The 57066-nt window shown below is 67.0% G+C and carries 53 protein-coding genes and 3 tRNA genes (1 of these 56 only partly in view); 12 read left to right on the plus strand and 44 right to left on the minus strand.

Going from position 1 to position 57066, the window contains the following annotated elements; translation table 11 throughout:
- Positions 1-57: 57 nt before the first annotated feature.
- From lpdA to SAOR_RS00110, 22 genes are all read right to left on the minus strand, one after another.
- Positions 58-1497 carry a dihydrolipoyl dehydrogenase gene (lpdA, locus tag SAOR_RS00005; RefSeq protein ID WP_123629679.1) on the minus strand — a complete coding sequence of 480 codons (1440 nt, stop codon included), beginning with the start codon at positions 1495-1497 and terminating at the stop codon, positions 58-60.
- A 64-nt stretch (positions 1498-1561) separates the two neighbouring features.
- Positions 1562-2884, minus strand: coding sequence for a 2-oxoglutarate dehydrogenase complex dihydrolipoyllysine-residue succinyltransferase (odhB, locus tag SAOR_RS00010; protein ID WP_123629680.1), 1323 nt, complete (start codon positions 2882-2884; stop codon positions 1562-1564).
- A 45-nt stretch (positions 2885-2929) separates the two neighbouring features.
- On the minus strand, positions 2930-5842 hold the full coding sequence (locus SAOR_RS00015; protein WP_123629681.1) for a 2-oxoglutarate dehydrogenase E1 component: 2913 nt from the start codon (positions 5840-5842) through the stop codon (positions 2930-2932).
- Positions 5843-5978: 136 nt separating this feature from the next.
- A complete protein-coding gene (gene galU / locus SAOR_RS00020) occupies positions 5979-6890 on the minus strand; it encodes a UTP--glucose-1-phosphate uridylyltransferase GalU (RefSeq protein WP_123629682.1) in 912 nt (303 codons plus the stop codon).
- 42 nt (positions 6891-6932) lie between these two features.
- Positions 6933-7817, minus strand: a complete 885-nt coding sequence (locus SAOR_RS00025; RefSeq protein WP_123629683.1) for a MaoC/PaaZ C-terminal domain-containing protein — start codon at positions 7815-7817, stop codon at positions 6933-6935.
- Positions 7818-7884: 67 nt separating this feature from the next.
- Positions 7885-8712: a c-type cytochrome biogenesis protein CcmI gene (gene ccmI, locus SAOR_RS00030; RefSeq protein ID WP_123629684.1), complete on the minus strand. Its 828-nt coding sequence runs from the start codon at positions 8710-8712 to the stop codon at positions 7885-7887.
- On the minus strand, positions 8709-9191 hold the full coding sequence (locus SAOR_RS00035) for a cytochrome c-type biogenesis protein (protein ID WP_123629685.1): 483 nt from the start codon (positions 9189-9191) through the stop codon (positions 8709-8711). The genes ccmI and SAOR_RS00035 overlap by 4 nt, the downstream gene beginning before the upstream one ends.
- The gene (locus SAOR_RS00040; RefSeq protein ID WP_185015486.1) at positions 9188-9721 is read right to left on the minus strand and encodes a DsbE family thiol:disulfide interchange protein; all 534 of its coding nucleotides are present in this window, start codon (positions 9719-9721) and stop codon (positions 9188-9190) included. Before SAOR_RS00040 ends, SAOR_RS00035 begins: the two co-directional genes overlap by 4 nt.
- Positions 9721-11694, minus strand: coding sequence for a heme lyase CcmF/NrfE family subunit (locus tag SAOR_RS00045; protein WP_123629687.1), 1974 nt, complete (start codon positions 11692-11694; stop codon positions 9721-9723). The genes SAOR_RS00040 and SAOR_RS00045 overlap by 1 nt, the downstream gene beginning before the upstream one ends.
- Positions 11691-12155, minus strand: coding sequence for a cytochrome c maturation protein CcmE (gene ccmE, locus SAOR_RS00050; protein ID WP_123629688.1), 465 nt, complete (start codon positions 12153-12155; stop codon positions 11691-11693). The genes SAOR_RS00045 and ccmE overlap by 4 nt, the downstream gene beginning before the upstream one ends.
- A complete protein-coding gene (ccmD, locus tag SAOR_RS00055) occupies positions 12148-12309 on the minus strand; it encodes a heme exporter protein CcmD (RefSeq protein ID WP_123591700.1) in 162 nt (53 codons plus the stop codon). Before ccmD ends, ccmE begins: the two co-directional genes overlap by 8 nt.
- On the minus strand, positions 12306-13061 hold the full coding sequence (locus SAOR_RS00060; protein ID WP_245965340.1) for a heme ABC transporter permease: 756 nt from the start codon (positions 13059-13061) through the stop codon (positions 12306-12308). The genes ccmD and SAOR_RS00060 overlap by 4 nt, the downstream gene beginning before the upstream one ends.
- A gap of 167 nt (positions 13062-13228) precedes the next feature.
- Complete coding sequence (gene ccmB / locus SAOR_RS00065) at positions 13229-13897, minus strand: heme exporter protein CcmB (RefSeq protein ID WP_123629689.1); 669 nt, start codon at positions 13895-13897, stop codon at positions 13229-13231.
- A complete protein-coding gene (gene ccmA, locus SAOR_RS00070) occupies positions 13891-14520 on the minus strand; it encodes a cytochrome c biogenesis heme-transporting ATPase CcmA (protein WP_123629690.1) in 630 nt (209 codons plus the stop codon). The genes ccmB and ccmA overlap by 7 nt, the downstream gene beginning before the upstream one ends.
- A gap of 37 nt (positions 14521-14557) precedes the next feature.
- Positions 14558-14644, minus strand: a tRNA-Leu gene (locus SAOR_RS00075).
- A 64-nt stretch (positions 14645-14708) separates the two neighbouring features.
- Positions 14709-14782, minus strand: a tRNA-Cys gene (locus SAOR_RS00080).
- Between the two features lie 87 nt (positions 14783-14869).
- Positions 14870-14944: transfer RNA gene (locus SAOR_RS00085), tRNA-Gly, on the minus strand.
- Between the two features lie 70 nt (positions 14945-15014).
- Entirely contained in the window at positions 15015-15566 is a 552-nt protein-coding gene (gene pgsA, locus SAOR_RS00090) for a CDP-diacylglycerol--glycerol-3-phosphate 3-phosphatidyltransferase (protein ID WP_123629691.1), read from the minus strand.
- A 33-nt stretch (positions 15567-15599) separates the two neighbouring features.
- On the minus strand, positions 15600-17426 hold the full coding sequence (gene uvrC, locus SAOR_RS00095) for an excinuclease ABC subunit UvrC (RefSeq protein ID WP_123591683.1): 1827 nt from the start codon (positions 17424-17426) through the stop codon (positions 15600-15602).
- Between the two features lie 16 nt (positions 17427-17442).
- On the minus strand, positions 17443-18102 hold the full coding sequence (locus SAOR_RS00100; RefSeq protein WP_425472082.1) for a uracil-DNA glycosylase: 660 nt from the start codon (positions 18100-18102) through the stop codon (positions 17443-17445).
- 117 nt (positions 18103-18219) lie between these two features.
- On the minus strand, positions 18220-18699 hold the full coding sequence (gene rraA / locus SAOR_RS00105) for a ribonuclease E activity regulator RraA (RefSeq protein ID WP_123629692.1): 480 nt from the start codon (positions 18697-18699) through the stop codon (positions 18220-18222).
- Between the two features lie 27 nt (positions 18700-18726).
- Positions 18727-19230, minus strand: a complete 504-nt coding sequence (locus tag SAOR_RS00110) for a disulfide bond formation protein B (protein WP_123629693.1) — start codon at positions 19228-19230, stop codon at positions 18727-18729.
- Positions 19231-19429: 199 nt separating this feature from the next.
- On the opposite strand from SAOR_RS00110, the gene SAOR_RS00115 reads away from it, so the two are divergent.
- Entirely contained in the window at positions 19430-20560 is a 1131-nt protein-coding gene (locus tag SAOR_RS00115; protein WP_123629694.1) for an aldo/keto reductase, read from the plus strand.
- Between the two features lie 146 nt (positions 20561-20706).
- On the opposite strand, the gene SAOR_RS17245 is transcribed toward SAOR_RS00115, so the two are convergent.
- Both SAOR_RS17245 and SAOR_RS00125 read right to left on the minus strand, forming a co-directional pair.
- Complete coding sequence (locus SAOR_RS17245; protein ID WP_342782546.1) at positions 20707-21447, minus strand: thiol-disulfide oxidoreductase DCC family protein; 741 nt, start codon at positions 21445-21447, stop codon at positions 20707-20709.
- 306 nt (positions 21448-21753) lie between these two features.
- The gene (locus SAOR_RS00125; protein ID WP_123629695.1) at positions 21754-23145 is read right to left on the minus strand and encodes a class II fumarate hydratase; all 1392 of its coding nucleotides are present in this window, start codon (positions 23143-23145) and stop codon (positions 21754-21756) included.
- A gap of 146 nt (positions 23146-23291) precedes the next feature.
- Between SAOR_RS00125 and purB the strand changes: the two genes are divergently transcribed.
- Together purB and SAOR_RS00135 are read left to right on the plus strand one after the other, a co-directional pair.
- Entirely contained in the window at positions 23292-24680 is a 1389-nt protein-coding gene (gene purB, locus SAOR_RS00130) for an adenylosuccinate lyase (RefSeq protein ID WP_123629696.1), read from the plus strand.
- Between the two features lie 4 nt (positions 24681-24684).
- Positions 24685-25302, plus strand: coding sequence for a nitroreductase family protein (locus SAOR_RS00135; RefSeq protein WP_123629697.1), 618 nt, complete (start codon positions 24685-24687; stop codon positions 25300-25302).
- 129 nt (positions 25303-25431) lie between these two features.
- On the opposite strand, the gene SAOR_RS00140 is transcribed toward SAOR_RS00135, so the two are convergent.
- Complete coding sequence (locus SAOR_RS00140) at positions 25432-25872, minus strand: acyl-CoA thioesterase (RefSeq protein ID WP_123629698.1); 441 nt, start codon at positions 25870-25872, stop codon at positions 25432-25434.
- A gap of 121 nt (positions 25873-25993) precedes the next feature.
- On the opposite strand from SAOR_RS00140, the gene SAOR_RS00145 reads away from it, so the two are divergent.
- The 3 genes from SAOR_RS00145 to SAOR_RS00155 are packed head-to-tail and all read left to right on the plus strand — an operon-like array spanning position 25994 to position 29586.
- Positions 25994-26614, plus strand: a complete 621-nt coding sequence (locus tag SAOR_RS00145) for a TetR/AcrR family transcriptional regulator (protein WP_245965342.1) — start codon at positions 25994-25996, stop codon at positions 26612-26614.
- 22 nt (positions 26615-26636) lie between these two features.
- Positions 26637-29099: an acyl-CoA dehydrogenase gene (locus SAOR_RS00150; RefSeq protein ID WP_123629699.1), complete on the plus strand. Its 2463-nt coding sequence runs from the start codon at positions 26637-26639 to the stop codon at positions 29097-29099.
- 55 nt (positions 29100-29154) lie between these two features.
- On the plus strand, positions 29155-29586 hold the full coding sequence (locus SAOR_RS00155) for a DUF3293 domain-containing protein (RefSeq protein ID WP_123629700.1): 432 nt from the start codon (positions 29155-29157) through the stop codon (positions 29584-29586).
- On the opposite strand, the gene SAOR_RS00160 is transcribed toward SAOR_RS00155, so the two are convergent.
- From SAOR_RS00160 to SAOR_RS00170, 3 genes are all read right to left on the minus strand, one after another.
- Complete coding sequence (locus tag SAOR_RS00160; RefSeq protein WP_221179817.1) at positions 29583-29879, minus strand: Rdx family protein; 297 nt, start codon at positions 29877-29879, stop codon at positions 29583-29585. The two genes, SAOR_RS00155 and SAOR_RS00160, sit on opposite strands and share 4 nt — an antisense overlap.
- Positions 29872-30321: an acyl-CoA thioesterase gene (locus tag SAOR_RS00165; protein ID WP_123629701.1), complete on the minus strand. Its 450-nt coding sequence runs from the start codon at positions 30319-30321 to the stop codon at positions 29872-29874. The genes SAOR_RS00160 and SAOR_RS00165 overlap by 8 nt, the downstream gene beginning before the upstream one ends.
- Positions 30322-30418: 97 nt before the next feature.
- Complete coding sequence (locus SAOR_RS00170; RefSeq protein WP_123629702.1) at positions 30419-30871, minus strand: DUF3015 family protein; 453 nt, start codon at positions 30869-30871, stop codon at positions 30419-30421.
- 204 nt (positions 30872-31075) lie between these two features.
- On the opposite strand from SAOR_RS00170, the gene sufB reads away from it, so the two are divergent.
- The 5 genes from sufB to SAOR_RS00195 all read left to right on the plus strand — a co-directional run bounded on the left by sufB (position 31076) and on the right by SAOR_RS00195 (position 36342).
- Positions 31076-32560 (plus strand): Fe-S cluster assembly protein SufB, encoded by a 1485-nt coding sequence (gene sufB, locus SAOR_RS00175; RefSeq protein ID WP_123629703.1) that lies wholly within the window; start codon positions 31076-31078, stop codon positions 32558-32560.
- Positions 32561-32642: 82 nt separating this feature from the next.
- Positions 32643-33404 carry a Fe-S cluster assembly ATPase SufC gene (sufC, locus tag SAOR_RS00180; RefSeq protein ID WP_123629704.1) on the plus strand — a complete coding sequence of 254 codons (762 nt, stop codon included), beginning with the start codon at positions 32643-32645 and terminating at the stop codon, positions 33402-33404.
- On the plus strand, positions 33401-34729 hold the full coding sequence (gene sufD / locus SAOR_RS00185) for a Fe-S cluster assembly protein SufD (protein ID WP_123629705.1): 1329 nt from the start codon (positions 33401-33403) through the stop codon (positions 34727-34729). The genes sufC and sufD overlap by 4 nt, the downstream gene beginning before the upstream one ends.
- A 9-nt stretch (positions 34730-34738) precedes the next feature.
- Positions 34739-35986, plus strand: coding sequence for a cysteine desulfurase (locus tag SAOR_RS00190; protein ID WP_123629706.1), 1248 nt, complete (start codon positions 34739-34741; stop codon positions 35984-35986).
- Between the two features lie 35 nt (positions 35987-36021).
- On the plus strand, positions 36022-36342 hold the full coding sequence (locus SAOR_RS00195) for a Rieske (2Fe-2S) protein (protein ID WP_123629707.1): 321 nt from the start codon (positions 36022-36024) through the stop codon (positions 36340-36342).
- A gap of 18 nt (positions 36343-36360) precedes the next feature.
- On the opposite strand, the gene recJ is transcribed toward SAOR_RS00195, so the two are convergent.
- From recJ to surE, 8 genes are all read right to left on the minus strand, one after another.
- On the minus strand, positions 36361-38184 hold the full coding sequence (gene recJ, locus SAOR_RS00200; protein WP_123629708.1) for a single-stranded-DNA-specific exonuclease RecJ: 1824 nt from the start codon (positions 38182-38184) through the stop codon (positions 36361-36363).
- Entirely contained in the window at positions 38126-39514 is a 1389-nt protein-coding gene (gene thrC / locus SAOR_RS00205; protein WP_123629709.1) for a threonine synthase, read from the minus strand. Before thrC ends, recJ begins: the two co-directional genes overlap by 59 nt.
- A gap of 53 nt (positions 39515-39567) precedes the next feature.
- Positions 39568-40881, minus strand: a complete 1314-nt coding sequence (locus SAOR_RS00210) for a homoserine dehydrogenase (protein WP_123629710.1) — start codon at positions 40879-40881, stop codon at positions 39568-39570.
- A 33-nt stretch (positions 40882-40914) separates the two neighbouring features.
- Positions 40915-42123: an alanine transaminase gene (alaC, locus tag SAOR_RS00215; protein WP_123629711.1), complete on the minus strand. Its 1209-nt coding sequence runs from the start codon at positions 42121-42123 to the stop codon at positions 40915-40917.
- Between the two features lie 114 nt (positions 42124-42237).
- A complete protein-coding gene (locus tag SAOR_RS00220) occupies positions 42238-43149 on the minus strand; it encodes a peptidoglycan DD-metalloendopeptidase family protein (RefSeq protein WP_185015487.1) in 912 nt (303 codons plus the stop codon).
- 20 nt (positions 43150-43169) lie between these two features.
- Positions 43170-43745 (minus strand): YqaA family protein, encoded by a 576-nt coding sequence (locus tag SAOR_RS00225; protein WP_123629713.1) that lies wholly within the window; start codon positions 43743-43745, stop codon positions 43170-43172.
- A complete protein-coding gene (locus SAOR_RS00230; protein WP_123629955.1) occupies positions 43745-44395 on the minus strand; it encodes a protein-L-isoaspartate(D-aspartate) O-methyltransferase in 651 nt (216 codons plus the stop codon). The genes SAOR_RS00225 and SAOR_RS00230 overlap by 1 nt, the downstream gene beginning before the upstream one ends.
- A gap of 32 nt (positions 44396-44427) precedes the next feature.
- On the minus strand, positions 44428-45177 hold the full coding sequence (surE, locus tag SAOR_RS00235) for a 5'/3'-nucleotidase SurE (protein ID WP_123590470.1): 750 nt from the start codon (positions 45175-45177) through the stop codon (positions 44428-44430).
- A 99-nt stretch (positions 45178-45276) separates the two neighbouring features.
- Between surE and SAOR_RS00240 the strand changes: the two genes are divergently transcribed.
- Entirely contained in the window at positions 45277-45852 is a 576-nt protein-coding gene (locus SAOR_RS00240) for a Smr/MutS family protein (protein ID WP_123629714.1), read from the plus strand.
- Positions 45853-46272: 420 nt separating this feature from the next.
- Here SAOR_RS00240 and truD read toward each other — a convergent pair whose 3' ends face one another.
- The 8 genes from truD to dnaE form a co-directional block, all read right to left on the minus strand.
- Complete coding sequence (truD, locus tag SAOR_RS00245; protein ID WP_221179818.1) at positions 46273-47328, minus strand: tRNA pseudouridine(13) synthase TruD; 1056 nt, start codon at positions 47326-47328, stop codon at positions 46273-46275.
- 25 nt (positions 47329-47353) lie between these two features.
- Positions 47354-47740 carry a septum formation initiator family protein gene (locus tag SAOR_RS00250; protein WP_245965344.1) on the minus strand — a complete coding sequence of 129 codons (387 nt, stop codon included), beginning with the start codon at positions 47738-47740 and terminating at the stop codon, positions 47354-47356.
- Between the two features lies 1 nt (position 47741).
- Positions 47742-49025, minus strand: coding sequence for a phosphopyruvate hydratase (gene eno / locus SAOR_RS00255; protein ID WP_123590466.1), 1284 nt, complete (start codon positions 49023-49025; stop codon positions 47742-47744).
- Positions 49026-49059: 34 nt separating this feature from the next.
- A complete protein-coding gene (gene kdsA / locus SAOR_RS00260; protein WP_123629715.1) occupies positions 49060-49893 on the minus strand; it encodes a 3-deoxy-8-phosphooctulonate synthase in 834 nt (277 codons plus the stop codon).
- Between the two features lie 190 nt (positions 49894-50083).
- A complete protein-coding gene (locus SAOR_RS00265) occupies positions 50084-51730 on the minus strand; it encodes a CTP synthase (protein WP_185015488.1) in 1647 nt (548 codons plus the stop codon).
- Between the two features lie 41 nt (positions 51731-51771).
- The gene (tilS, locus tag SAOR_RS00270) at positions 51772-53100 is read right to left on the minus strand and encodes a tRNA lysidine(34) synthetase TilS (RefSeq protein ID WP_185015489.1); all 1329 of its coding nucleotides are present in this window, start codon (positions 53098-53100) and stop codon (positions 51772-51774) included.
- A complete protein-coding gene (locus tag SAOR_RS00275) occupies positions 53097-54068 on the minus strand; it encodes an acetyl-CoA carboxylase carboxyltransferase subunit alpha (RefSeq protein WP_123590463.1) in 972 nt (323 codons plus the stop codon). The genes tilS and SAOR_RS00275 overlap by 4 nt, the downstream gene beginning before the upstream one ends.
- 23 nt (positions 54069-54091) lie before the next feature.
- Positions 54092-57066, minus strand: the 3' portion of a protein-coding gene (dnaE, locus tag SAOR_RS00280; protein ID WP_123629717.1) for a DNA polymerase III subunit alpha. It continues 523 nt past the right edge of the window; only the last 2975 of its 3498 coding nucleotides appear in the window; the start codon falls outside the window, past its right edge — the gene reads right to left on this strand; its stop codon occupies positions 54092-54094.

The following is a 57066-nucleotide window of genomic DNA, read 5'->3' on the forward strand; positions in this document are numbered from 1 at the left end:
ACCGTTCCGGCTGCCCTTGGCCAGAGAACGGTCCTCGTCCTCCGTGGCCACTTCCGGTTACTTCTTGCGCTTCGGCGGCGGAAAATGAATCGGACGACCGTCCACGGCGAGCGCGGCCTCGTGCACGGTCTCGCCCAGCGTCGGATGGCCGTGGACGATGCGGGCGATATCCTCGCTCGACGCCCGGTATTCCATCGCGACGACCATCTCCTGCACGAGTTCGGAGACGTAGGGCCCGATCATGTGCACGCCGAGGATCTCGTCGGAATCGGCGTCGGCGATGATCTTGACGAAACCGCCCTGCTGGCCGAGCGCCTTGGCGCGGCCGTTCGCAGCGAACGGCACCTGGCCGATGCGATAGTCGTTGCCGGCCGCCTTGACCTGAGCCTCGCTCTTGCCGACCCAGGCCATCTCCGGTGCGGTATAGACCACGGCCGGAATGACGTCGTAATTGATGTGCGGCTTCTGGCCGGCGAGGATCTCGGCGACCGTCACACCCTCTTCCATGCCCTTGTGCGCGAGCATCGGATTGCCGATGACATCGCCCACGGCGTACACGCCCGGCAGGCTGGTGCGGAAGTTGTCGTTGACGTCGATGTAGCCCTTGTCATCCAGCTCGACCTGGGCGCCCTTGGCGAACAGATTGCTGGTATGCGGCCGGCGGCCGACGGCCACGATCAGCCGATCGAACGACACCTTCTGGCTGTCGTCGCCCTGCGTGTATTCGACCGAGACGCTCTTCTTGTTGGCCTTGGCCGCGGTCACGCGCGCACCGAGCTGGATATCCAGCCCCTGCTTCCGGAAGGATCGCAGACCCTCCTTGGCGATGTCCCGGTCCGCGACCGGCATGAACTCGTCAACCGCCTCGAGCAGCGTGACCTCGCTGCCCAGACGCGACCAGACGCTGCCGAGTTCCACGCCGATGTAGCCGGCCCCGATTATGCCGAGCTTCTTCGGCACCTCGTCGAACTCCAGCGCGCCCCAGGAATCCACGATACGGTCGTTGTCGAAGGGCGCGATATCCAGGGCCACCGGTTCCGAACCCGAGGCGATGATCACGTGTTCGGCGTTGAAGGTGTCCTCCTTGCCCTCGTGATCGGTGTAGCGCACCTCGCCCGAATCCACGACCTGGCCGCTACCCGCGAACGAAGTCACACCGTTGGCCTTGAACAGGCTGGCGATACCGCCGGTGAGCTGGGATACGACGCCGCTCTTGCGTTTCTGCATCGCCGCGAGATCCAGGCCGACCTTGTCGACCTGGACGCCATGATCGGCGAATTCATGCTGGGCCCGATGGAACAGCTCGCTGGACTCGAGCAGCGCCTTGGAGGGAATACAGCCGGCATTCAGACAGGTGCCGCCGAGCGACGGTTTGTCGTTCGGATCCAGCCACTTGTCGATGCAGGCCGTATTCATGCCCAGCTGTGCGGCGCGGATGGCGGCCACGTAACCGGCCGGCCCGGCCCCGATGACGACGACGTCGAATTCCTTGCTCATGCTCTTCCTTGCAATGTCTTGATCGATTCAGGCGCGCGCCGGCCGCAATGCCGGCGCCGCGCCGCTAGACCTGAAGCAGCAGCCGCGCCGGATCCTCGATCAGCTCCTTGATCGTGCGCAGGAACAGCACGGCATCACGGCCGTCGATGAGGCGGTGATCATAGGACAGCGCCAGCATCATCATGGGCCGCACCACGATCTCGCCGTCGACCACCACCGGGCGGTCCTTGGTCGCGTGCATGCCGAGAATGGCGGCCTGCGGCGGATTGATGATCGGCGTGGAGAGATAGGAGCCGAACACGCCGCCGTTGGTGATCGTGAAGGTGCCACCGGTCATCTCGTCCATGGTGACCTTGCCGTCCTGGGCCCGCTTGCCGAGATCGCGAATGGTGGATTCGACCTGGGCATAGGACAGCTGATCGGCGTCGCGCAGCACCGGCACCACCAGGCCACGCGGCGAGGACACGGCCACGCCGACGTCATAGAAGCCGTGGTAGACGACGTCGCCCTCGTCGATCGAGGCGTTGACGATGGGGAAGCGCTTGAGCGACTCCACCGCCGCCTTGACGAAGAACGACATGAAGCCCAGACGGACCTCGTGGTCCTTCTCGAACTTGTCCTTGTACTGGTTGCGCAGGTCGGTCACCGCCTGCATGTCGACCTCGTTGAAGGTCGTGAGCATGGCGGTGTTCTGGCTGGCGTCCAGCAGGCGCTCGGCGATGCGCTGGCGAATGCGGGTCATGGGCACCCGTTGCTCGGTGCGCTCGGCGGGCGCGTCGGCGAGCGCCTGGCGATCGGCCTTTTCGGAGACCGCCTGGTCGTCGCGCTCGTCCACGCCCGAGCCCGGCACGTCCGTGGCATCGGATTTCGCCTCGGCGCTGGACGAGTCGGCCTGGCTCTTGCCGTCGACGGCCTTCTGCACGTCGGCCTTGGTGATGCGCCCGTCCTTGCCGGTGCCCGAGACGTCGCGCGCGGCCAGATCATGCTCGTCCATGAGCTTCTTGGCCGCCGGGCTGGCGACGGCGTCGTCCGATCCGGCCGGCTTGTCGTCCCCGGCGTCCGTGTCATCCGACGACGACTCGGCGGCTTCGGATTCATCGGACGACGTGTCTTCGGCCTCCGATTCGTCGTCGCCGCCGGCGCCGCCTTCGCCCTCTTCCAGAATGGCCAGCACGTCGCCGGCCTGGACGGTGTCGCCGGCCGCGACCTTGACCTCGGCGAGCACGCCCGATGCCGCCGCCGGCACCTCGAGCACGACCTTGTCGGTCTCGAGATCGAGCAGGTTCTCGTCGCGTTCGACGCGATCGCCCTTCTTCTTTTGCCATTCACCGACCGTGGCTTCCGAGACGGATTCCGGCAGCTCGGGGACCTTGACTTCTGTCGCCATGCTTGTCGTTCCTAAAATGCGTTCAGATATTTGACTGGGCCCGCGCTACTTCTTCTTGCGCGTGGCGTTCTTCTTGCCGCGACTGAGATCGCGCGACATGCCCTTGTCCAGGAGTGCTTCGCCGCCCGTGAGCGCGGCCTCGATCACCGCCTCCTGCTGCTTGACGTGCAGCTTGTGGTAGCCGACCGCGGTGGTCGCCGCACCCGGGCGGGTCGCGTAGATCAGCTGGTGGCGGTCCTCGAGCGGCACCTGGAGCCGATGCTTGATCTGATACCAGGCGCCCTGGTTCTCGGGCTCCTCCTGACACCAGACCACCTCGTTGGCGTTCTTGTAGCGATCGAGCACCGCCGAGTAATCGTCGGCCGGGAACGGATAGAGCTGTTCGATACGCACCAGCGCGACGGAATCCAGCTCGCGCTCCTCGCGTGCCTGGTACAGGTCGTAGTAGACCTTGCCGCTGCAGAACACGACGCGCTCGATCCGGTCGGCGTCGATATCGGCCGGTTCGTCGATCACGAACTGGAAATGGCCTTCGGCCAGGTCCTCGAGCGTGGAGGTCGACAGCCGATGCCGCAGCAGACTCTTCGGGGTCAACACCACCAGCGGCATGCGCAGATCGCGGACCATCTGCTGGCGCAGCAGGTGGAACCACTGGGCCGGCGTGGACGGCACGCAGACGAGCATGTGTCGCTCCGCGCACAGCTGCAGGAAGCGCTCGAGACGCGCGGAGGAATGCTCCGGCCCCTGGCCTTCATAGCCGTGCGGCAGGAACATCACCAGCCCGCACAGCCGGCCCCACTTGGCCTGGCCGCTGGAGATGAACTGATCGATGATGACCTGCGCGCCGTTGACGAAATCGCCGAACTGGGCTTCCCAGATGGTCAGCGTGTCCGGGTCGGCCGTCGCGTAGCCGTATTCGAAGCCGACCACGCCGGCCTCCGACAGCAGGGTGTCGTTGACGGCGAAGCGGGCGTTGTCACGCCCCACATGCGCCAGCGGAACGAACTCGTCGCCGTTCTTTTGGTTGTAAAGGACCGAATGACGGTGAAAGAACGTGCCTCGTCCCGAATCCTGGCCGGACAGACGCACGTCGAAGCCGTCGTCGAGCAGCGATGCGTAGGCCACGTGTTCGGCGAAGCCCCAGTCAATGCGCGATGCGCCGGCCGCCATCTTGCGGCGGTCGTCGATGATGCGCTGCGTGCGCTTGTGCAGCTCGAAGCCCTCCGGCAGCGAATGCAGCTGGTTGGACAACCGCTGCAGCGTCTCCACGGGCACCGAGGTGTCGACCACATGCGACCAGTGATCGCGCGTGTAACGCCGCCAGTCGACGGTATGCTCGTTACCGACCAGGCCGAGCGTCGTGCGCGAGATATTCTTGCCTTCGTCGAGCCCGTCGCGATAGGCGTCGAACAGCCGCTGCGCCTCGTTCTTGTCGATCACGCCGGCGGATTCGAGCTGCTTGGCATAGCGGGCCCGCGTGGTCGGCGTCTCCTTGACCTTCTGATACATCAGCGGCTGCGTCACCGCCGGCTCGTCGGCTTCGTTGTGGCCGTGACGGCGGTAGCAGACCATGTCGATGATCACGTCCTTGCCGAACGTCTCGCGATAGTCCATCGCCAGGCGGGTCACGAAGACCACGGCCTCGGGATCGTCGCCGTTCACGTGAAACACGGGCGCTTCGAGCATCTTGGCGATGTCCGTGCAGTACTGCGACGTCCGCGACACCTCACCCATGGGCGCCGTGATCGGGTTCTGCATCGTGAACCCGAGCTGATTGTTGACGATGAAATGAACGGTGCCGCCGGTGGCGTAGCCTTCGGCCTGGGACAGCTGCAGAGTCTCCATGACGATGCCCTGCCCGGCGAACGAGGCGTCGCCGTGGATGAGCACCGGCAGCACGGTCTCGCCGGCGCCATCGTCGCGGCGCGACTGGCGTGCCTTGACCGACCCCTGGACGACCGGATTCACCGCTTCGAGATGCGACGGATTGAAGGCGAGCACCATATGCACGCGTTCGCCTTCGATCTCGATATCGGTCGAGAAGCCGAGGTGATACTTGACGTCGCCCGACAGATCGAGCTCGTCGAGGTCGTATTCGCCCTCGAACTCCGCAAACAGTTCCTGCGGCGACTTGCCGAGAATGTTGACCAGCACGTTGAGTCGGCCGCGATGGGCCATGCCCAGCACGACCTCGTCGACGTGGTGGCGCGCGGCCGAGCGCACCATTTCGTCGAGCGCCGGGATCATGGTATCCGCGCCCTCGAGCGAAAAGCGCTTCTGGCCGACGTATTTCTTGTGCAGATAACGCTCGATGCCCTCGGCCGCGGTCAGCTGCCGGAGCACCTCGTAACGATCCTTGTCCGAAAGCAGACCCTGGTCGACACCGGCTTCCAGGCGGCGCTGGATCCAGCGCTTCTGCCGCGTGTCGGTGATATACATGTACTCGGCGCCGATCGTGCCGGTATACACCCGCTTGCAGAGATCGATGATGTCGCGCAGCGGCATCTCGTCGGCCGGCGCGAACAACGATCCGGTGCTGAACACGGTGTCCATGTCGGCCTTGCCGAGGCCGTGGAAGGCGGGATCCAGATCCGGCACGGGCGGCGGCTGGTACAGGCCGAGCGGATCGAGGTCGGCTGCCTGATGACCGCGAACCCGGTAATAGTTGATCAGCCGCAGAACGCCGGCCTGCTTCTGGGCGGCCTGCAGCGACATGCCGGTGCGCGGCCGGGCGCCCTGACCCGCCGAGGCCTGCGTGTCCACGAACGATTCGCGGATCGGGCCGTGTGCGATGTCGCTCGATCCGTCGCCGTTGAGGCTCTTGAAATAGTCGCGCCAACTGGGCTCGACCGATTCCGGATCCTTCAGATACTGTTCGTAATAGGCTTCGACGTAGGAAGCGTTGCCACCGAAAAGCGGCGAATTGGCGATGAACTTGTCGTTAAGTTCGCTTTTCATAGACGGGCTCGTAGCCGGAGGGAGGCGCCGGAATCACCTCTTGCGTGCCGTGCCGAACCGGCGTGTTCCGGGTGGCGCCGGAGACGGGCAATGATAACAAAACGGGCCCGCGAGCGGGCCCGTCATGACTGAAACGTCAGCTTGTCGCCTTGACCGGGGTGTCGCTGTCATCGTCCCACGACCCTGTCAGCGTCTTGAGATAGTCGCGGAACTCGTCGCCGATCTCGGGATGCTGCAGACCCATTTCGACGTTCGCCTTGAGATAGCCGAACTTGCTGCCGCAGTCGTAACGGGTCCCCTCGAACTCATAGGCGAGCACGGTCTGCTCGCTCATCAACGACTCGATGGCATCGGTGAGCTGGATCTCGCCGCCCGCGCCGGGCTTGGTCTTGTCCAGCAGCCGGAAGATGCGCGGCGTCAGAATATAGCGGCCCACGACGGCGAGATTCGAGGGCGCCTGGTCGGGGTCGGGCTTCTCGACGATGCCGCGGATTTCCGACAGCCCGGGGCCGATCGGTTCGACCTCGACGATCCCGTACTTGTAGGTCTCCTCCCAGGGCACGCGCTGGACCGCGATCACACTGGTGCCGTATTCCTGATACACCCGCTGCATCTGGGCCATGCAGGGCTGGAAACTGCCGGCGATCAGGTCATCGGCGAGAATCACGGCGAAATCCTGATCGCCGACAGCCGGAATCGCGCAACTGATGGCGTGGCCGAGGCCCATCTGCTCCGGCTGCCGGATATAGACACAGCTGATCCCCGACGGGAGGACGTCACGAACCGCCTTGAGCAGCTCGGTCTTGCCCTTTTCCTCGAGCGTCGCCTCCAGCTCATAGTCCCGATCGAAATGGTCCATGATCGAGTTCTTGGTATGGCTGGTGATGAACACCATCTCTTCGGCGCCCGCGGCGATCGCCTCCTTGACCGCATACTGCACGAGCGGCTTGTCGACCACCGGCAGGATCTCCTTAGCACTGGCCTTGGTCGCCGGCAGGAATCGGGTGCCGAGACCGGCCACTGGAAATACCGCTTTGCGAATTCGCATATTCAGTCCTTTGGCGTCGCCGCCCTTTGATTCTCGAAGCGTCTAAAGATGGGAGACGCTGCCCAGCAGGTGCTGAACGTCGCCTGTCTGGTCGACCAATGCAAAATCCAGACCGCTATCGGCATGCGCGTAGAGCAGGCGCGGTCGGCTGGGCAGGAATACCGGTTTGCGAAAGGCTACCGAGAGCCGATAGGCATCGCCGGACAGCTCCGGCGCCAGTTCGGCCGCTGCATGTGCCTTGAGCCACATGCCGGTCGCGATATGACGCGGGAACCCGAACACCTTGGCCGTGATCGGGTTCAGATGAATCGGATTGTAGTCGCCGGCAGCGCCCGCATAGCGGCGCCCGATGTTCTCCGGCACCTGCCAGTCGCGCTCCGTCGAAGGCTCGAAGCCGAGTGTCTCGGCGGCTTTCCGGGACGAGCTGCCCTCGCTCGATCGTTTCGTCTTGCGCCGGGAGAGCATGGTGCCCGTCTCGTCCCAGATGATAGCGCCGGCCGTGTCCCGCACCCGCGTGACCAGGTCGAACTCGATGCCCTTGTCGACATCGCGGTGGCCACCGACCGCGACCTCAAGCTGGAGGGTTTCCTCCGCGTGGATCGCACGATACTGATTGATCACGTTGCGCACGTGAATCAGGCCGAGCAGCTTGAGCGGAAACCGGCGGTGCGTCATCACCGCCATGTGCATCGGGAAGGCGAGCACATGCGGATACGTCACCGGCAGATGCTCGGTGTGATCGAAACCGCAGACGCGGCGGTACCGCGCGAGCGCCTCGGCCCGGACCTCCATGCGCGGCAGTCGGGCCACGATGTTCGGAATCGTCTCGCCATCGGACAGCCCGCCGGACAACGTAACGGCCGCCCGCACGTAGGCGGGCACGACCGGCGGCAACTGATCGTAGTCGAGCCGGATGTCAGAGGTCATGGATGCGCGCGCCTGCCGGAAACGTCTGCCGCGACGTTAACCCCTTTGCCGTACCGAAACAATACAGTCAGTCGCCCTGGAGCTGCGGCTTGTCGCCGACCAGTTCGGCGCGACGGGTTTCCACCATGTCGCGGAACTCCGCGGGCGGCTCCTCGGCGAGCAGCCGATTCCAATAGGACACGGCCCGCGCGTCGTCGCCGCGCTCCGCCGCCGCCAGACCGAGGTACCAGAGCGCTTCCAGGCTGGCCGGGTCGAGCTCGAGCACCTGCCGATACAGGTCGTTCGCACGCCCCTGCAGGTCATCGGTGGCCTGAAGCCGCGCCCGGGCCTCCGCCGCCAGAAGCGCCGGCTGCGGCTGCGGCATGGCGGCGTTGAGGGCGCCATAATTCTCGGCCGCACCGGCGTAGTCGCCGGTCGATTCCTGGGCCCGTGCGAGCAGCGCGCGCGCCTCCAGGTCGTCGGGGGATTCGTCGATCCTTTGCTGCAGCTGGCCCATCATCGCGGGCAGATCGGGACGATCGCCGGTCTGCATCGCCCCCCAGTCGCCCCGCAGCCAGTAGCCGCCGGACGACAGCCCGACGACGAGGATCACCACCAGCAGCGTCAGGACCCAGGGGCGGCGGCGAACGCTCGCGTCCGACGCGAGCGCCGGCGTCTCATCGAGGTCGGAGAGCAGCCGGGCGCCGAGTTCGTCCTTTTCGACCTCGGCCTCGCGACGACCGAGACGACCGGCGGCCACCTCGCGCTCGATCTCGGCGTAGCGCTGATGATAGATCGTGATATTGGCGTCGCGACGACGATGGGCGACGGGTCGGCCGGCCCGCCAGAGCGGCAGCAGCACGAACACCAGACTCGCGGCCACAAGCAGGGCCGCGAACACGAGAAATTCGGTCATGAACGATCCTTGTCGGTGTCGTCGGGCCCGGCTTCGTGCGATTTCAGAACCCGTGCGAGTCGTTCCCGGTCCAGCGGCGGCCGCGGCTCGGGCGCACGATAGCGCCCGCGCATCACGGCTATGACGAACACCAGACCGACGAACAGCAGTACGAACGGCCCCAGCCAGAGCACCCAGGTGGACCAGGAGAACGGCGGATCATAGAGCACCCATTCGCCATAGCGTTCGACCAGATAGGCCTTGATCTCGTCGTCACTGCGACCTTCGGCGAGCTGACGCGCCACGATCTCGCGCAGGTCCTTGGCCAGCGGCGCATCGGACTCCGCGATGCTGCGATTCTGACAGATCACGCAGCGCAGTTCGGCATTGAGTTCGTGATAGCGCTCGAGCTGAGCGTCGTTGAGATCGGCGGTCTGTGCGAACGCGATCGGCAACGCGGACCACACGAGCAGCAGCAGTAGCGACAGCGCATGTCTCATGACGCCTGCTTGAGCTGTCTGAGTTTCGGAATGAGCGTGTCGTTCATTTCCTCCCGCGTGATCGCGCCGACGACCTTGTATCGGATCGTGCCGTCTCGGTCGACCACGAACGTCTCCGGCACGGCCGCCACGCCCCAGTCGATGCCGACCTCGCCGGCGGGATCGAAGGCGACCACTGCGAACGGGTTGCCGTAGCGGCCGAGCCAGCGCAGGGCCGCCTCGCGGGTGTCCTTGTAGTTGAGCCCGACCACCGGCACGCCGGTACGGCGCGAGATCTCGGTGATCAGTTCGTGTTCGGCCCGGCAGGCCACGCACCAGCTCGCCCAGACGTTGACCAGCGTGATGCTGCCCTGGAAGGCGGCGTCGGTGATCCGCTCCCGGTCCGAATCCAGCGTCGGCAGGTCGAACGACGGCGCGGGCTTGCCGATGAACGCCGACGGCAACTCGCTCGGGTTACGCGTGAGGCCGTAGCCCAGCATCACGATGAGGGCGAACACCACGACCACGGGCATGATCAGACGCCAGCGCATCAGGCCTCCGCCGTGGCGACACGCGCCCGGGTATCCGCGGGCACCGTCTTGGCAGCGCGTTCACGGCGACGGTAGCGCTTGTCGCTCAGCGCGATGAGACCGCCCAGCGCGGACAGGAAACCGCCAGCCCAGATCCAGCGCACGAACGGTCGATGATAGATGCGCACGCTCCAGGCGTCGCCCGAGAGCGGCTCGCCCAGGGAGACATAGAGGTCACGGAATATGCCCGCGTCGATGCCGGACTCGGTCATGGTCTGGCCACTGGCGTTGTAGCGGCGTTTTTCGGGAAACAGCTCGGCGATCTGCTCGCCATCCTCGCGGACGATGAAATCGCCGATCTCGGCGACGAAGTTGGGCCCTTCCACATGCCGGGTGCCCTTGAAGGTGAAGTCGTAGCCGTCGAGCGAAGCCCGTTCGCCGGGCGCCAGCCGCACGTCGTGTTCCGAGCCGAACGCGGTGACCAGGCTCACGCCGATGACAAACACACCCACACCGGCGTGCGCGAGCGCCATCCCGACGACGCCGCGCGGCAGCTTGACGCGCCGACCGCGCATCCGGCGGAACACGTCCTCCAACGCCGTCGCGATCGCCCAGCCGCCGAGCACGCAGCCGGCTGCGGCCACGATGCCGTTGGTCCCCAGCGCCAGCCAGGGCAGTAGCACCCCGAGCACGATCGCCACGAGCAACGGGGCCCAGAGCCGTGAACGCAGCACTTCCGCACGCGTGCGCTTCCAGGCCATCACCGCCGCGACGCCCACGAGCACCACCAGCGGCACGGTCAACGGTATGAATATCTTGTTGAAGTACGGCGGGCCCACCGAGATCCGGCCCATGCCCAGGGCGTCGGCGAAGATCGGATACAGCGTGCCGAGCAGCACGCCGGCTGCGGCCACCACGAGAAAGATGTTGTTGAGCAGCAGCAGCCCTTCCCGGGACAGCGCCGCCACGGGCTCGGTGCCGGCATCGAATCGCGGCGCGCGGATGGCGTAGAGCAGCAGCGAACCGCCGACCACGATCGCGAAGAACGCGAGGATATAGATGCCGCGCGTCGGGTCGGTCGCGAACGCGTGGACCGATATGAGCACGCCCGAACGCACGAGGAAGGTCCCGAGCAGCGACAGGGCGAAGGCCGTGATCGCGAGCAGCACGGTCCAGCTCTTGAAGATGCCGCGTTTCTCGGTGACCGCGAGCGAGTGGATCAGGGCGGTGCCCACGAGCCACGGCATGAACGAGGCGTTTTCAACCGGGTCCCAGAACCACCAGCCGCCCCAGCCGAGTTCGTTGTAGGCCCACCAGCTGCCCAACGTCACGCCCACGGTCAGAAACACCCAGGCCGCCGTTGTCCAGGGCCGCGTCCAGCGGGTCCAGGCACTGTCCACGCGGCCGGTGATGAGCGCGGTTATCGCGAACGCGAACGCCACACAGAAACCGACATAGCCCATGTAGAGCATGGGCGGATGGATCACGAGACCGGGATCCTGCAGCAGCGGATTCAGATCCCGCCCCTCCGCCGGCGCCGGGAACTCCCGCGCGAACGGGTTGGAGGTGAACAGCGTGAACACCAGAAAGCCGGCGCTGACCGCGCCCATCACCGCGAGCACGCAGCTGGCGACCTCGCGCGGCAGGCTGCGGCTGGCCGCCGCCACGGCCAGACTCCACGAGGCCAGCAGCGTCATCCAGAGCAGCAGCGACCCCTCGTGCGCACCCCAGACCGCCGCAAGCCGATAGAACCACGGCAGTTCGGTATTCGAGTTCTGAGCCACGTAGGTCACGCTGAAGTCGTTGGCATAGAACGCGAACGACAGCGCCACGAACGCCACGGCCAGCATCACGAACTGACCGATGGCGGCCGGCGCGGCCACGGCGAGGCAGTCGGCACGATTGCGGGCGATGCCATAGAGCGGCAGCACGCTCTGCACCAGCGCCAGCCCCAGCGCCAGAAACAGCGCGAAATGGCCGATCTCGGGAATCATCGTTGCGCCTGCATGTTGGTGGGCATGCAGCTCACGCCCTGATCGTTCTGCATGGCTTCGGCGACGTCCGGTGACATATAGTTCTCATCATGCTTGGCCAGCACCTCGTCGGCGACGAAATCGCCGCCGGGCTCGAGCTGTCCGTAGGCCACGATGCCCTGACCCTCGCGGAACAGATCGGGCAGCGTACCCTTGAACCGCACCGGCACGCTCGCCTCGCAGTCCGAGAGCGTGAAGCGCACGACCAGATCGTCGTTGTTGCGCTCGACCGAGTTCTCCTCCACCAGGCCGCCGATGCGGAAGCGCGTGTCGGTCGGCACCTTGCCGGCGGCGATCTCGCTGGGCTGGTAAAAGTACAGCAGATTCTCGCTGAAGGCGGTCAGTGCCAGCGCCACGGCCGCGGCCAGCCCCACGAACAGGCCGCTCACCAGCAGCAATCGGCGACGTCGGGTCCTAGTCATCGAATTCCTCGTTGCGTATCCGCCGCTTGAGCCTGCGGTGCGCGACCAACGGTACGATCACGTTGGCCAGCAGCACGACGGCGGCGATGCCGTAGCTGCTCCACACGAAGGCGCCGTATCCGCCCATGGCCCAGAATGCCTGCCAGGACGTCATCGAGAATTCTCCAGCATGCGGCCGACCCAGCGACTACGCCGCTCCCGCCAGAGCAGTTGCACGCGCATTCCCCAGAGCGTGAGCCAGCCGAAGATCAGCGTGAAGCCGAGTGCAGCCGACAACAGCGGCCAGAGCATGTCCAGATCCATCGCCGGCCGGTCGAAGCGGGTGATGGTCGGGCCTTGATGAAGGGTATTCCACCACTCCACCGAGTAGTGGATGATCGGCACGTTGATCACCCCGACGACCGACAGCAGCGCACAGGCCCGCGCCGCGGTGCGCGGCGACTCGATGGCGTTGTGAAGCGCGATCACGCCCAGATAGAGAAACAACAGGATCAGCTCGGAGGTCAGGCGCGCATCCCATACCCACCAGGTGCCCCACATCGGTTTGCCCCAGATCGAGCCGGTCGCCAGCGCCAGGAACGTGAAGCTCGCCCCGATGGGCGCGGCCGCCACGATATAGATCTCGGCCAGTTTGAGCCGCCACACCAGCGCGACAACGCCGGCAACGGCCATCGAGGTGTAGCCGAACATCGACAGCCAGGCGCTGGGCACGTGGATGTAGATGATGCGAAAGGCGTCCCCCTGCTGGTAGTCGGCCGGTGCGAGCACCAGGCCCGCAAAGACACCCCAGGCCGCCAGCAGCACGCCCGGAACGGCCAGCGCACGTGCGATCGGCACACTCACGCCGTAGAAGTACGGCAGCGAACCGAAGCGATGAAACCAGCGCATGAAAGCGGATTTGGCCATGGCGCCGTCAGCCCTCGCACCGGGCGCGCTCGGAGGCGCCTTGTCGGATCGTTCTCGTCATACGCTCGACACGGTGTGCCGTGATCTCCTCGTCTCGCGGCGGGCGCGGCCCGCGGGTGCAAACGCGCACCCAGTGGCTACTGACAACGCAAACAGGCACTTGATCCCTATTCCAGACTGATTTTCAGTGCCGCCGCGATCGCCCAGGGCGCCGCGGTCACACCGAGCGCGAGCAGCGCGCCCAGCAGATAGAGCGCGCCGGCCGCCGGCAATCCGATGATCGCGGCCTGCATCGCGCCCGCGCCGAAGATCAGCACCGGCACGTAAAGCGGGAAGATCAGCAGACTCAACAGCAGGCCCGCGCGCGGCAGGCTCAGCGTCAGCGCCGTACCGATGCCGCCCACGAGCCCCAGCGTCGGCGTGCCCAGCAGCAAGCTCAGCATGATAACGCCTACCGCATGGGCCGGCACCCCCAGCAGCAGCACCAGCAGCGGCGAGGCCACCACGAATATCAGCCCGCTGGCGATCCAGTAGGCCGTGACCTTGGCCAGCGCGATCACGGCCAGCGGCTCCGGCGAGAGCAGATACTGCTCGAGCGTGCCGTCCTCGTAATCCGGCCGGAACAGCCGTTGCAGCGACAGCAGCGCGGCGAGCAGCACCGCCATCCATATCAGCGCCGGCGACACGGCCACGAGTATCGCGCCCTCCGCCCGGGTGCCCAGCGGAAACAGAGCCACCACCAGCACGAAGAACAGCAGGTGATGCACGAGCACGCCGCGCTGGCGAAACGCCAGCAGCAGATCGCGCCGCAGTACCGCCCAGAAGACCCCTAGCATGCCGGCAGCGTGACCTCGCGGAGGGTGACCGTCGGCAGATCCAGTCGCTCGTGAGTGGTGAACAGGGCGAGACCGCCGCCGCGCACATGGGCGGCGATGCGCTCGCACAGCACCGCGCGCGCATCCACGTCCAGCGCCGAGGCCGGCTCGTCGAGCAGCCACAACGGTGCATCCGTCAGCCACAGCCGGGCCAGCGACACGCGTCGGCGCTGACCGGCCGACAGTCGCTCGCAGCTGCGATGCGCGATCCGTTTCAGGCCGAGGTCGGCGAGTATCGAGCGGATCTGCTCCTCGCTCGCCGGGCGCCCCGCAACGCGCATCAACAGATCGAGATTCTCCACCGGCGTCAACGCGCCGTTGAGCGCATTGTCATGGCTGATGAAGCACAGGCGTTCGTGGAGCGTGGCGGGCTCACCGTCGGCGCCGGCCGGCTCCTGCCAGCGGATCGTGCCCTCGAGTGGCCGGTACAGTCCGGCGACGGTGCGCAACAGGGTCGTCTTGCCACTGCCGTTCTCCCCCAGGACCCGGGCGACCTCGCCTTCGCAAAGCGTCAGATCGAGACGGGCGAACAGCGCCTTCTCGCCGCGACCGCAGGACAGATTGTCGATCTCGAGTCGCGGCATGGGCGGATGTGGTCGGCTGGCAGGCGTGGCGCGCTGATGGTGCCCGGAGCCGGACTCGAACCGGCACGGCCTTGCGGCCAAGGGATTTTAAGTCCCATGCGTCTACCCATTTCGCCATCCGGGCGCGAGCGCCGGATTCTAGCAGTTCATCCGACCGCAACGGGGCACTGCGGGACGAGCAACGGGGATGGAGGCCAGGCCCGGAATCGAACCGAGGTACGCGGCTTTGCAGGCCGCTGCATCACCACTCTGCCACCTGGCCGGCGACGGTCCGGCGGCTTGCGCGCAGCGGCCGGACCCCGATAAAGAAAAACCCCGACCGTTCGGCCGAGGTTTCGGCTTGTTCAGTTGGAGCGGGAAACGAGATTCGAACTCGCGACCCCAACCTTGGCAAGGTTGTGCTCTACCACTGAGCTATTCCCGCTCATCGAGAGTGCGTATTGTAGGCACAGCGCGATGGGTGTCAACCCATTTTCCACGCTGGTATTGATCGATTATCGCTCCATGCTCAGACGCGGCCAGGCCTGGCGCAGATACTCGATCATGGACCAGAGCGTCAGCGCGGCGGAGATCACCAGCAACACGACGCCGACGCCGTAGACGATCCCCTGCTCGGTCAGCTGGAACAGCATGCAGAAGATCGCGGCCATCTGGATCGCGGTCTTGTATTTGCCCAGCGAACCGACCGCCACCACGCCGCGTTCGCCGAGCTCGGCCATCCATTCGCGCAGCGCCGACACGGTCAGTTCGCGCCCGACGGTGACCGCGGCGGGCAACGCCACGTAATAGTGCGGATCTCGATACACGAGGATGACCAGCACGGCGCACACGATGAGTTTGTCCGCCACCGGGTCCAGGAACGCGCCGAAGGCGGACGTCTGGTTCCAGCGCCGGGCCAGATGGCCGTCCAGCCAGTCCGTCGCCAGGGCGACACCGAACAGGATCGCCGCGGCGATGTTAAACCCGGACATGGGTACGAACATCAGCCCGACGACGAACGGGATCAGCACGAGCCGGAAGAGCGTCAGCCAGATCGGGAGGTTCAAGAGCGTCTCCTCGGGGCCCATAACGACCCTGCGTCAGGCCGTGTCGTGAAAATGATCGTAGATACGCTGGGCCATTCTCGCACTGATCCCGTCCACGCGTGCGAGTTCCGCCACACCGGCCCGCGCAACCTGCCGCGGGCCGCCGAATGTCTGCAGCAGTTTCTTGCGGCGCTTCGGTCCCAGACCCTCCACGTCATCGAGCATCGAGCCGCTGCGCGCCTTACCCCGCTGGCCGCGGTGCGCGGCGATCGCGAAACGATGCGCCTCGTCACGGATCTGCTGGATGAGATGCAGTGCCGGAGAGTCCGCCGGCAGTATAAGAGGGGCGTTGTCGCCCGGCAAAAACAGCTGTTCCAGACCGGGCTTGCGTGTCGCCCCCTTGGCGACGCCGAGCAGCTGCACGCCCTCGATTCCGAGCTCTGCCAGCGTCTCCCGGGCCACGGCGAGCTGCCCTTTACCGCCGTCGATCAGCAGCAGATCCGGCAACGGCGCCTCGCCGCTCCTGACCCGCTTGAAGCGTCGCGTCAGTGCCTGCCGCATCGCCGCATAGTCGTCGCCGGGTTCGATGCCGTCGATGTTGAAGCGCCGATAAGCGGACTTGTTCGGCGCCCCGCCTTCGAAGACCACGCAGGAGGCCACGGCCCGTTCGCCGCGCGTATGGCTGATGTCGAAGCAGGCCATCTGCATGGGCGGCGTCTCCAGCCCCAGAGCATCGGCCAGGGCCGCAAGACGCTTTTCCACGCCCGCGCGGCTCGCCAGCTGCGCGGACAGCGTCTGCTCGAGCGTCGCGCGCGTGTTGTCCAGCCAGCGGCGGCGCTCGCCGCGCACCCGGGGCTTGAACGCGACCTTGCGGCCGGCGCGCTGCGACAGGCTTTCGGCGAGCCAGGCATCGTCGCTCGGCAAGGGGTCGATCAGCAGTTCCGGCGGCGGCCGCCGGTCGAGGTAATACTGGCTGACAAAGGCGGCCATCATGTCCGCCACCTCGGTTCCGGCCGGCGCGTTCGGGAAGAAGCTGCGGTGGCCCAGATTGATGCCGCCGCGCACCGTGACCACGACGACCGCCGCCACGCCGCCGTCGATGGCCGCACAGAGGATGTCGAAATCGCCCTGCCCGCCGACTGTCTGGCTCTGGGACTGCAGTCGGCGCAGCGCCGCGATCTTCTCGCGCAGATGGGCGGCGGTCTCGAAATCGAGCGCTGCGCTCGCGGCCTCCATGTCACCGACCAGCCGATCGATCAGCTTTTCGTTGCGCCCTTGCAGCAGCTCGACCGCATCCCGCACATCCCGGGCATAGTCTTCCTGGCTGATGTAGCCGACACAGGGCGCGGTACAGCGCTTGATCTGATACTGCAGACACGGCCGCGTGCGATTCTCGAAGAAGCTGTCGCGGCAGTTGCGCAGCTTGAACAGCCGCATGAGCGTGTCCTGCGTCTGGCGCACGGCCCCCGAACTGGGGAACGGCCCGAAGTAGTGCCCTTCGCGCTTCTGTGCGCCGCGATGATAGACCACCCGCGGGAAATCGTTGTCGCCGGTGATCAGCAGATAGGGATAGCTCTTGTCGTCCCGGAGATAGACGTTGTAGCGCGGTCGATGCCGCTTGATCAGCGTCGACTCCAGCAGCAGCGCCTCGTCCTCGGTATGCGTGATGGTGACCTCGATATCGGCCACTTGATCGAGCATCGACTCGGTCTTGGCGTTGCCGGAGGCGCGGAGAAAATAGCTGGAAACGCGCTTCTTGAGGTTCTTCGCCTTGCCGACGTAAAGCACGGTGCCCTCGGCGTCGTACATGCGATACACGCCGGGCCGCTGGGTCAGCTGGCGCACATAGCGATTGGGGTCAAAACCGGTGTCCGTGGTCATGCGTGCATGATGGCGTCTATCGATCTGCGGGCAAGCCCTGTCCGTCGACCAGTTGCCGCGCCCGCGCGAACACGGCTGCGAACATCGCCGGCGTGAGTCGGCCGGTATTCGTGTTGTAGCGGCTGCAGTGATAGGAGTCGAGCAGTACGCGTTCACCCGGCAGCGAGTGTTCGGCGGCATGGCCGAAGGGATGACTCGCCTGGCGCAGCTCCAGCGCCCGAATCACCGCCTTGTGTGCCAGACCGCCAAGCGCGAGCAGCACCCGCGGGCGCCGCATCTCCGCGGCCAGAAAGTGGTTGCACTGATTGATCTCGGCCGCGACCGGGCGATTGCCCGGCGGCAGACACCGCACTGCGTTGGTCAGCCGACAGTCGCGCAGCGTCAGGCCGTCGCCGGGCCCGCGCGAGCACGGCGCCGACGCGAAGCCATGCGCGTGCAGAGCCGGGTACAACAGATCGCCGGCGCCATCACCGGTGAACGGCCGTCCGCTCGCATTCGCACCGTGCAGACCCGGTGCGAGGCCGACGATCAGCAGTGCCGCGTCCCCCGGGCCGAAGCCGGGCACGGGCGCGGCATGGTGGTCCGGGTGGTCCCGACGCACGCGCTCGCGCAACGCCGCCAGCCGCGGGCAGCGGCCGCAGTCCGACGGCGGCTCGGGCGGCGCCTCCACGGTCACACGGCGGCGGGCTGCGGCCCGACCGTGCCCCGAGGCCGGCGAGCGATGGCCTTCGCCCTCACTGCAGCGAACCGTCCTGTGCGGCTGATTTGACGGAAACGCCGACCGTCGAATCGTTCAGAGCGAGAGCTCCGATTCGGACACGACCACCCCGTCCAGATCGGCGTAGATCCAGTCGCCGGGCATGAAGGACACACCGGCGAATCGTATCGGCGCGTCGCGCTCGCCCTGATTCTTCTTGTACGACTTCTTCGGATGCGCGTTCAGCGCCTTCACCGCCACGCCCATCTGCGAAATATCGGCCGAATCGCGGATGCAGCCGTAGACTAGGATACCCGCCCAATCGTTGTCGATCGCCAGCTGCGCGAGGTTGTCGCCGAGCAGCGCACAGCGCTCGGAGCCGCCGCCGTCGACCACCAGCACCCGGCCTTCCCCGGGCTCCTCGAGGGCGGCGCGCACGAGCGAATTGTCCTCGAAGCATTTGATCGTGCTGATGGGGCCGGCGAAGTCCAACGCGCCGCCGAAGTCGGTGAAGATCGGGTCGGCGATCTGCAGCTTGTCGCTGAACTCGTCGCAGAGATCGGTTATGGGCGTCATGGTCGGGCTCTCCTTGAAAGTCGCGAATCAGTCATGGTGGCCGCGTCGCGTACCGAGGCCGAACACGCCGGCCAGCGTCCACAGCGACAGGCCGAGAAAACACAGCAGGGTCCAGGCCGGCAGGCTGACGCCCAGGAAGGCGCCCTCGACCGTCGCGCAGCTGGCATCGCCGCGCAGGATCGTGGCGAGCACCTCGGTGAGGGGCATCACATCGACCAGGTAGTCGAGCCCGGGCCCGCAGGCCGGCACCTGATCGGCCGGCAGATGCAGCAGCCATACGTGTCGCGCCGCGATCGCCGCGCCGGCCAGGGCCGACAGCGTCGCCAGCACCGCATATACGCGGTGCCCCACCGGCCCCGGCCCGTGCAGCAGACCGATCAGGCAGAAAACCGCCACGCCGGCCATCGCCACGCGCTGGAACATGCACAGCGGGCACGGCTCCAGACCCAGCGCATATTCGAGATAGTAGGCAAAAGCCAGAGCCAGCGCCGGCAGCGCGAAGCCGACGAGGAAGAATCCGCGTGTCGTCATGCGCGGATCATCCCATAGCCTCCGGGCACCCACAACGCACGGAGCCGCGAAGAGCGCCACACGGGCCGGTGAATGCAGCGGCGCGGCTTGACCGACCGCCGGCCTCTCGGCAGACCGGCGCGCTGTTTTGCCGGCCTGGCCACGGCATCGGTATGGCCATCCACGTTAAATTGGTGTCGTCACCCTACCGAGACCCGTCATGATCGATCGCCGTCGTTTTCTACAGAACGCCGCCATTGCGGCGGCCGCGACCGTCAGCGCGCCTCTTTCCGCGGCCCGCCGCAGCGACGACAGCGGATCGGGCGCCACATACGAACCCGACACCCTGCCGGCCAATCCCGAGGATGCCGCGCGCTACCGGCCGCCTTACAAGCTCGGCGCCGGCACAACCCAGCTCGGCAATATCTTCAAGATCACGCCCGACGCCCAGGCCGAGGCCATGCTCGAAGCCCAGTGGCAGACGGGCGTGCGCTATTTCGACACCTCGCCCTGGTACGGCCTGGGCCTGAGCGAGCGCCGCCTCGGGCATTTTCTCGACGACAAGAACCCGGACGACTACGTGCTCTCGACCAAGGTCGGCCGCCTGCTGATCCCCGACGCCTCGGTGGATTCGGTCGGCAACTGGAAGGGCGATCTCAACTTCGACTACCGCTACGACTACACCGCCGCCGGCGTGCGCCGCTCGGTCGAGGACAGCCTGCAGCGTCTGGGCGTGCCGAAGATCGATATCGTCTATATCCACGATCTCGCGCCCAGCAACACCGACTTCGACGACTGGCGCGAACAGCTCCAGATCGCGATCGACGGCGCCATGCCGGAGCTCACCCGCATGCGCGAGGAAGGCATGATCAAGGCTTGGGGCATGGGCGTGAACGATATCGAGCCGGCGGTGGCCGCCCTCGACGCCGCCGACCCGGACGTGATCCTGCAGGCCACCGAATACTCGCTGGTCAAGCACGAGGACGCGCTCGATCGCCTGTTCCCGCGCGTGCGCGAAAAGAACGCCTCGGTGGTGATCGGCGCGCCCTACAACGCCGGCTTTCTTGCCGGCGTCGACCGCTGGCACTACGGCGGCGAGATGCCCGAAGGCGTGATGGCCAAGCGCGACCGTCTGCGCGCCGTCGCCAAGGCGCACGACGTGGACCTGCGCACCGCGGCGCTGCAGTTCACGGCCGCGCCGGACGTCGTGAGCGCGACCATTCCGGGCGCGCGCAACGCCGAGCAGGCGCGCGAGAACGCGGCCTCAATGCGGGCGTCGATTCCCGCAGCGTTCTGGGACGAACTCAAGAGCGAGGGCCTTATCGCCGAGAGCGCGCCGACACCGAGCTGAGCCGCGCTGCCCGGCCCCGGTGCTGCGCCTGGCGCGGGTCGCGCTGTAGCGAGCAGCCGCGACGCGCTCGGCCCATGCGCGTTTCCCCGAGCGGGCGCGGCGGCGTCATCGAACACGCGAACGGAGAGCGCACCGCTCGGCGGGTCTCAGTGCCGGCCGTCGTCGCCCAGAAACCGCCCGGGATGATCCGGCGGCGGCGAGACACAGCAGGCGTGGCGCCCGAACAGCCGATATCGGCGGCGCGCGATCCGGTCGTAGATCCAGTCCCGCAGCGGCCGCGGCACCACGCGGAGCATCACCAGCGCCTTCCACGGCCAGCCGAGGCCGGCCACGACCCGCAGGAACGCCTCGCTCTTGCCATAGACCGCGCGCGCCTCGACGACCAGCAGCGTATCGAAGGTTGTGGTCGGCAGGCCGAAATGTCGCAGGACCGCCTGCCCCGCATCCGACTGCATCGGCGCCAGCCTGAACCGACGATCACCGTCGTGCCGGATGATGAACCGAGCCCAGCCGTTGCAGAGACGGCAGACACCATCGAACAAAACCAGCCGCTCGCCGTCCGCAAGGACGGCGGGCCGCCGCGCCGCCGACCGAAACGGCCGGCTCATGGCCGCGGCCACCTTAAACGGCATGCGGCCTCGAGCCCAGCGGCGATGGCACCCTGACGCGGATCGCTCGGCCAAGTGCCCCGCCCTCGCCCTGTGCCGGACGGCCGAACGATCGATGGCGACCGCCACCGGGGCACGCGCGTCCCTCGAACCTGTGTGATTGCAAGGGTCCGAACCGTCACGTACCGCGACCTGTCGGCCTCCTCCAAGGACCAGCGGTTCGTGCGCACGGGGCCACCCCGCCCGCGATCCGGCCGTGGCGTAGCGCGCCGTCCGCATCGAACCGCAACGCCGGAACCGCCCTGGTCACACGTCAACCGCACCGGTCTCAACCCCGCGTAACGTCTCGGACGATCCTGCACGAGCCGAGCGCGCACCGACCGGGCTGCGGGCGATAGAGGCGCCGAATCGCACATCCACGGCGTCGACGCCGGCCGCGCTCGCCTCGCACCGTCGTAACGGCATCCCTCGGGTTCGCGGGCCGATGGCGCGACCGTGACCGCTCGTCGAGCCGAGTCGGCGCAAGTCAGCGCCCGGGGCCCGCCGAAACGGGCCCCGTACGTAGATACGCGGTATCGAAACGGCTCACTTCTTGATGCCGCCCTCGGTCAGGTCCTTGGGATCGAGCAGCCGATCGAGTTCCGCCTCGCTGAGATCACTCTGCTCCATGGCCAGCTCCTTGACCGGACGGCCCTCCTTGTAGGCCTGCTTGGCGATGGCGGCCCCCTTGTCGTAACCGATCACCGCGTTCAGCGCCGTGACCAGAATCGGGTTCTTGGACAGCGCATCGTCCAGGTTGGCCTCGTTGACCGTGAACCCGACGATGGCCTTGTCGGCCATCACGCGGCTGGTGTTGGCCATGAGCTCGATGGACTGCAGGAGGTTGTAGGCGATCACCGGCAGCATCACGTTGAGCTGGAAATTGCCGGACTGGCCGGCCACGGTGATGGTGGTGTCGTTGCCGATCACCTGCGCGGCCACCATCGCGGCGGATTCGGGGATCACCGGATTGACCTTGCCGGGCATGATGCTCGAGCCCGGCTGCAGCGCGGGCAGCTGAATCTCGCCGAGCCCGGCGAGCGGGCCGGAATTCATCCAACGCAGGTCGTTGGCGATCTTCATCATCGACACGGCGATGGTCTTGAGCTGGCCGGACAGCTCCACCGCGGCGTCTTGCGAGGACAGGCTTTCGAAGTAATCGTGGCTGGCGTGGAAATCGCAGCCGCTCGCCCGGCTGATGGCCCGCGCGAAGCGTTCGCCAAATTCCGGATGCGCGTTGATGCCCGTGCCCACGGCCGTGCCGCCCTGGGCGAGCCCGCGGACCCGGGTCAGCGCGGACTCGACGCGGGCGATGCCGGATTCGATCTGGGCGGCCCACCCGCCGAGCTCCTGGTCGAAGCGCACGGGCATGGCGTCCATGAGATGCGTCCGCCCGGTCTTGACCACCTCGGCGAGCTCGTCGCCCTTGCGGTGCAGCGTGTCGCGCATGTGCCGCAGCGCCGGCAACAGGCGCTTTTCGCTCTCGATCACCGCGGCCACGTGGATCGAGGTCGGAATCACGTCGTTGGACGACTGGCCCATGTTGACGTGATCGTTGGGGTGGACGGTCTGGCCGGCGGCTTCGGTCGCGAGATGGGCGACCACCTCGTTGGTGTTCATGTTGGTCGAGGTGCCGGAACCGGTCTGGAAGATGTCGACCGGGAACTGATCGTCGTGGCGCCCCGCCGCGACCGCGGTCGCCGCCTCGATGATGGCCTCGGCGACGGCCTTGTCCAGCAGCCCCAGATCGCGGTTGACCTCGGCCGCACTGGCCTTGATCAGCCCGAGGGCGTTGATCATGGCGCGCGGCGCGCGCAGATCGGAGATCGGGAAGTTGTCGACGGCCCGCTGCGACTGCGCGCCCCAGAGCGCGTTCTTCGGGACCTTGAGCTCGCCCATGCTGTCTTTTTCGATCCGGTAGTCGTCGTTCGCCGCCATCAATCGCTCCGTTGCAAGCCTGTGTCTTTCAGCCCGTGCCGCCCGACGCGCGTCGGGCCGGCGGCAGTGCGATGCGCACCGCAGACCGTGTCGATTCGGTAGAATCGCGGATTCTATCACCCGCTCGATTCACCGGATGCGTGCCCATGGCGATGCAACTGACCGCGCTGTCTGCGATTTCCCCCATCGACGGCCGCTACGCCGACAAGACCTGGGATCTGCGCGAGATCTGTAGCGAATACGGGCTCATCCGCTATCGTCTGATCGTGGAGATCCGCTGGCTGCAGGCGCTGGCCGCCGAACCCGATATCCCGGACGTCGGCCCGTTCTCCGAGCAGGCCGACGCGTTTCTCGAACGCCTCATCGCCGACTTCGACATCAACGAGGGGCAGCAGGTCAAGGCGATCGAGGACACCACGAATCACGACGTGAAAGCGGTCGAGTACTACCTGCGCAACAAGATCAAGGCCGTCGACGAGATCGCCCACGTCAACGAGTTCATCCACTTCGGCTGCACCTCGGAGGACATCAACAATCTCGCCTACGCGCAGATGCTGCGTGACGCCCGCAACGACAATCTGCTGCCGGCCATCGATCGGGTGATCGCGGCCATCGGCGCGCTCGCCCACGACTACGCGGACGTCGCCATGCTCTCGCGTACGCACGGCCAGTCGGCCTCGCCGACCACGCTCGGCAAGGAGATGGCGGTCTTCGCCCAGCGTCTGGCCCGCCAGCGGGCGCTGCTCGCCGAAGTCGAGATCTTCGGCAAGATGAACGGTGCGGTGGGCAACTACAACGCCCATCTGGCGGCGTATCCGAATGCGGACTGGCCGGCGATCGCGGCCCGCTTCATCCGCGGCATGGATCTGGAGATCAGCCCGGCCACCACGCAGATCGAGCCGCACGATTTCATCGCCGAGTTCTTTCATGCCGTGATGCGCGTAAACACGGTCCTCGTCGATTTCGCGCGCGACGTCTGGGGTTATATCTCGCTCGGCTATTTCAAGCAGTCGACGGTCGAGGGCGAGATCGGCTCCTCGACCATGCCGCACAAGGTCAATCCGATCGATTTCGAGAACGCCGAGGGCAATCTCGGGCTGGCGAACGCAATCATGGACCATCTGGCCGCGAAGCTGCCGATCTCGCGCTGGCAGCGCGATCTCACCGATTCCACGGTACTGCGCAACCTCGGCGTCGGGCTGGCCCACGGCGGCGTCGCCTATGCGTCGCTACTCAAGGGCGTCCGCAAGCTCGAGGCCAATCCCGAGCGGCTCGCGGCCGACCTGGACGCCAACTGGATCGTGCTCGCGGAGGCAGTGCAGACAGTGATGCGCGTGCGCGGCATCAGCGGCGCCTACGAACAGCTCAAGGCGCTGACCCGCGGCAAGGTGATCGACGCCGACGCCATGCACACGTTCATCGACGGCCTCGACATCCCCGCCGATGACAAGGCGCGACTGCGCGCCATGCGCCCCCAGGACTACGTCGGCAACGCCCCGGCGCAGGCGCGGGCGGCACCCGGCGGCGCGGTCTGAGCCGGTGGACGTCTTTGAGGCCATCGCCACCCGGCGCTCGGTGCGCCATTTCGACCCCGCGCACCGCATGAGCGACGACGAGATCGACACGCTCATGAGCCACATCCTGCTGTCGCCGACCGCATTCAACATCCAGAACTGGCGTTTCGTGGCCGTGCAGGACCCGGCGCTGCGCGCCGAGATCCGCAAGGCGGCCTGGGATCAGGCCCAGGTCACCGAGGCGTCACTGTTGCTGGTGATGTGTCTGGATCTCAAGAGCTGGGCGAAATCGCCCGAGCGCTACTGGCGGCACGCGCCGGCGCAGGTCAGCGAGTCGATGGTGCGCGAGATCCGGCATTTCTATCGCGACGACGAGATGCTGCAGCGCGACGAGGGCATGCGCTCCTGCGGCATGGCCGCCCAGACCGCCATGCTGGCCGCACGGGGCATGGGATACGACTCCTGTCCGATGGACGGCTTCGACTTCAAGCGGGTCGGCCATCTGATCAACCTGCCGCCGGATCACCGGATCTGCATGATGATCACCTTCGGCAAGGCGCAGGCGGCCGCGCATCCGCGCAGCGGCCAGCTCGATCTGTCCGAGGTGTTCGTGCGCGACCGCTTCACCGAAAGCGAGCGCTGAACTCCGCGCACGTAGCGCTGATGGCATGAGCCCCGCTGTCTAAATCACCTCGACCGCCCTTTTGCCATCACCGCATGGCGAGCCCTGCGCGGCCGCGGTGCGGCGTCTGTACGGCCGCGCTGCACCCGGTTACTCCTCCGGGGGCACGTGCTCGAGCGTCCGGATGCGTTCGCGCACCGTCTCGGGCACGCGCATGCTCGTCTGCGCACCGAAATCGAACCACACCACCACGGTGTCGTAGACCGCGATGACGTCGTCGGTCTCGGCGTAGAACAGGCACTGCTCTAGCTCGAAGCTGGCGCGGCCGATGCGCTTGACGCGGGTGCCGATCTCGACATCCGCGGGAAAACGCAGCTGTTGACGAAAGCTGCAGCGCAGATCGGCCAGGAGCGGGCCGTCGCTGATCTGGGTGTCGCCGTCGTCGGCGATCGTATGCATATAGTCGATGCGTCCGTCCTCCGAATAACGATAGAAGACGGTGTTGTTGACGTGGCCCAGGCTGTCCATCTCGCCCCACTTCACCTTGATGGCGACGTAGTGCGCGTAATCGGAACGCGTCGGTTGGCGCATGTGGTTTCTTCCTTCCAGCTGTGCGGTTCCATACGGCGCCGTATTGACACGGCCCGGCAACTCGACGACATTATACGGAAGTCCAATTGTGCAGTGCGCAATGCCGAAGCCTCAGAAAACGATGCTCACCAGCCGGGACTGGGCCGAAGCCGCCCTCGATGCGATCGGCCAGCGCGGCGTCGAGGGCGTGGCCGTCGAGCCGATCGCGCGCGATCTGGGTGTGACCAAGGGGAGCTTCTACTGGCATTTCGCCAACCGTGAAGCCTTGCTCGTGGCCGCGCTTCAACTCTGGGAGGCGCGAGAGACCGACGATGTGCTAGAGCGGGTCCGACAGGAGACCGATCCTCGCGCGCGCATCCAGCGCCTGATCACCGAGGTCAACGCCTCCCGTCGCGCCAGCCGTATTCACACCGCCCTGTCGAGCGCGACCAAGCCCGGTTTCGTGCGCGATTACGTCGAACGCGTGTCCAAGCGCCGCCTCGATTTCATCCAGGATTGCTATGCCGGCCTCGGCCTCGGGGCTGAAACCGCGCGCCGCTGGGCGCTGATGACGTTCTCGGTGTTTCTCGGCGCGCTGCAGATCCGGCGCGACCTGCCGGGTGAATGGCCGGCCGCCGACGAGCCCGCCTTCGGCGATTACGTGAAGTTTCTAATGGTCACGCTCGTCCCGCCCGGTCTGGACGGTGACGACGCGGCCACGACCGACGCGGCGCCCGCTGGCGCAGCGGCCCGCGACGGTTGAGTCTTTTACTACGGAGGTTCCCATGACAGCTCTGTTATCGATACTGGTCGCGATCGCGGCTGCCTGGACGCTGGCCTACCTCGGCGTCTCGCTGATGGTCTGGAGCGCAGCGGTCGTCATCTACTTCGCCGCGCTGGCGGCGGTGGGCGCGATCGGCTGGGTCGGGCTTCTGATCGCGGCCGTGGTCTTCGCGCCGCTGCTGATCCTGTTCAACAGTACCCCGCTGCGGCGTCGCTTTGCGTCCAAACCCATATTCAAGGGTTTCAAGGCCGTACTGCCGCCGATGTCGGACACCGAGCGCGAAGCGCTCGAAGCCGGCAGCACCTGGTGGGAAACGGAAATGTTCCGCGGCAAGCCGGACTGGCAGTACCTGCTGGATTTCAAGCGCACCCAGCTCACCGAGGCCGAGCAGTCGTTTCTCGACAACGAGACGGAAACGCTCTGCGGCATGCTCGACGAGTGGGAGATCAGCGCCGAACTAAAGGACATCCCGCAGGAAGCCTGGGAATACATCCGCGCGCACAAGTTCTTCGCCATGCTTATTCCCAAGGCCCATGGCGGCCTGGGATTCTCCGCGGTTGCGCAGTCCACCGTGGTCGCCAAGATCGCCTCGCGCTCGCTGACCACCGCGGTCACGGTGATGGTGCCGAACTCGCTGGGCCCGGGCGAACTGCTCGTGCATTACGGCACCAAGGAACAACAGGACAAATGGCTGCCGGGCCTGGCCGACGGCAGCCAGATCCCCTGCTTCGGCCTGACCGGCCCCGAAGTCGGCTCCGACGCCGGCGCGCTGCCGGACACCGGCATCGTCTGCCGCGGCGAGTACAACGGCGAGGAGGTGCTGGGCATGAAGCTCACATTCTCCAAGCGCTGGATCACGCTGGCCCCGGTGGCGACGGTCATCGGCCTGGCCTTCAAGCTCTATGACCCCGACGGCCTGCTGGGCGACCCGGACACGACCGACTACGGCATCACCTGTGCGCTCATCTCGGCCGACGAGCCGGGGGTGGAAATCGGCCGCCGCCACTCACCGGGCGCCTTCATGAACGGGCCGATCTACGGCAAGGACGTATTCGTGCCGCTGGATGCGATCATCGGCGGGCAGGAGAAGGCCGGCGGCGGCTGGCGCATGCTGGTCGAGTGCCTGTCGGCCGGCCGCGGCATCTCGCTGCCGGCGCTGTCCTCGGCCGCCTCGAAGACGGCCTATCGCATGACCGGCGCCTTCGGTCGCATCCGGCGCCAGTTCAAGGTGCCGGTGGGCAAGTTCGAGGGCGTGCAGGAAGCCACCGCGCGCATCGGTGGCCTCAACTACAAGATGGAGGCTGCGCGCATCTTCACCGCCAGCGGCGTCGATCAGTGCACGCCGGCGGTGGTCACGGCCATGGCCAAATACCACATGACCGAATGGATGCGCCAGATCGTCAACGACGCCATGGACGTACACGGCGGGCGCGGCATCCAGCAGGGGCCACGCAACTATCTGTTCTCCTCCTATCAGTCGATCCCGATCGCGATCACGGTTGAGGGCGCGAACATCCTGACCCGCAGCCTGATGATCTTCGGTCAGGGCGCGATCCGCTGCCATCCCTACGTCTTCCCCGAGATGGAGGCGGCGCGCAACGACGATCTCGAGGAATTCGACACCCTGCTCTGGTCGCATGTGGGCCACTCGGTCAACCGGGCCGCGCGCACGCTCACCTTCGGCCTGTCCGGGGCGGTGACCGCCAAGGCGCCCGTATCGGGCGTGGCCGCGCCCTACTATCGTCAGCTGGAGCGCTTCTCCTCGGCGCTGGCGATCTGTTCGGACATCACGATGGGCATGCTCGGCGGCGAACTGAAGCGCAAGGAACTGCTCTCCGCCCGCCTGGGCGACGTACTGTCCGAGCTCTACTTCGGCTCGGCGACGCTGAAGTTCTTCTATGACGAGGGCGAAAAGGACGAAGACATCGAGCACCTGCACTACGTCATGCAGGACTGCCTGCACAAGATCGAACAGGCATTCGACGGCTTCTTCCGCAATTTCCCCAACCGATTCGTCGGCGGCGCGATGCGCGTGCTCGTCTTCCCAACCGGTCGGCATCACAAGGGACCGAGTGATCGCCTGATCAACACGATCGGCGACGCCATCCTCGAGCCGTCGAGCTTCCGTGATCGTCTGACCGCGAACATCTATCTCGGGACCGACGAGCACAGCGCGACGGGCCGCATGGAAAAGGCCTTCGACAAGCTGATCGAGGTCGAGCCGGCCTTCGAGAAGTTCGCCAAGGCGGTCGGCAAGGGCGAGGCCGAAGGCTTCACCGTGGACGAGCAGCTGACCAGTGCGGTGGCGGCCGGCGTGCTCACGGACGCCGAGGCGCGCCAGGTCAAGGAATACGACGACCTGCGCTACGACGCGATCCTCACCGACGCGTTCAGCAAGGAATATCTTGCCGATCCCGTCAATCACCGCCACGAGGACCATCGCATGGAATCGCGGGTCGCCTGAGACGCGTCCTGCTTTTCCCACAAGACCCCGGGCCACGGCCCGGGGCTTATCACGCATGGACTCATCGCTCGAAACCGCCTTTACCACGACCCGCTACTGCATTGCGCACGAGGGCGATCGCTGCGTGATCCGAATCGGCGAACCCACGCCCGCGCGACTGGCAGGCTGGGTGCGCCGATATGCCGGCAGCGGCCGGGCATGGCTGATCACCGCCTGCAATCCCGGTGCCGCGATTCTCGATACAGATCGCAACCGCGGACGAACTGAGTTTCTGCACCACTGGGTTGCCACGCGCGCCACAGCGTGGCTTTCGAGCGTCAACGAGGCCGCGGACGGCCGCTGGCCGGACGAGCCCGGCGTGCTCGCTGCGGGCATTGAGGAAGGTCTGATGCGTGCCCTGGCACGGCGACTGGGGCAACTGGCCATCGTGCAGGTGCCAGCTACGGCACCGGTGTCGTTACTCTGGCTGCATGAAGCGCCGGCCTAGCGCTCCGAATGTCCGAGATCACGCGACGGTGTCAGGCGATCGCGGATCTGCTGCTTGATCGGTTTGGGCTCCGGAAAACCGCCGTCGCGCTCACGCGAGTGCAGACACTCGCCGTCGAGCCGGATCTCGAAGGTGCCGGGTGATGCCGGCACGAGCGCGACTTCGCCAAGGGTGTCGCCGAAGGTCGTGAGCAGTTCTTGCGCCATCCAAGCGGCACGCGCCAGCCAGCGACAGCCCGGGCAGTAGCGGATCTCCACCCGCGGCGCGTGGATGGCTGCCGGCGCCTCAGCCACCGGCTTCTGCGACCGGTCGATAGGCGTCGACGAAACGCTGCGGCATACGCTTCGGCCGACCGTTCGACAGACCGACCGTCACGTACTGGGTCCGCGCTCGCAGCAGTGTGCGGCCATCGCCCACGCGACGAATCTGAAACGCGCGCCACATGGTCAGTCGGCCGTCATTGTCCACGATCCAGGTCGCCACCTGCAGCCTGTCGCCAAGTTCGGCGGGCAGCAGGTAGTCGAGCTCGTGGCGGCGGACCACGCAGGCGGCATCAAGGGCCTGATAGGTCGCCCAGTCCAGGCCGAGCGCTTCGGTGTGCGCCCAGGCGGCCTGTTCCAGAAAACGCAGATAGACCGCGTTGTTAACGTGCTGCAGCCGGTCGATGTCAGCCGCCTCAACGTCGATTTCGATATGGAACGGGACTTCGATGTCCCAGCGATCGCTTCGCGGCATCGTGCGCTCGTCTGCGGCAGGATCACGCGCCCACATCCAGTGGGCGCAGCGGACGCGGCCGATGCGCCATGCATCGGCCGGCCGGAGACAACGGCGATCAGCTCGCCGTGCCGCTCGCAGCGACCTTCATGTCCGGCGGCGTGCCGACCGCATCGTACAGACGCGTCAGCCACTGCTCGGCATCCGCTTCACCGGAAAACAGGGACTGATAGTTGGCCTGCATCTCGGACTGAAAGGCGTCCGTATCGTCGGCATGCATCAGATAGGCGAGCGTCTCCAGATGTTCACCCTGGCCGCGGGCGGCCTCGCGCTGCAGCATCGCCATCTGAGACCCCACAAATTCGCGACGCGCCGCGTGCGTGCGCGCATCGACGTCGTTGGCGGTATCGGTGGTCACCGCACTCGTGCCCTCGACCGCGTTCGTCGTGGCGTCGGCGATACGCGCCGAACCGTCGACGATGGTGTCCGAAGTGATCGTGATCTGAGAGCAGCCGGCAAGAGCGCCGCCGGCCAGAACGAGAACGCCCAGACGAAGAACGTTGGACCGCATGGGGTACTCCCTGATTGGTGTAATGCATTGTCATTAAAGCGCGTATCACGATTCTGCGCAAGCTTGCACACGTACCTGGCAGCTTGAACACGTGCGATAGGACCCCACTATCATTCAAGTGGCGAACTCAAGTCACCGGCTAACCGCGGTTTCGCGTTATACTTGCGGGTATTGCCGAATACTTCCACGACCACCCGAGTCGCTATGGCCGCACATCAGGAAGACGTCGAAACACTCGTCGCCGAGCGCGAATACGAAGCCGGCTTCGTCACCGATCTGGAATCGGATACGGTGGCGCCGGGCCTCAACGAGGATGTGATCCGATTCATATCCGCCAAGAAGGATGAGCCTCAGTGGATGCTCGACTGGCGGCTGGAATCGTATCGCCAGTGGCTGCAGATGCGCCACCCCAAATGGCCGCACCTGCACTACCCGCAGATCGACTTCCAGAGCATCTCGTACTACTCCGCGCCGAAGAGCGCGAAGGACAAGCCGAAGAGCCTGGACGAGATCGATCCGAAGCTGCTCGAGACCTACGAGAAGCTCGGCATTCCGCTGCACGAGCAGGAGATGCTCGCCGGTGTCGAGGGTGCCGAATTCCCCAAGAGCAATAACGTCGCGGTCGACGCGGTTTTCGACAGCGTGTCCGTGGCGACCACGTTCAAGCAGAAGCTTGCCGACGCAGGCGTGATCTTCTGCTCGATCTCGGAAGCGATCCGCGAACATCCGGAGCTGGTCCAGAAATATCTGGGCACGGTCGTGCCGCAGGGCGACAACTTCTTCGCCGCGCTCAACTCCGCCGTGTTCACGGACGGCTCGTTCGTCTATATCCCGAAGGGCGTGACCTGCCCGATGGAGCTGTCGACCTACTTCCGAATCAACGCCGAGAACACGGGCCAGTTCGAGCGCACGCTGATCATCGCCGAGGAAGGCAGCCATGTGAGCTATCTCGAGGGCTGCACCGCACCGCAGCGCGACGAGAACCAGCTGCATGCGGCCGTGGTCGAGCTCGTCGCCGCAGACGATGCCGAAATCAAGTACTCCACGGTCCAGAACTGGTATCCCGGCGACGAGAACGGCAAGGGCGGCATCTACAACTTCGTTACCAAGCGGGGCGAATGCCGCGGTGATCGCTCGAAGATCTCGTGGACGCAGGTCGAGACCGGATCGGCGATCACCTGGAAGTACCCGAGCTGCGTGCTCACCGGTCGGGATTCGGTCGGCGAGTTCTACTCGGTGGCCGTGACCCGCGGCATGCAGCAGGCCGACACCGGCACCAAGATGATCCACGTGGGCGAGAACACCAAGTCCACGATCATCGCCAAGGGCATCTCCGCCGCACGTGGCGAGCAGTCCTATCGCGGCCTGGTCAAGATACTGCCGAGCGCGCGCAATGCGCGCAACTTCACCCAGTGCGATTCGCTGCTGATCGGCGACCAATGCGGGGCCCACACCTTCCCGTACGTCGAATCCAAGAACTCGACCGCCAAGCTTGAACACGAGGCGACGACCTCCAAGATCGGCGAAGACCAGATGTTCTACTGCCAGCAGCGCGGCCTGTCCGAAGAGGACGCGGTCAACCTCATCGTCAACGGCTTCTGCAAGGAAGTCTTCAACGAGTTGCCGATGGAGTTCGCCGTCGAGGCGCAGAAGCTGCTCAACGTGACGCTGGAAAACGCGGTGGGATAACGCCGCTTCCGGCGCCGCGATGTTGTCGGGCCCGCGTCCACGACGCGGGCCTGTCCTATTCTTAAATCCGCAAACACCTTTTATGCTTTCCATCAAGAATCTACATGCCGAGGTCGAAGGCACGCCGATACTGCGCGGCATCGATCTGGAAGTGGGCCCGGGCGAGGTCCACGCGATCATGGGGCCGAACGGCTCCGGCAAGTCCACGCTGGCGAGCATTCTCGCCGGCCGTGAGGACTACGAAATCACCCAGGGCAGCGTCACCTACCAGAGCAAAAACCTGCTCGATCTCGATGCCGACGAACGCGCCTGCGAGGGTGTCTTCCTCGGTTTCCAGTATCCCGTCGAGATTCCGGGTGTCTCGAACCTCTACCTGCTGCGCGCCGCGGTCAACGCGCGCCGCAAGTATCGCGGCGAGCCCGAGATCGACGCCATGGAGTTCATGCAGCTGGTCAACGACAAGCTGTCGCACGTCGACATGAGCATGGACATGGTCAAGCGCGGCGTGAACGAGGGCTTCTCCGGCGGCGAGAAGAAGCGCAACGAGATCTTCCAGATGCTGGTGCTGGAACCGAGCCTGTCGATCCTCGACGAGACCGACTCCGGGCTCGACATCGACGCCCTCAAGATCGTGGCGCGCGGCATCAACGCGCTGCGCTCGCCCGAGCGCTCGACCGTGCTCGTGACCCACTACAAGCGGTTGCTGGAACATGTCGTGCCCGATCGGGTGCACGTGCTGGCCAAGGGCCGGATCATCCGCTCCGGCGGCCCCGAACTGGCCGACGTGCTCGAGTCCAAGGGTTACGTCAACCTGGAAGTCGACGCCCCCGAAACCACATCATGAACGATATCGCGCCGCTCATCGATCATTATCTCGCCGAATACGCCCGCGTCGAACGCGATCTGCCCGGCGGCGAGGCCGGCAAGAAGGCGCGCCATGTCGACTTGCGCGCGTTCGCCGAGACGGGTTTCCCGCACACGCGCATGGAGGACTGGAAATACACCAGCCTTCGCCCGCTCGAGAAGCGCCGTTTCGAGATCGCGGACAGCGCCGAGGATATCGACGCCGACGCGATCGCCCCGTTCCTTCCGGACGAACTCGACGCCTATCGGCTGGTCCTCGTCGACGGCCACTTCAGCAAGCGGCTTTCGGCGCTGGAGGGGCTGCCGGACGGCGCCCGCGTCGAGTCCTTCGCCGCGTTTCTCGATGCCGAGCCGACGGCCCAGGTGCGCGCCGAGGAAATCGGCGACGAACCCGGCAGCCTGACGGCCATGAACGCAGCGTTCGCCACGGATGGCGCCTATGTCGCGCTTGGCCGGGGCGTGTCGCTCGACAGGCCGCTGCATGTCATCACCGTGGCCAGCGGCGCGCACGACGACCGCATGTCCCAGATCCGGCATCGCTTCGTCATGGACGAGTCCAGCCGGGCGACCGTGATCGAGCACTACGTCGGACTCGGCGACAAGCCCTATTTCACCAACGCGGTCACCGAAGCGGTGATGGGCGCCAACGCCGAACTGACCCGCTGTCGCGTGCAGCAGGAATCCGAGCGCGGATACCACATCGCCAGTTTCTTCGCGAGCCAGACCCGGGACAGCCGCGTCTACAACCACGGCTTCGATCTGGGCGGCCGGCTGGCGCGCACCGACACCAACACGCGGCTTGTCGCGGAGAACGCGGAGATTCATCTCTACGGCGTCTATGCCCCGACCGGCCGCCAGCACATCGACAACCACACCCGCGTGGATCACGACACCGAGCACAGCATCTCGCGCGAGATCTACAAGGGTGTGCTGGCCGACCACGGCCGCGGCGTGTTCAACGGCAAGATCATCATCCACAAGCACGCCCAGAAGACCGACTCCGAGCAGGCCTGCGACGCCCTGCTGCTGTCGGACAAGGCGGAAGTGGACGCCAAGCCGGAACTCGAGATCTACGCCGACGACGTCACCGCCGCGCACGGCTCCACCGTGGGCCAGCTCGACGAGGATGCGGTCTTCTACCTGCGCAGCCGCGGTGTCGACGAAGCCGGCGCGCGCGCGATCCTGACCTACAGTTTCGCCAACGCGCTGGTACAGAAGGTCGGCATCGCACCGCTGGAACGCTACGTCGAAGCCGCCCTCCTCCACAAACTGCCGGGCGGCCGGGGCTACGCCGATCTCGCCTGAGAGGTAATCATGGCCAGTACCGCAGCACCAATCGCGACATTCGACGTGGAGCGCGTGCGCGCGGACTTCCCGATTCTGTCCGAGACACTCGCCGAGGGGCGACGTCTGGCCTATCTCGACAACGCGGCCACGACCCAGAAGCCGCTGTCCGTGATCCGGGCCAGCGACGACTACTATCGGCACGCCAACGCCAACGTGCATCGGGCGATCCACGCGCTGTCGCAGCGCGCGACTCGCGCCTACGAAAGCGCCCGCGACCGCATGGTCGATTTCATCAACGCGGCGTCGCGCGATGAGATCGTCCACACCCGCGGCACTACCGACGGCATCAATCTCGTGGCCCAGTGCTACGCCCGGCCGCGGCTCGCCGCCGGCGACGAGATCCTGATCACCGAGCTCGAGCATCACTCGAACATCGTGCCCTGGCAGATGGTCGCCGAAGCCACCGGCGCCCATGTGGTCGTGGTACCGGTCGAGGACGACGGCAGCGTCTCGCTGGCGGCTTTCGAACAACGGTTGTCCGACCGCACGGTGATCGCCGCCATCGCCCACATCTCCAACGCGTTGGGCACGGTGCTGCCGGTAGCGGAGATGATCGCCGCGGCCCACCGTCGGGATGTCCCGGTGCTGGTCGACGGCGCCCAGGCCATGGCCCACACGCCGGTGGACGTGCGCGCGCTGGGGGCCGACTTCTACGCCATGTCGGGGCACAAGATATTCGCGCCGACCGGCTTCGGCGTACTCTACGGCCGGCGTGAGCTGCTGGAGGCGATGCCGCCCTACCAGGGCGGCGGCGACATGATCGAGACGGTCTCGTTCGCCGGCACGACCTACAACGAGCTGCCCTACAAGTTCGAGGCCGGTACGCCGAATATCGCCGGCGCCGCCGCTTTCGGCGCGGCGCTCGAGTACGTCGGCGGATTGGATCTCGACGCCGTCGCCGCCCACGAGCACGCGCTGCTGGAATCGGCGACGGCAGCCATGAACGAGATCGACGGCCTGCGCATCATCGGCACCGCGCCCGGCAAGGCGGCGATCATCTCCTTCGTGATGGACGGCGTGCACGCGCACGACATCGGCACCCTGCTCGACGAGACCGGGGTGGCCATCCGGACCGGCCACCACTGCGCCATGCCGCTAATGGAACGTTTCGGTGTCTCGGCGACGGCGCGCGCCTCCTTCGCCGCCTACAACGACCAGGCCGACGTGGACGCCTTGATCAAGGGCCTGCACAGCATTCAGCGGATCTTCGGCTGAGGCCGACGGAATCGAAACCACACGAGAGGCGAAACATGAGCGACTGGGTCGATGTCGCCAGGGACGGGGAACTCAAGGACGGTCAGTGCCGGGTCGTCGATGTGGACGACACCATGATCGCCGTGTTCTATCGCGACGGCACCTACTATGCGATCGAGGATATGTGCACCCACGACGGCGGCGAGCTCGCCAGCGGTGACGTCGAGGGCGATGAAGTCATCTGCCCCCGCCACGGCGCACGCTTTTGCATCAGGAACGGCAAGGCGCTGACGCCGCCGGCCTACGAGGATGTCGACAGCTTTCCGACCCGGGTGCAGGACGGCATGATCCAGGTGCGCGACGACCGCTTCGACTGAACACGGCGCGGCACGCCGTCAGTCCGCCGGCCGCAGGTGGGTCACGATGAGATTGGCGCGGCTCTGCTCACGAAAGGTGTTGACCGCCAGCCTGTAGACCAGTCGATAGGCCGCCCCGGTCTCCAGCCGTTCCGTGCGGTTGAAGCACATCGCCTCGAGCCGCCTGCGGCCGGCGCTCGGCTGCACCGTCAGCTTGAGATGCTTTTCGCCGACGATCCGCTGATCGACCACCACGAAAAGGCCGTGGAACAGCGGCTCCTCGAAATCCTTTCCCCAGGGGCCGCCATCCCGCAGGATTTGCGCGGTGGCGAGCGACAGTTCGGCATCCGTCAGTTCGCCGTCGGTTAACAACGTCCGTGTTGCCATCGCCGGCGTCAAACGCTCGGCCACGGCCGCGTCGAAGGCCTGCGCGAAGGCCTCCAGACGCTCGGGTGCAAGCACCAGCCCCGCCGCCTGGGCGTGGCCGCCGAACTGGGCGATCACACCCGGCGCTTGCGCATCGACCCGTGCGAGCACATCGCGGATGTGCAGGCCCGGGATGGAGCGGGCCGATCCCTTGAGTTGCCCGCCGGCACCGGGCGCGAACGCGACGACCGGCCGATGCCGGCGCTCGCGCAGCCGCGCCGCGACGAGGCCGACCACGCCTTCGTGCCAGCCCGGATCGTATACGGTGAGGCCGTGACACGCGCTCGTGTCGAGGCGATCCGCGGCCTCTAGGGCCGCTTCGGCTTCGGCCTGCATGTCGGCCTGCAGGGACTGGCGCTGGCGGTTGATGGCCGCGAGCTCGGCGGCCAGCGCCTGCGCCCGCCCGGCATCGCGGGCACGCAGACATTCCACGCCGATGCCCATGTCCTTGAGGCGGCCGGCGGCGTTGAGCCGCGGGCCGAGGGCGAAGCCGATATCCGCGGCGTCGAGGCGTGCGGCCTCGCGCCCGGCGACCGCCATAAGCGCCACAACGCCGGGCCGTGTGCGACCGCACCGGATGCGCGCCAGCCCCTGACTCACCAGCGTGCGGTTGAGCCGGTCCAAGGGAACCACATCCGCGACCGTGCCGATCGCGACGAGATCGAGATAATCGGCCAGCCTGGGCAGATCGGCGACGCCTTCGGCGGCGCACCGGGCGCGCAGTGCGGCCATGAGATAGAACGCCACGCCCACGCCGGCCAGCGCCTTGCCCTCGAAAGCGCAGCCGGGCTGATTCGGATCGACGATGGCGTCGGCGGCCGGCAGCGTATCGCCGGGCAGATGGTGATCGCAGACGATCGCCCGCCAGCCCGCGGCCCGCGCGCTGTCGACACCGGCGTGGCCGGCGATGCCGTTGTCCACGGTCAGCAGTACGCCATGGCTGTTCGCGGGCGGCCCGATGGCCGCCACCACCGCCGGCGACAGGCCGTAGCCGTGTCGTGCACGGTCGGGGATGAAGTAGTCGACGCGCGCCCCGCATTGCGCGAGCACGTCGCAGACGAGTGCGGTGCTCGTGGCGCCGTCGGCATCGAAATCGCCCACCACCCGAATCGGCCCGCCTTCGCGTAACGCCGTCCCGAGCAGCTCGCAGGCGGCATCCACGCCGGCGAGGTCACCAAAATGGGGCAGCGCGGTCAGGCGGTAGTCGAGTTCGTCGCGATGGCGAACGCCGCGACCGGCATAGACGCGCCGCAGAAGCGCGGATTCCACCCCGGCCAGCGTCTCGGCCGCATCGCAGGCCCGCTCGGCGATGCGCGGCGCGTCGGCGGAACGCGCGTCGCGGCCGTCGACCGGCCCGGGCCCGCCCTGCGCCGAACGCTCAGCGCCGATGGTCGGCGACGTACTGCTGCACCGCGGCCAGCTCCGCCGGCAGCACATCGTAGCGCTCGGGGCGGGACAGCAGATCCTGCAGCGCATCCGGCAGCGGCGCGCCCTTGAAGCCGGCGCGGACGACGGCGTCCTCGAACTTCGCGGGATGGGCCGTGGCCAGCGTGATCATGGGCGTGACGGTATCGGTGCGCGCCCGCTCGGCGGCGCGATAACCGGTCGCGGTGTGCGGGTCGAGCAGTTCCCCGGTTCGCCCGAACGCTTCGCGGATGACGGCGATTATGGTGTCGTCGTCGACGCTGTGGCTTGCGAACAGCGCCCGCAGCTTGGCCAGCGGCGCCTCGGCGAGTGCCGCCGGCTCGTGCTGGAAACGGCTCATCAGCGCGTCGACCGCCGCGGCGTCGCGATCGTAGGCCTCGAACAACAGCCGCTCGAAGTTCGACGAGACCACGATATCCATCGACGGCGCAAGCGTGGCCTTGAGTTCCCGACGCGAGAAGTCGTTCGCGGACAGGGTCCGGTGCAGGATGTCGTTGGCATTGGTCGCGATCACGAATTGTCGGACCGGCAGCCCCATGCGACGGGCCATGTAGCCGGCGAACAGATTGCCGAAGTTCGCCGACGGCACGGTGAACGAGACGGCCCGGTGCGGCGCACCGAGTGCCAGCGCCGCATACACGTAATATACGATCTGGGCCATGATCCGCGCCCAGTTGATCGAGTTCACCGCGATCAGCCGCCGCCCCTGCAGGAACCCCTGATCGGCGAAGCTGGCCTTGACCATCGCCTGGGCATCGTCGAAATCGCCCTCGATGGCGATGTTGTGGACGTTGGCTGCGGGCACAGTGGTCATCTGGCGCCGTTGCACCGCCGACACCCGCTCGTGCGGATGCAGAATGAAGATGTCGAGGTTGTCGCAGTGGCGACAGCCCTCGATCGCCGCCGAGCCGGTGTCGCCCGATGTCGCGCCCATGATGACGCCGCGCTCGCCCCGCCGGGCGAGAAAATGATCCAGGAGACGACCGAGCAGCTGCAGCGCCACATCCTTGAACGCCAGCGTCGGGCCGTGGAACAGTTCCAGCAGGAAATGACTGCTGTCCAGCTGCTTCAGCGGCGTCACCGCGTCGTGCTTGAAGCTCGCGTAGGTCGCGTCGATCAGCCTGCGGAAGGTGGCGTCGTCGATGGCATCGCCGACGAACGGCCGCATCACCCGGAAGGCGACTTCGGCGTAGGGCTGGCCGGCCATCGCCGCCAGCGCCTCCGGCGAAAATTCGGGTATCTGCTCCGGCACATAGAGACCGCCGTCGGCGGCCATGCCGGTGAGCACGACCTCCTCGAAGTCCAGCGCCGGGGCGCGGCCACGGGTACTGATGTAGCGCATGCGGTATCGATCGGTGGGGTTCGCCCCGCCGCCGGGATGAATCGACGGCGGAGTCAGTCCTCGAACTGGGCCACGCGCATGTGCACGAGCCCCTCACGGGTGTAGGGCAGCGAACGGATGTGGTCGAGCACTTTCATCAGGCGGCGTTCGCGCGCCGGCTTGGTGACGATCATCACGCGCGCGTCGTCCTCGGCGGTCGGCGGGTCCTTCTGCAGGATCGCCTCGATGCCGATCTGCTGCTCGGCAAGCGCCCGGGTGATCTCGGCCATCACGCCGATCTGGTCGGCGACCTGAACCCGGAAATAATGACCGCACTCGAAGTCCGGCTCGGTCAGGATCGGCTCGTGGGTGATCTGATCCGGCTGGAAGGCCAAGTGAGGCACCCGGCCCTTCGGATCGACGCTCATCATGCGCACGGTGTCGATCAGATCGGCGACCACGGACGAAGCCGTGGGGCCCGCGCCGGCACCCGAGCCGTAGTAGACCGTCGGTCCGACGGCGTCGCCGTAGACCATGATCGCGTTCTTCTCGCCCTCGACGCTGGCCAGCAGAGCCTTCTCGGAAACCAGCGTCGGGTGCACGCGCAACTCGACCCCGGTCTCCTGGCGCCGGGCGATGCCCAGATGCTTGATACGGTAGCCGAGCTCGGCGGCGTATTCGATGTCGTCGCTGGCGATGCCCCGGATGCCCTGGGTATAGATGCGGTCGAAGGACAGCGGGATCCCGAAGGCGATGCTGCCGATGATCGCCAGCTTGTGGGCGGCGTCTATCCCTTCCACGTCGAAGGTCGGGTCGGCCTCGGCGAAGCCGCGCCGCTGGGCGTCGGCCAGCGCCTCCTCGAAGCTCACGCCCTCGAACATCATCTGGCTGAGGATGAAGTTGCCGGTCCCGTTGATGATGCCGGCCACCCATTCGATGTGGTTGGCCGCCAGACTCTCGCGGATCGCCTTGATGATCGGGATGCCGCCGGCGACCGCGGCCTCGAACGAGACCACCACGCCGGCCGCGTCGGCGGCGGCGAAGATCTCGTTGCCGTGCAGCGCGATCAGGTGCTTGTTCGCGGTGACGACGTGCTTGCCCGAGGCGATGGCGGCCATCACCAGGTCGCGGGCCTCGTGCTCGCCGCCGATCAGCTCGAGCACCACGTCGATGTCGGGGTCGTTGACGATCGCATGGCAGTCGGTGCCGATGTCGATGCCCGTGGTGTCGCAGTCGCGGGGGCTGTCGGGATTGCGCACCGCCGCGCGCGTCACACGGATGTCGCGCCCGGCGCGCCGCGTGATCTCACTTCGGTTGCGCGACAGCAGGTCGACCACGCCGGCACCCACGGTGCCCAGCCCCAGCAGACCGATATTGACCGGTTGCACTCTCGCCTCTCCTTGGTTCGCGCGGCGCCTCGCCTACGCGGGAATCACTTCGTCGCGCTTGAGCATGCGCTTGATGTTGCGCAGCGCCTGGCGCGTGCGCTGGTCGTTCTCGATGAGGCCGAAACGCACGTGCGTATCGCCGTATTCACCGAAACCCACGCCGGGCGACACCGCCACATGGGCGTCGGCCAGCAGCTTCTTGGTGAACTCGAGCGAGCCCATGTGCTGATAGGGCTCGGGTATGGGCGCCCAGACGAACATCGTCGCCTTGGGCTTGTCGACGGCCCAGCCGATGTCGTTGAGGCCATCGCAGAGGATGTCCCGGCGCACGCGGTAGGTCTCGCGGATCTCTTCCACGCAGTCCTGCGGACCGTTCAGGGCGGCGATCGCCGCGACCTGCACCGGCGTGAACATGCCGTAGTCGAGATAGGACTTCATCCGCGCGAGCGCGGCGATCAGGGTCGCGTTGCCGCACATGAAACCGATCCGCCAGCCCGGCATGTTGTAGCTCTTGGACATGGAAAAGCACTCGACGGCGACATCGCGCGCGCCGGGGACTTCCAGAATCGACGGGGCCCGGTAGCCGTCGAACACCAGATCGGCGTAGGCCAGATCCTGGACGATCCAGAGGTCGTACTCGCGCGCCATCTCCACGATGCGCTCGAAGAACTCCAGCTCCACGCACTGGGTGGTGGGGTTGGCCGGGAAGTTCAGCAGCACCATCTTCGGTCGCGGCCAGGACTCCTTGATCGCCTTCTCGAGCTCGGCGAAGAAGTCGGTGTCGGGCATCATCCGCACGTGGCGCACGTCCGCCCCGGCGATCACCGCGCCGTAGGGATGGATCGGATAGGCCGGATTCGGCACCAGTACCTGGTCGCCGTGCTCGAGGATGGCGAGCATCAGGTGCGCCAGGCCCTCCTTGGAGCCCATCGTCACGATCGCTTCGGTCTCGGGGTCGAGTTCCACCGCGTAGCGGCGCCGGTACCAGTCGCAGATCGCCTTGCGCAGACGCGGCACGCCGCGCGAGCTCGAGTAGCGGTGGGTCCCGCCGCGCTGGGACACCTCGACGAGCTTGTCGACGACGTGCTGCGGGGTATCCTGATCCGGATTGCCCATGCCGAAATCGATGATGTCCTCACCCCGCGCTCGCGCCGCCTGCTTGAGTTCGCCGACGATGCTGAACACGTACGGCGGCAGTCGCTTGATGCGCGCGAAATCGGAGTTGGGTGACGGCTTGGACATGATTCGGTCGGCTTGCAGCGCCACTGGGGCGGGTGAATGACGGCCCGTGGACCATGAAACGCTGCAGTGTGCCAGATTACCCACGGACCGACTAGCAAGACGCCGCGGCGTCGATCAGTCCGCCGGCAGGACGCTCTCCGGGTCGATCGGCTCGCCGTTCTTGCGAATCTCGAAATGCAGCATGGGCTTGTTCTGCGGACCGCGGCCCATGTCCGCGATGTGTGCGCCCGCGGCCACATCCTGGCCCTGTTCGACCCGCGTGCGTCGGTTGAAGCCGTAGGCCGAGAGATACGCCTCGTCGTGCTGGATGATGATCAGCTGGCCGTAGCCCTTCAGGCCGGTGCCGTTGTAGACCACGCGGCCACTGGAAGCGGCATAGACCGGCGAGCCCTCGCGGCCGCCGATATCGATGCCCTGCCGGGTACGGTCAGCGCCGTACTCGCGCAGGATCGAACCGCTGGCCGGCCACTGCCAGCCGTCTTCGCTGGGACCGCCCGTCCGGGTCGGTTCGACCGGGCGCTCGCGGCTCGCTTGGTTGATCTCGGATTCGTCGGCGATGGTCGGCGCCGGGCGCTCGATCGGCTGCGGCGGGCTCGCCTCCGGCGCCTTGTCCTCGCCGCCCTCGCCCTGCGACTCGCCAGCGTCGCGCCGCGTCGCGCCGGCGGAGCGGCCATCGCGCTCGATCGTACGGTCGAGCTGCGGCGTCGAGGCTTGGATCGCGCGCTCCTGCTCGGCGCGCGAATCCTGGGGCGCACGCACCGCCCGGGGGCGGCGGCGCTCCCGGGTCGTTGCCGGTTTCGAAGCGCTGCCGTCTTCGGACATGCGCGAGTAGTCGATCGGGGGGTAGGGATCGAGCGAGATCCGCTGACCGACCTCGATGCGATACGGCGGCCGGATCCGATTCCAGCGTGCGAGATCGCGCCACGACAGCGCGTGCTCCGAGGCGATTGAGTACAGCGTATCGCCGCGCTCGACCGTATAGGTCTCGGGGCGCGTGGTCTCGCGCAGCGAACAACCCGCGAGCACGAGAACGGCGAGCGCCGCGATCAGCGCAGCTGATAGACGGCGACGGCAATGAAGACGGCGGCGACGATGGCCCATCCGATCCAGTCAATGTATTTGAGCAGACGCTGCTCGAAAACCGGGCCGAACCAGCGTACCAGTCCGGCGACGATGAAAAAGCGGGCCCCGCGCCCGATCAGCGATCCCAGCGCGAACGGGACGAACGGCATCGCGACCGCGCCGGCCGCAATGGTGAAGACCTTGTAGGGGATCGGCGAGAAACCTGCAAGAAGCACGGCCCAGAAGCCGTAGTCGGCGAACCAGTCGCGCGCGGTCGCATAACCCTCGTAATAGCCGAGCTCCCGGAGCCACGGCAGCAGCGTCTCCAGAAACAGCGCGCCGATCAGATAGCCGAGCATGCCGCCCAGAACCGACCCCACGGTGGCGATCAGCGCGAACCACCAGGCCCGACGGCGATCGGCCAGCACCATGGGGGCGAGCATTACGTCCGGCGGAATCGGGAAGAAAGACGACTCCGCGAACGACAGCACACCCAGCCAGGTCGGCGCCCGAGGGTGGCCCGCGCCGCGCACGACCAGGTCGTAGAGGCGGCGGAACATCAGCGCACGTCCTGGGATTCATGGATCAAGGGCACGAAGCTGACGGCATCCAGCGTCTCGCGCACGAACGTGTCGTTTTCGCGCCGGACCACGATCAAGCGCTGATCGCCGCTCGCGCCGACCGGCACGATCATGCGCCCGCCCTCGGCGAGCTGTTCGAGCAGGCCGGTCGGCAGCGATTCCGCCCCGGCGGTGACCAGGATCGCCTCGAAGGGCCCGTAGTCCGGCAGGCCGAGGACGTCCTCGCGCGCCAGCCGTACGCGTATGTTGCGATAGCCCAGACGGGCGAATCGGCGCCGCGCCTGCTCGTAGAGCGGTTCCACGCGCTCGACGCTGTAGACCGTGGGCACGATCTCGGCGAGCACGGCGGCCTGATAGCCACTGCCGGTGCCGATCTCCAGCACCTGCTCGGGCACGCCCTCGCCGATGAGCAGCCGGGTCATCTCGCCGACGATGTAGGGCTGCGAAATGGTCTGGCCGTAGCCGATCGGCAGCGCGGTATCGTCATAGGCGCGGCTGGTCATCGCCTCGTCGACGAACTCGTGCCGCGGCACCCGGTTGATCGCATCCAGCACGCGCTCGTCGTCGATGCCGAGGGCGCGCAGCCGCTCGACCAGCCGTGCGCGACTGCGCGCCGAGGCCATGCCCATGCCGCGCACGTGCGGATGGCGCGGATCCGCGCTCACAGCCACTGTACCCACTCGTCGAGTGAGTCGATGGCACCGTGGCGCGTCAGATCGATCTGAATCGGGGTGATCGATACGCGGCCCTGGCCGACGGCGTGGAAATCCGTGCCCGGCCCGGCGTCGGCCTCGCCGCCGGCGCGCCCGATCCAGTAGATCGGGCGACCGCGCGGATCGCTGTCCTCGATCAGACGTTCCGCCCGGTGTCGGTTGCCCAGCCGCGTCGCCGCGAAACCGTCCAGTGCTTCGTAGGCCAGATCCGGCACGTTGACGTTGAGGATGGTGTCGGCCGGCAGCGGATGCCGGATCATCAGACGCACCATGTCGACCGCGACGCGGGCCGCGGTGTCGTAGTGCGTCGGATTCTCGCCGATCAGCGAGACGGCCACGGCGGGCAGGCCCAGCGTCCGACCTTCCGTGGCGGCGGCGACGGTGCCGGAATACAGGACGTCGTCGCCGAGATTCGCGCCGGCGTTGATGCCGGATATGACCATATCGGCGTCGCGCTCGAACAGGCCGGTGGTGGCCAGATGCACGCAATCGGTCGGCGTGCCGTCGACGCAGTACAGTCCCGCCTCGAGGCGCCGGACGCGCAGCGGGCGCTCGAGGGTCAGGGAGTTGCTTGCGCCGCTGCGGTTGCGATCAGGCGCGACGGTGACGATGTCGTCGGAGATCTCGGCCATGGCCGCGCGCAGCGACGTCAGGCCGGCGGCGTACGCGCCGTCGTCGTTACTCAGCAATAAACGCATTTAACGGGCTATCGAGTGGCAGAAATCGTGCGTGCAACGCGGCCGCAGGCCCGCTAGCATAGCGCATCGAGTCCGCGTCTTGTTCGGAGGCATGCGCTCGTGACCGACCGCACCGACCCCGCCCACGACTCGGCCGCTGAGGACGACGCCTCGGTGACCGAGGCGGATCGCTCGCTGTTCCGCGATGCCGTCGGCCCCGTGGCCGGCGTCAACCGGGCGCCGCGGCGCAAGCGCGAGCGCCCGCTGCCCTCGGCGCGGCCGGCCATGCGCGAGGCCGACGAACGCGCGGTCATCGGCGAGCTGCTCGACGAGCCGCCACCCGATGTCGAGACCGGCGACGACCTGGTCTATCGCAGCGAGGGCGTGCAGCTGTCGGTCATGCGGCGGCTGCGGCGCGGCCATTATCGCTGCCAGGCCGAGCTCGACCTGCACGGCATGGTGGTGGACGTCGCCCGGCACTGTCTGGCGGTCTTCCTGCGTGATGCCCTCGACCGCGACTACCGCTGCGTGCGCATCGTCCACGGCAAGGGCCTGCGGTCCGGCCATCGCGGCCCTGTGCTCAAGACCAAGGTCGCCGGCTGGCTGCGTCAGCGAAACGAAGTGCTGGCGTTCTGCTCCGCCCGGCCCAACGACGGCGGTACAGGCGCGGTCTACGTGCTGATGCGGCGACTCTAGGTCCACTCAACGCCTCATACGAAGGTCGCTTTCGAGATCGCACATCGCGTGCGCCAGGGCGCGAGTCGCCGACCGTGATGCGCCACGGTCAGGACCTGAAACGCCGCAGGGCGCCCTCGGTGACCGGTTCACGGTCAGCCCAGCTCGAAGAACGGGCCATCCATGAAATCCATAAGGTGCGGCAGCCTAAGGTTACCGTTCGCGGGCGCGAACCGGACTGCGACACGCGCCGCCGCTCGTCCGGCCCCACGAAAGCGCCTGGTGCGGTTTCGCATGATGCCGATGCGCGCCAGGTTCAGCCATCGCAGCGCGCTGGCCGAACTGCAGATGAACCCTGTTTGCGGCTTTGCGGCGGAACGCCCCGCCGCGGTCCGGTCCCGGCGCGATACGGCTGCAGGCTCGAACCGCTGCGCAACAGGATCAGGCCCCGTCCGCGCTTTCGGCGCCCGCCTCGGCCGTATCCACGATCTCGCGCAGCACGCTGGTCGCGAACGCGCCGGTCGGCAGCCGGAACGACAGCGTCAGGGCGTCTCCGTCCCGGTGCCACTCGAGCTCGCGTACGGGCAGCCGCAGCGCCCGACGGGCGCCGTCGAGACCCGCCTCGGCCAGACCGGCGGTCAGATCCGGATAGTCAGCGAGTACCGCTGACTCCAGCTCGGCGGCGATGCCGGAGACGACGTCACCGTCCGAACGGCCGGGCAACGGCCCACTGGGATGGATATCGAAAGCCGCCAGCCGCGCCTCCAGCGCCTCGGCCGCCTGCTCGGTCTCGTTGCGGGCGAACAGGCTGTGGCTGCCATCGAGCATCACCGCCTCGCCGTCGAGCAGCCGCTGCCAGGAGCCGTCGCGCACGCGTGCATCCAGCACCGCGTTGAACAGCAGCGAGCGGGCGGCCGACAGGGCGAATCCTCGGCGGTTGCGCGACAGCCGCCGGCCGGCGAACAGCCGACGCGCCAGATCGATGTTGCGGCCGCCATGGCCGAACCGCTGGGCCCCGAAATAATTCGGCACACCGCACGCGGCCACGCGCCGGATATCCTCGTCCAGCGCGGCCGTGTCGCCGGTCAGGTCACGGATCCGGATGACGAAGCGGTTGCCGCGATGCGCCCCGCGCTTGAGCTTGCGCTCGTGACGAACCATGGATTCGATCCGCACGCCCGGCAGGTCGTCGAGATCGGGCAGAGGATCGTGCACCGGCCAGGCGATCGACAGCCACTGCCGCGTCACCGCATGCCGGTCCTTCAGTCCGGCGACTCCGATGTGGCGCGGGTGCACGCCGGCACGGCGCGAGATCGCCTGCACGGCGTCGTGGGTCGTCAGGCCCGTCTTCTCGATCCGACACCACAAATGCTCGCCGGAGCCGGTGTGCTCGATGGCGCAGTCCTCGTCGACCCGAAAGTCCGCCGGCTCGACGCGAATCCGCCCGCGGCACGGCGGTGGCGCGCCGCGGGCATGCGCCAGCGCTGCCACGTCCACCGCATCGCCCGTCAGGAGTGCGATGCTAACGGGCCGCCTGCCGGTCTTTCTCGGCCGACGTCTCGTTGCGACCGGGCGGCGCCACGGTGAGAAAGAAAGATTCGTCTTTCCGGATCATGCCGATATCCGAGCGCGCACGGCCCTCGGTGGCCTGCTCGCCGGACTTGAGATCGTCGATCTCCGCCTGGAGCGCCGCGTTGCGATTCGAGGCCCGGGCGTTGCGCGCCTCCAGTTCGGCGCGCTGCTGGCTCAGCCGATGCACTTCCGACCAGCCGCCGTCCGCGACCCACAGCCGATACTGCAGGCCGACGAACACGACCACGAGCGCGATGACGGCAATCCGGTACATACTCGGATTGTAGCGCGACCGCGCGCGCTGTCCAGCGCGCAGCAGATCGGCCCTCAGCGTCATCTCAGAGCCCGACGCCGAACGCGTCGCGCCCGGAATAGACCGCCCGCGGGCCCAGCTCGGCCTCGATCATCAGCAGCCGGTTGTACTTCGCGATCCGGTCGGAGCGCGACAGCGACCCGGTCTTGATCTGGGTGGCGGCCGTGGCCACGGCCAGGTCGGCGATGGTCGCGTCCTCGGTCTCGCCCGAGCGATGCGAGACGACAGCGGCGTAATCCGCCCGGCTGGCGACGTCGATGGCCCGCAGCGTCTCGGTGAGCGTGCCGATCTGGTTCGGCTTGATCAGGATCGCGTTGGCGATGCCCTCCTCGATGCCCTTCTGCAGGATGCGGGTATTGGTCACGAACAGATCGTCGCCCACCAGCTGGACGCGATCGCCCAGACGCTCGGTCAGCAGCGCCCAGCCGTCCCAGTCGTCCTCGGCCATGCCGTCCTCGATGGTGAGGATCGGATACCGGTCGACCAGATCGGCGAGGTAGTCGACGAAACCGGCGGCGTCATAGTCGGCGTTCTCGGAGTCCAGCTTGTAGCGGCCGTTCTCGCAGAACTCGGTGCTGGCCGCGTCGAGGCCGAGCCAGACGTTGCCGCCCGGCGTGTAGCCGGCCCGCTCGATGGCCTCCACCAGCGTATCCAGCGCCGCGGCGTTGGAGGGCAGATCCGGCGCGAAGCCGCCCTCGTCGCCGACGGAGGTCGACAGGCCACGCTCCGCCAGCAGCTTCTTGAGGTGCTGGAAGATCTCGGCGCCGCAGCGCAGCGCCTCCGCAAAGCTCGACATCCCGGCCGGCACGATCATGAACTCCTGCATGTCGACGTTGTTGTTCGCATGCGCGCCGCCGTTGATGACGTTCATCATCGGCACTGGCAGATGCGTGGCGTCGTCGTGGCCCAGAAAGGCGTACAGCCCCTTCCGGCTGTCCGCGGCCGCGGCCCGGGCCACCGCCAGCGACACGCCGAGCAGCGCATTGGCGCCCAGACGCGCCTTGTTCTCGGTGCCGTCGAGCTCGATCAGGGCCTTGTCGAGACCGGCCTGATCGTCGGCCTCGAAGCCCTTGAACTTCTTGGCGATCTCGCCGTTCACACTGGCCACCGCGCGGGTCACGCCCTTGCCGAGGAAACGGTTGGGGTCGCCGTCGCGCAGTTCGACCGCCTCGAGGCTGCCGGTCGAGGCGCCCGAGGGCACCATGGCCAGGCCTTCGGCGCCCGACTCGAGCATCACGCGTGCGGCGACCGTGGGGTTGCCGCGTGAGTCGATGACCTGATAACCACGAATCTGCTTGATCTTGGACATAGGAATTTCGCTTGTTCGCTGAGGTTCGCGCGCCCTAGAGCGCGTGTTCGCTGTAACCGCGCCGCTTGACCACGCCGTCGAGTTCGACGAGCGTTTCGAGCAGCGAACGCATGTGCGCGAGCGGCCACGAATTGGGGCCGTCGCACAACGCGTTGTCGGGATCGGGATGCGTCTCCATGAACAGCCCGGACACGCCGGCGGCGACCGCCGATCGGGCCAGTACCGGAATCTGTTCGCGGGCGCCGCCGGAACGGGTGCCCTGCCCGCCCGGCAACTGGACCGAGTGGGTGGCATCGAAGACCACCGGGCAATCGGTGTCGCGCATGATCGCCAGGCTGCGCATGTCGGCGACCAGATTATTGTAGCCGAAGGCGAAGCCGCGTTCGCAGACCAGGATCCGCTCTCCGCCGGCCGCTCGTGCCTTGGCCACGACACCGTTCATCTCGCCTGGCGAGAGGAACTGGCCCTTCTTGATGTTGACCGGCGTGCCGCTGGCCGCCGCGGCCTGGATGAAATCGGTCTGCCGGCACAGGAAGGCCGGAGTCTGCAGCATGTCCACGACCGCAGCGACCGGAGCGATCTGGGCCTCGACGTGCACATCGGTCGTCACCGGCACGCCGATCTGGCGCCGGACCTCGGCCAGGATCTCGAGGCCGGCCTCCAGCCCCGGGCCGCGGTAACTGTCGCCGGAGCTGCGGTTGGCCTTGTCGAAGGAGCCCTTGAAGACATAGCCGATGCCGAGTTCGGCGGTCAGCTCGGCCATCTGTCCGGCGACATCGACGGCCAGCCCGGGCGACTCGAGACTGTCGGGCCCGGCGATCAGGAACATCGGCCGGTCCGCGCCGACCTCGAAACCGCAGATGTTCACGACCGCACCGCGGCGCGCGCACCGGCGTCAACGACAGGCCAGGACGCGATCGTCGCGGCGTCGGCGCTGCGGCACGTCCGTGGTGCGCGCGCCGGTGATATGGTCGATGACGGGCTCGCGATGCGCAAACTGTTCTCCTTGTCTGTGCCGCGGGCGGCTCGAAACGCCGGCGCGATGCGGCCGGGGCCAATCAGGCGTCCTTCCGGCGGGCCCGAGCGGCCGTGATGAAGCCGATGAACAGCGGATGCCCCGAGCGCGGCGTGGACGTGAACTCGGGATGGAACTGGCAGCCGAGATACCACGGATGATCGTCGAGCTCGACGATCTCCACCAATCCGTCGTCGGCCGAGAAACCCGAGAAGACCAGCCCACTCTCCGCCAACGCATCGCGATAGTGATTGTTGAACTCGTAGCGATGGCGGTGCCGTTCGTAGATCGACTCGGCCCGGTAGCAGCGCGCCGCCAGACTCCCCTCGACCAGGTCGCAGCGCTGCTCGCCCAGGCGCATGGTCCCGCCGAGATCGGCATCCGCGTCACGTGTCTGAACCGTGCCGCCGGCGTCGTGCCATTCGGTGACCAGCGCGATCACCGGATGCTCCGGATCGGGCACGAATTCGGTGCTGTGCGCGCCTTCGAGCCCGGCCTTGCTGCGCGCGTACTCGATGCAGGCGACCTGCATGCCCAGGCAGATGCCGAAATAGGGCACGTTGTTCTCGCGGGCGAAGCGGGCCGCGGCGATCTTGCCCTCGATGCCGCGCTCGCCGAAGCCGCCCGGCACCAGGATCGCGTCCATCGGCGCCAGACAGGCACCGCCGTCGCGCACCACGGTCTCGGAATCCACATAGTGAATGTCCACCCGGGTGCCGGTATGCAGCCCCGCGTGCGACAGCGCCTCGTTCACCGACTTGTAGGCATCCGCCAGGTCCACGTACTTGCCGACCATGGCCACGCGCACGGTCACGTCCTGGGTCTTGCGCGCATCCACCAGGCGCGACCAGTTGGACAGGTCCGCATGCGGCGCCTCGATGCGGAAATGATCCATCACCAGACCGTCGAGCGCCTGCTGCTGCAGCAGGCCCGGCATCTTGTAGATATCGTCGACGTCGATCGCCGCGATCACCGCGCGGTCCGAGACGTTGGTGAACAGCGCGATCTTGCGGCGTTCGTTCTCCGGCAGCGGCCGATCGACGCGGCAGATGAGGATGTCCGGCTGGATCCCTATGGAACGCAGCTCCTTGACCGAGTGCTGCGTCGGCTTGGTCTTCATCTCCTGGCTGGACGGGATATAGGGCACCAGCGTCAGATGCATGAACAGCACCCGATCCCGGCCGAGCTCGACGCCGAACTGTCGGATCGCCTCCAGAAACGGCAGGCTCTCGATGTCGCCGACGGTGCCGCCAATCTCCACCAGGCAGATATCCGCACCCTCGCCGCCCTGGAGAATACAGCGCTTGATCTCGTCGGTGATGTGCGGAATGACCTGTACGGTCCCACCGAGGTAGTCGCCGCGGCGTTCCTTGTTGATGACGTTGTTGTAGATCTGGCCGGTCGTGAAGTTCGACAGCCGCGAGGTCCGCGTCTTCAGGAAACGCTCGTAATGGCCCAGATCCAGATCGGTCTCGGCGCCGTCACGCGTGACATAGACCTCGCCGTGCTGGAACGGGCTCATGGTGCCCGCATCCACGTTCAGATAGGGATCGAGCTTGATCACGGACACGCTCAGGCCCCGGGCCTCGAGCAGCGCGCCGAGCGACGCGGCCGCAATGCCCTTGCCCAGCGAGGAGACCACCCCGCCAGTCACGAAGATATATCGGGTGCCTGCCGCGTCGGCTGCCATGCGCGATCCGAAAGGTCGTCAGCGGGACAATGGCGCGCATGCTAGCCGAAAGGCGGGACATCGACAACGCGCGCGACCGCACCGGCCGGCGCATCACGCCAGTGAAAGTGAATACCGCGACCGCCGAGCAGCCGCTCGATTTCCGGGTGCCGCCAGACGTCGCCCGCCGCAACCAGCACAGTTTGAGCATAGACGAGCGGAATCCGGCCACGCAACCAGGGCGCGACGCGCTGCTCCCTGAGCACGTCCTTGAGAGCCCGATGATGGCCGTCGCGGCCGGCCACGCGCTCGCCGCCGCGCCGGAAGGCCACCTGTAGTCGCGCGTCCTCGACGCCGGTCTCGACCACCCACACGAGTCGACCGCATCCGGCGGGCAATTCCAGCGGTTGGCGCCCGTCCCAGTCGCTCGACCAGTCGAACGGCGCAGACGCCAGCACCGCCATCGCGTACAGATGATCTCCGAACGCGCGCACTTCGGTCGAACCGAAACGCACGCAGGGACTCGCCGTGCGGCGACTGCCCGGCAGTGCCCGGATCTGCTCGATGTGGCGTTGGTCCGGCGCGTCCCGTGCCTGCGCATCGAGCCAGTGGCGCAGCAGTGCCCGTTGGCGATCGGCGGTGAGCGCGGACAGCACGGTCGTATCGAGTCGGCCGGCCGCATCCACGGCATCCGCGTGGTCGCGCGATGCGAGATCGGCCACGGTGCGCCGCCCGGCCGCGGCATGCCCGCTGCTGCGCGCGAGTGTGCGCGCCGCGGCCGGGTAACGTTCGCTCAGGATCGGCCAGAGGCGCTCGCGCAGCCAGGCGCGGTCGAGCGACAGATCGCAGTTGCTCGGATCCTCGATCCACTCCAGTCGGTGCCGGCGCGCGTAGTCGGTGATCGTCGCGCGCTCGACGGCGAGCCATGGCCGCCAGTGCTGCGCCGCACCGAGCGGGCGCAGCACGGGCATCGCCGCGAGTCCGGCCAGACCAGCGCCGCGCAGCGCCTGGAGCAGAAAGGTCTCGGCCTGATCCTCGGCGTGATGCGCGGTCAGAAACAGCTCGTCGCCGCCCAGCGCGGCGGCAACGGCATCGTAGCGGGCGCGCCGTGCGGCGGCTTCACGGCCCTCCACCCCGGCCGTGGCCACGTCCACGTCCAGCCGTGTGAAGCCGACGCCGAGTGCGGCGCACTGCGCCCGGCAGTGCGCCGCCCAGTGTTCGGCCTCGGCCTGCATGTGGTGGCAGACATGGATCGCGCGCAGTACCCGCTCCGGGTGCGCGCCGCGGACCGCATGCAGCAGCGCCGTGGAGTCGCGACCGCCGCTGTAGCCCACCGCAAGCCGACCGGCAGGCGCCGGCAGCGTGGCCAGCGCGCGCCGGAGGGTGCTCACCCCGCGGTCTTGAAGTCGCCGAAGGCCATCCAGCGCTTGTAGCGCGCCTCCAGCAGCGCGTCGACGTCCTGATGCCTGAGCCGCGCCATATTCGACAGCAGGCGATCCCGCAGACTGGACATCAGCTGTGCCGGATCGCGATGCGCGCCGCCGAGCGGCTCCTCGATGATCTCGTCGACCAGTTTGAGCCGGTGCAGATCCTCGGAGCCGACCTTCATCGCCTCCGCGGCTTCCTCGGCCTTGTCCGCGCTCTTCCACAGGATCGAGGCGCAGCCCTCGGGCGAAATCACGGAATAGATGCTGTACTGCAGCATGAGCAGGTGGTCGCCCACGCCGATGGCCAGGGCGCCGCCGGAGCCGCCCTCTCCCACCACCGTGCACAGGATCGGCACGCGCAGACGCGCCATCTCGAACAGATTGCGGGCGATGGCCTCGGACTGGTTGCGCTCCTCGGCGCCGATGCCGGGATAGGCGCCGGGGGTGTCGATGAACGTGAGCACCGGCATGTTGAACCGCTCGGCCAGCTTCATCAGCCGTAGCGCCTTGCGATAGCCTTCCGGCCGCGGCATGCCGAAGTTGCGGTGGATCTTCTCCTTCGTGTCGCGGCCCTTCTGGTGGCCGATGACCATCACCGACTGGCCGCCGAGCCTCGCCGTGCCGCCGATGATCGCCGGATCGTCGGCATAGGCGCGGTCGCCGTGCAGTTCGACGAAGTCCGTGAACAGGCCGTCGATGTAGTCCTGCATGTACGGCCGCAGCGGATGCCGCGCCATCTGCGCGACCTGCCACGTCGACAGCTTGGAGAATATCTGCTCGGTGAGACTGCGGCGCTTGGATTCGAGCCGCGTGATCTCCTCGTTGAGGTTGACCTCGCTGCCGTCGGCCACGAAGCGCAGTTCCTCGATCTTCTCCTGCAGTTCGGCGATCGGTTGTTCGAAGTCCAGGTAATCGAGGTTTTTCTGCGCCATCAGTTCGTTTTTGCTGCGTTGTGTTACTGGAGTGTCGTCTGAGCGCGACGATAACGCACTTGCACGGCTTCCGCACCCACCAGACCGCGCAGGTCATCGAGCAGACCGTTGCAGACGCGCACCCGGGTCTCGCCGAGTGTGAGCACCGCACGTGCGTCGGCGTTGGCATAGCGCAGCACCACGTCACAGCCGGACTCCGCACGATAGCGGTCGACACAGCCCGCGAGCGCGTCGACGTCCACGCCCGATTCCGCCTGCAGCTGGAGCATGATGCGGCTGGCGTAGCGCTCGCGCGCGCCGTCGATGTCCATGACGCTGTTCGCGTTGAGCCGGAAACCGTCGGTGAAATCGTCGTACTGGAGCGTGCCGTCGACGATGACCAGGCGATCGGCGGTGAGCAGATGGCCGTACTCGGCGGCCTTGTCCTCGAACAGCGGACACTCGATGCGCCCGCTGCCGTCGTCGAGCACGACGATGATGCGGCGGCCTTTCTTCATCCGCCGCACCTCCACCACCAGGCCCGCCACGATCGCCGCGCGCTTGTCGGCCCGCCGCGCGCGCGCGCCCTCTTCCGGACGCGGCATCGCCGCGACCTGATCGGCGATCTTGCCGTGGGTCATCAACGCGAGCTCGGCCTCCCAGGCGCGGATGGGATGGCCGGTCAGGTACAGGCCCAGCGTGTCGCGCTCGGCGCGCAGGCGCTCATCCTCCGGCCACTCGGCCAGCACCTCCAGCGGGGGCCCGCTGTTGTCGGCATCCTCGGCGAGGCCGAACATGTCGTTCTGGCCCGCGGTGGAGGCCGCGCGGTCCTGATCGGCCGCGGCCAGCGCCCGCGTCAGGCCGTGCATCAGGCTGGCCCGGTTCGGCGCCAGCGCGTCCAGCGCACCGGCATTGACGAGCGCCTCCAGCGCCCGGCGATTGGCCTTGCCGGTGTCGATCCGCCGGCAGAAGTCGTAGAGGTTGGCGAACGACCCGCCCTCGCGACGCTCCGCGATGATGGCGTCGATCGCGCCCTTGCCGACGCCCTTGACCGCGCCCAGGCCGTAGCGGATGGTCGCGTCGTCGACCACCGAGAAATCGTATTCGGAGGCGTTGACGTCCGGCGGCGCCACGGCAATGTCGACGCGGTGGCACTCGTCGATCATGATCACGACCTTGTCGGTGTGATCCATGTCCGCGGAAAGCACGGCCGACATGAAGTCGGCCGGATAGTGCGCCTTGAGCCAGGCGGTCTGGTAGGTGAGCAGCGCGTAGGCCGCCGAGTGCGACTTGTTGAAGCCGTAACCGGCGAACTTCTCGACCAGATCGAATATGTAGGCCGCGGTGTTCTCGTCGATGTCGTTGGCGACGGCGCCCTTGATGAAGCCGTCGCGCTGCTTGGCCATCTCCTCGGCCTTCTTCTTGCCCATCGCCCGCCGCAGCAGATCGGCGCTGCCCAGCGAATAGCCGGCCAGCACCTGGGCGATCTGCATCACCTGCTCCTGATACAGGATCACGCCGTAGGTCGGCTCCAGCACCTCGGCCAGGGAGGCGTGCGGATATACGACCTGGGCGCGGCCGTGCTTGCGGTCGATGAAGTCCTCGACCATGCCGGACTCGAGCGGGCCCGGCCGATAGAGCGCGACCAGCGCGATGATGTCCTCGAAGGCATCGGGGCGCAGGCGCTTGATCAGACGCCGCATGCCCGAGGATTCGACCTGGAAGACCGCGGTCGTGTCGCCGGCCTTGAGCATGTCGAAGGCGCGCTTGTCGTCCATCGGGATCGAGCGGATGTCGATCGGCTCGCGGCCGGCGCGCTCCAGGCGCCGGTTCGCCACGCTCACCGCGCGATCGATGATGGTGAGCGTACGCAATCCCAGGAAGTCGAACTTGACCAGGCCGACGGCCTCGACGTCGTCCTTGTCGAACTGGGTGACACGGTTGTTGCCCCCCGGCTCGCAGTACAGCGGCGTGAAGTCGATGAGATCCGAGGGCGCGATGACCACGCCGCCGGCGTGCTTGCCCGGATTGCGCGACAGCCCCTCCAGCGACATGGCGAGGTCGAGCAGATAGCCGATCTCCTCGTCGGCCTTCGAGGCGCGCAGCTCCTCGGATTCCTCCAGCGCGCGCTCGAGCGTCATGTCGGGGGCGAACGGCACCTGTTTGGCGATCCGATCGACCATGCCGTAGGGATGGCCCAGCACGCGGCCGACGTCGCGCACCACCGCGCGTGCGGCCATGGTGCCGTAGGTGATGATCTGGCTGACCTTGTTCGCGCCGTAGGTGTCGGCGACGTACTCGATCACGCGGTCGCGGCCGTCCATGCAGAAGTCGACGTCGAAGTCCGGCATGGACACGCGTTCGGGGTTGAGAAACCGCTCGAACAGCAGATCGAACGCCAGCGGATCGAGATCGGTGATCCCGAGCGCGTAGGCCACCAGCGAGCCGGCGCCGGAGCCTCGCCCCGGCCCCACCGGCACGCCGTTCTCGCGGGCCCAGCGGATGAAGTCGGCCACGATCAGGAAGTAGCCCGGAAAACCCATGCCCTCAATCACGCCGAGTTCGTGCGCCAGCCGCTGTTCGTATTCCGCGCGGCGGGCCTCGCGCGCATCCCGGTCGGGATAGAGATCGGCCAGCCGGGTCTCCAGACCGCGCTCGGACTCGGCCTTGAGAAAACTGGCCGCATCATGCTCGGCGGGCACCGGGAAGTCGGGGAGCACGTTCTCGCCGAGCGTCAGCTCCAGATTGCAGCGGCGGGCGATCTCCACGCTGTTCTCGATCGCCTCCGGCAGGTCGGAGAACAGCTCCACCATCTCGGCGGGCGTCTTGAGATACTGCTCGGCCGTGTAGTGGCGCGGCCGGCGCGGATCGGCCAGGGTGTAGCCGCCATGGATGGCCACCCGCGCTTCATGGGCGTCGAAATCGTCGGCCGTGGGAAAGCGGACGTCGTTGGTGGCCACCACCGGAATGTCGTGGCGCAGCGCCAGCGCAACGGTCTCCGACAGCCAGGCGGACTCGC

Source organism: Salinisphaera orenii subsp. orenii MK-B5 (assembly GCF_003788635.1).
In the GTDB taxonomy this organism is placed as follows: domain Bacteria; phylum Pseudomonadota; class Gammaproteobacteria; order Nevskiales; family Salinisphaeraceae; genus Salinisphaera; species Salinisphaera orenii.

Excerpts from the sequence above, each read along its gene's own strand:
- lpdA (WP_123629679.1), bottom strand. The coding sequence starts at position 1,497 with ATGAGCAAGGAATTCGACGTCGTCGTCATCGGGGCCGGGCCGGCCGGT.
- odhB (WP_123629680.1), bottom strand. The coding sequence starts at position 2,884 with ATGGCGACAGAAGTCAAGGTCCCCGAGCTGCCGGAATCCGTCTCGGAA.
- SAOR_RS00015 (WP_123629681.1), bottom strand. The coding sequence starts at position 5,842 with ATGAAAAGCGAACTTAACGACAAGTTCATCGCCAATTCGCCGCTTTTC.
- galU (WP_123629682.1), bottom strand. The coding sequence starts at position 6,890 with ATGCGAATTCGCAAAGCGGTATTTCCAGTGGCCGGTCTCGGCACCCGA.
- SAOR_RS00025 (WP_123629683.1), bottom strand. The coding sequence starts at position 7,817 with ATGACCTCTGACATCCGGCTCGACTACGATCAGTTGCCGCCGGTCGTG.
- ccmI (WP_123629684.1), bottom strand. The coding sequence starts at position 8,712 with ATGACCGAATTTCTCGTGTTCGCGGCCCTGCTTGTGGCCGCGAGTCTG.
- SAOR_RS00035 (WP_123629685.1), bottom strand. The coding sequence starts at position 9,191 with ATGAGACATGCGCTGTCGCTACTGCTGCTGCTCGTGTGGTCCGCGTTG.
- SAOR_RS00040 (WP_185015486.1), bottom strand. The coding sequence starts at position 9,721 with ATGCGCTGGCGTCTGATCATGCCCGTGGTCGTGGTGTTCGCCCTCATC.
- SAOR_RS00045 (WP_123629687.1), bottom strand. The coding sequence starts at position 11,694 with ATGATTCCCGAGATCGGCCATTTCGCGCTGTTTCTGGCGCTGGGGCTG.
- ccmE (WP_123629688.1), bottom strand. The coding sequence starts at position 12,155 with ATGACTAGGACCCGACGTCGCCGATTGCTGCTGGTGAGCGGCCTGTTC.
- ccmD (WP_123591700.1), bottom strand. The coding sequence starts at position 12,309 with ATGACGTCCTGGCAGGCATTCTGGGCCATGGGCGGATACGGCGCCTTC.
- SAOR_RS00060 (WP_245965340.1), bottom strand. The coding sequence starts at position 13,061 with ATGGCCAAATCCGCTTTCATGCGCTGGTTTCATCGCTTCGGTTCGCTG.
- ccmB (WP_123629689.1), bottom strand. The coding sequence starts at position 13,897 with ATGCTAGGGGTCTTCTGGGCGGTACTGCGGCGCGATCTGCTGCTGGCG.
- ccmA (WP_123629690.1), bottom strand. The coding sequence starts at position 14,520 with ATGCCGCGACTCGAGATCGACAATCTGTCCTGCGGTCGCGGCGAGAAG.
- uvrC (WP_123591683.1), bottom strand. The coding sequence starts at position 17,426 with ATGACCACGGACACCGGTTTTGACCCCAATCGCTATGTGCGCCAGCTG.
- rraA (WP_123629692.1), bottom strand. The coding sequence starts at position 18,699 with ATGACGCCCATAACCGATCTCTGCGACGAGTTCAGCGACAAGCTGCAG.
- SAOR_RS00110 (WP_123629693.1), bottom strand. The coding sequence starts at position 19,230 with ATGACGACACGCGGATTCTTCCTCGTCGGCTTCGCGCTGCCGGCGCTG.
- SAOR_RS00115 (WP_123629694.1), top strand. The coding sequence starts at position 19,430 with ATGATCGATCGCCGTCGTTTTCTACAGAACGCCGCCATTGCGGCGGCC.
- SAOR_RS17245 (WP_342782546.1), bottom strand. The coding sequence starts at position 21,447 with ATGCGGACGGCGCGCTACGCCACGGCCGGATCGCGGGCGGGGTGGCCC.
- SAOR_RS00125 (WP_123629695.1), bottom strand. The coding sequence starts at position 23,145 with ATGGCGGCGAACGACGACTACCGGATCGAAAAAGACAGCATGGGCGAG.
- purB (WP_123629696.1), top strand. The coding sequence starts at position 23,292 with ATGGCGATGCAACTGACCGCGCTGTCTGCGATTTCCCCCATCGACGGC.
- SAOR_RS00140 (WP_123629698.1), bottom strand. The coding sequence starts at position 25,872 with ATGCGCCAACCGACGCGTTCCGATTACGCGCACTACGTCGCCATCAAG.
- SAOR_RS00145 (WP_245965342.1), top strand. The coding sequence starts at position 25,994 with ATGCTCACCAGCCGGGACTGGGCCGAAGCCGCCCTCGATGCGATCGGC.
- SAOR_RS00150 (WP_123629699.1), top strand. The coding sequence starts at position 26,637 with ATGACAGCTCTGTTATCGATACTGGTCGCGATCGCGGCTGCCTGGACG.
- SAOR_RS00155 (WP_123629700.1), top strand. The coding sequence starts at position 29,155 with ATGGACTCATCGCTCGAAACCGCCTTTACCACGACCCGCTACTGCATT.
- SAOR_RS00165 (WP_123629701.1), bottom strand. The coding sequence starts at position 30,321 with ATGCCGCGAAGCGATCGCTGGGACATCGAAGTCCCGTTCCATATCGAA.
- SAOR_RS00170 (WP_123629702.1), bottom strand. The coding sequence starts at position 30,871 with ATGCGGTCCAACGTTCTTCGTCTGGGCGTTCTCGTTCTGGCCGGCGGC.
- sufB (WP_123629703.1), top strand. The coding sequence starts at position 31,076 with ATGGCCGCACATCAGGAAGACGTCGAAACACTCGTCGCCGAGCGCGAA.
- sufC (WP_123629704.1), top strand. The coding sequence starts at position 32,643 with ATGCTTTCCATCAAGAATCTACATGCCGAGGTCGAAGGCACGCCGATA.
- sufD (WP_123629705.1), top strand. The coding sequence starts at position 33,401 with ATGAACGATATCGCGCCGCTCATCGATCATTATCTCGCCGAATACGCC.
- SAOR_RS00190 (WP_123629706.1), top strand. The coding sequence starts at position 34,739 with ATGGCCAGTACCGCAGCACCAATCGCGACATTCGACGTGGAGCGCGTG.
- SAOR_RS00195 (WP_123629707.1), top strand. The coding sequence starts at position 36,022 with ATGAGCGACTGGGTCGATGTCGCCAGGGACGGGGAACTCAAGGACGGT.
- recJ (WP_123629708.1), bottom strand. The coding sequence starts at position 38,184 with ATGTGCTGCCGGCGGAGCTGGCCGCGGTGCAGCAGTACGTCGCCGACC.
- thrC (WP_123629709.1), bottom strand. The coding sequence starts at position 39,514 with ATGCGCTACATCAGTACCCGTGGCCGCGCCCCGGCGCTGGACTTCGAG.
- alaC (WP_123629711.1), bottom strand. The coding sequence starts at position 42,123 with ATGTCCAAGCCGTCACCCAACTCCGATTTCGCGCGCATCAAGCGACTG.
- SAOR_RS00225 (WP_123629713.1), bottom strand. The coding sequence starts at position 43,745 with ATGTTCCGCCGCCTCTACGACCTGGTCGTGCGCGGCGCGGGCCACCCT.
- SAOR_RS00230 (WP_123629955.1), bottom strand. The coding sequence starts at position 44,395 with ATGGGCATGGCCTCGGCGCGCAGTCGCGCACGGCTGGTCGAGCGGCTG.
- surE (WP_123590470.1), bottom strand. The coding sequence starts at position 45,177 with ATGCGTTTATTGCTGAGTAACGACGACGGCGCGTACGCCGCCGGCCTG.
- SAOR_RS00250 (WP_245965344.1), bottom strand. The coding sequence starts at position 47,740 with ATGACGCTGAGGGCCGATCTGCTGCGCGCTGGACAGCGCGCGCGGTCG.
- eno (WP_123590466.1), bottom strand. The coding sequence starts at position 49,025 with ATGTCCAAGATCAAGCAGATTCGTGGTTATCAGGTCATCGACTCACGC.
- SAOR_RS00265 (WP_185015488.1), bottom strand. The coding sequence starts at position 51,730 with ATGGCAGCCGACGCGGCAGGCACCCGATATATCTTCGTGACTGGCGGG.
- SAOR_RS00275 (WP_123590463.1), bottom strand. The coding sequence starts at position 54,068 with ATGGCGCAGAAAAACCTCGATTACCTGGACTTCGAACAACCGATCGCC.